Genomic DNA, 57,365 nt, shown 5'->3' with positions numbered 1-57,365 from the left:
CGCTGAGGGCGCGCCTGGAGGACGTCATCGATGCCCGGGCCGGCGGGACGGAGTCCGCCGCGGCCATCGACGACCTCGACTTGAGCAGCCTTGAAGAACTGACGGGGGGCGACACCGCTTCGCTCAGGGAACTGCTGGGCACCTTGCTGCGCAGCAATACCGACGACGAGGCACGTCTGGTGCACCTGGCAGACCGCCGCGATGTGCCTGGGCTCGCGGACCTGGCGCATCGGGTCAAGGGCGGGGCGCGGATGATCCAGGCACAACACCTGATCGCCGCCTGCGAAGCCCTGGAGGATGCCTGCCGAAGCGCCGACGCCTCATCGGTGGCCAGTGCGGTGGAGGATGTGCGCCAGGCCATGGAGCAACTGGCCCAACGTCTGCAGGACCATCTGGCGGGAGGAACCGCCCGTGCCGGACCGCGAAGCGATACCGGCGGTTTTTTGCGCGAATGACATGGCAATCCTTGCGTCGGGGATGGCTTTTTCCGACTCTTTTTAGGACTCGTCCTACAGCGCCCCCGAAAAGCTTCCTCTAGCCTGACGCCCCTTAACGTTCACGAGCCGGCTTCTGGCACTTTGTACGAAAGTCGCGCAGGCACTTTCGGTACGAAGCCTAGCCGTCGCGTTGTCATTGGGATGCCTTGTCATGCCGAACAAAGCACTACGTATCATGATTGCCGATACACAACATTCTCATCGGATGAGGCTCGAGTTCCTGTTCAACCAGCAGGGCTATTACCGCATTGCCCCCGTGAGCCACGCGCAGGAACTGATGACACTGGTGGAGTACACCAGCGAGCCGTTCGACCTGCTTGTCGTCGATGCCTGCCTGGCAGACGGCGTGCTGCAACTGCCCGGTCTTTTCCTCGACAACCCCCAGCTGCGTCACGGGCTGATCTACAACACCCGCCAGGCCGGGCTGTTGTCGGTTCCGGTCTCGCGTCGCTCCAGTGTGCAGCTGCATCCTGCGCCACTGCCCGACCTGGCTTCACTGGCGCGCCTGATGGAACAGGTCGATCCCCAGGAACACGGGGTGGGGCAGACCTGGAGAAGCTCCGCCATCCAGGGGCTCGGCGGCTGATCTCGACCATTGGTCGGGACTGTCAGACCTGACAGGTGGCCCGGCCTGCCGCCTGTGCAAGAGTCCGGTGCAGTCATGGCATCGGTGTCGTCAATTCATCTGGGGAATAGCCTTGAAGAACGTGTTGATCGTGGATGACCACCCTGTCATACGGGGGGCGCTGCGGCTGATTTGCCAGAACGAAGGGTTTTCACGCGTCAGAGACGCCAGCGGCGTGGCCGATGCCAGGGCGCTCATCAAGGAAAGTGCGCCGGACCTGGTGATTCTGGACCTGGTGATGAATGGTTTCGATGGCCTGGACCTGCTGGTCTGGATCATGGCCCAGCACCCCGAATGCGCGGTGCTGGTATTCACCTCCCAGGATGCCCAGCACTTCTGTAACCGTTGCATCTCGGCGGGAGCGAGGGGCTTCGTGACCAAGCGAAGCGACCTGAAGGAACTGGCCAAGGCGCTGCACGCCTTGAAGTCCGGTTATTCCTATTTCCCCCAGATGCCTGTCCGGCTCGACCTGCGGCAGCGCACCGAACAGCAGGCCCTGGAAAGCCTTTCCACCCGGGAGCTGTCCATCCTGCGGATGCTCGCCATGGGCATGCGGGGCAAGGATGTGGCCGAATCCCTGTTCCTGAGCCCGAAGACCGTCAGCACCTACAAGACCCGTCTGCTGGAAAAGCTGGGCTTGAAGACCCTGGTGGGGTTGTCGGATTTTGCCAAGCGCAATCACCTGTAAACCGTGATCGTCCTTCAGGTAGAACGCTGAGGCTGGTTTTTGCAGCCTAGCGGATCGACGGTGTGGCTTTTAATCTGTCTCCATGGCTTGGCCCTACCGGATTTGGAGACGCAGCATGAAAAGCATCATCGGCCTTTACACCAGCCCCCGGCCCCATTGGGTCGGCGACGGTTTCCCGGTTCGTACCCTGTTTTCCTACGACAGCCTGGGCGAGCACATCAGCCCGTTTCTGCTGCTGGACCACGCGGCCCCGACCGAATTTTCCCCTACCCGGGAGCGCCGCGGAGTCGGCCAGCATCCGCACCGGGGATTCGAAACCGTGACCATCGTCTATCAGGGCGAACTGGAACACCGGGACTCCACCGGCAGTGGGGGCAGGATCGGCCCGGGTGACGTGCAGTGGATGACCGCCGGATCCGGCATCCTTCATGAGGAGTTCCATTCCCAAGCCTTCGCCCGCCAGGGTGGGACCATGGAAATGGTCCAGCTGTGGGTCAACCTGCCCGCCAAGGACAAGATGGCGCCGGCCGGCTACCAGACCCTCGTCGCCGGCGAGATCCCGGATATCGCCCTCAAAGGCGACGCCGGCCGCCTGCGGCTGATTGCCGGCACCTTCGAAGGGCAGCAGGGGCCGGCGAAGACCTTCACCCCGATCGACGTCTGGGACATCCGCTTGAACGCTGGCAAAAGCCTGGACCTGGACCTGCATGAGGGACGCAATGTCGCGCTGGTGGTGCTGCGCGGTGCGGTCTCGCTCAACGGTCGCGAGCGGGCCGAGGCCGGGCAGCTGGCTCTGTTCGACCGGGCGGGAGACCGGATGACCCTGCAAGCCAGCGAGGATGCGGTGGTGCTGTTGCTCAGCGGCGAGCCCATCGACGAACCCATCGTCGGCCATGGTCCGTTCGTGATGAACAGCGAGCAGGAGATTCTCCAGGCCTTCACCGACTTCCACGCCGGGCGCTTCGGCCAGATGGACGACTGACTGGCGCATGCGATGGACGGGGCTGGTGGCTTTGCTCACCCGCCCTGGATCCCTTGTGGGACGGGCTTGCTGGCCAAACCACGACATCGGTGGACTTGCTTGTCGAAATGTTGCCCTCGTCGCGAGCGGGCCCGCTGGCACAAAAGTTTGTGGCGTGTGCAATTTGTGCCAATCTTCGCTCCATTGATTTCCTGGAGCTGTCCCGATGCTGTCTCTGATCACCGATCATCCGATGCTCTGCGCCCTGGTGCTGCTCGTGCTGGACCTGCTGTTGTGGCGGCTGGTCAGTACGCAGCGGACCTACTGGAAAATCGGTGGTCGCCTGGTGATTTTTTCGTTGTTCAGCATGCTGCTGTTCAACGAGGGGCTCAATCCGATGGTGCCGGCGCCCTGGGGCGACGATGTGCCGCGGCATCTGGCGGCCACTGGTCTGCAGATTGCCTGGTGGCTGTTCGCCGCGCGGACCCTGACGGTGATGATCGGCGCGGCGATGATGCAGCGGGTCGGGCACACCGGACGCTTGCTGCAGGATCTGCTGGGTGCGGTGATCTTCCTGATCGCCGTCATCGCGGCCCTGGCCTACGTGCTGGACCTGCCGGTCAAGGGCGTACTGGCGACATCCGGCGCGATGGCGATCATTGTCGGCCTCGCGTTGCAAAGCACCCTCAGCGATGTGTTTTCCGGGATCGTGCTCAATACCACCAAGCCCTATCAGCTCGATGACTGGATCTCCATCGACGGCACCGAAGGCCGCGTCACCGACATCGACTGGCGAGCCACGCGGTTGCAGACGGCCCAGGGCAGCATGGCGGTGATTCCCAACTCCCTGGCGGCCAAGGCCAAGATCGTCAACTTCAGCCGGCCCAGCGATGTGCACGGTCTTTCCATCAGCGTCCCGGTCAGCCCCCACGCCCGACCGCAGAAAGTGATCGAGGCGCTGGAGCGCGCCATGATCGGCTGCCGCGCATTGCTCTCCAGCCCGGCGCCCTGCGTGACCCTCAAGAGCACCGGCAGCGCCGGGGCGGAATATGAGATCAGCGGGTTCGTGGCCTCCATGAGCCAGAAGCGCGAGGTGCGCAATCAACTGTTCGACCTGGCGTTCCGGCATCTTCGGGCTTCGGGCATCAGCCTGCTCTCCACCAGCGAGAACACTGCCGCCGCCGGTACGTCGCGGCCCCGGGCCCTGCTGGACAGTTCGAGCATTTTCGCCACATTGCGCCCGGAGGAAAAAGACACCTTCAGCCAGAACATGACCCTGCAGACCTTCCGCGCCGGGGACATGATCCTGCCCGCCGGGGAGGTCAGCGACCATCTGTTCATCATCGAGTCGGGGGTGGTCAGCGTGACCCTGGTGCGCAATGGCCAGGTACTCGAAGGCGGACGCATGGGGCCAGGGGAGGTGATTGGCGAAGCGGGAATCGTCTCCGACCAGGCCGCCCTGGCCAACTTCACGGCCAAGACGTTCTGCTCCCTGTATCGCATCGAGAAGAGCTACCTCAAGCCGTGCCTCGACGCTCGCCATGACATTGCCGATGCGATGAAGAACCTGCTGGACGTGCGCACCCACCTGGCCCAGAACCTGACGCGGGAGATGCCCAAGCCCGTCGCCAAGAAACGCTTCCTGCAATGGTTGCGCAGCCGCGCCTGAACAGGTCCTGAAGTCGGGGCCCCCTGAGGCGAGGAGATTTATCCCCGCTGGACTGCGAAGCAGGCCCATACGGTTGAGCAGGGCGTCTGCTTCGCAGCCGTGCGGGGATAACTCCCGTCGCCACAGGGACAATCATCTTCGATGCCCATTGGCCACCCGAACTTCCCAATAATTGGCTATTTGTACGGCGCCACCGCAAGGCTAACGTAGCGCCACACCCAATCGTTCTGGAGTTCACCATGCAACCGCGCATCGATTTTTATACCGCTTCCCCGGACGCCTTCAAGGCCATGATGGCCCTGGAAACCGCCGTTTCGAAACTGGGCCTGGAAAAATCCCTGCTGGAACTGGTCAAGCTGCGTTCCTCGCAGATCAATGGCTGCGCCTTCTGCATCGACATGCACACCGCCGATGCCCGCAAGGACGGTGAGACCGAGCGGCGCCTGTACGCCGTGACCGCCTGGCGCGAAGCACCGTTCTTCACCGGCCGCGAACGCGCCGCACTGGCCTGGACCGAAGCCCTGACCCGCCTGAGCGACACCCACGCGCCCGATGCCGACTATGCGCTGCTGAGCGAACACTTCTCCCCCAAGGAAATGGTCGACCTGACGGTGGCGATCAACACCATCAACGGCTGGAACCGCCTGGCGGTGGGCTTTCGCAAGATGCCTGAAGCCTAGTCGAACGCAAAGAGACCGGTGGGAGCGAGCCTGCTCGCGATGGGGTAGGGCATTCAATGTTGAATTGACTGTCAAGCTGCCATCGCGAGCAGGCTCGCTGCCATAGGACATTCTCGATTCTGAAAGCTTCGGACGACAGGCAGTGCAATAGGTTTGCTTCAGCTTAATGGGAAGAATTACTATTCACATCCCGTTTCCGCAGCGCGCCGTAATGACCCCCAAGTTGCCCCGCTTATCCGGTTTTTTCGAGCATTACGAAGAGTTGATCGGAACCTGGACCCGGCGCCTGCGCAATCGCGAGCAGGCCGAGGACCTGGCCCACGATACCTTCGTGCGGGTACTCGAGGCCGATTCGGCGGGGGTCGAGCAACCCCGGGCCTACTTGCACCAGACGGCGCGCAACATTGCAGTGGATGGCTATCGGCGCGAAGATCGACGGGGCGCCATGGAGGAGGCGGCGATCGATTTCAGTCAGTCGCTTTCCAGCGACCCGGAGCATTTCATGCACGCGATCCAGCTGGCGGACTCCATCGAACGGGCGCTTGCCGAGCTGCCAGCCAACTGCCGTACGGTGTTTGTCTGGCAGAAGATCGAAGGCCTGACCCAGGCGGAAATCGCCGAGCGCCTGGGGCTGTCAAAAAACATGGTGGAAAAGTATATGATCCGCACCCTGCGGCATCTGCGCGATCACCTGGACGGGCCTGGGCAATGATCCGCCGTCGTCTTGCACTGCAACCCGCTCACCTGAACCCGAGGACCTTCCATGATGGATAGCCGTGATTGCCCGTGTGGGCAGAACCGGGTTCGCGACGAAGCGGCGCAATGGTTCGTGCGCCTGCAAGCGCCGGTCATGGGGGTGGAGGAGCGTCGGCGCTTCGATGCCTGGCTGGACGAACACCCCAACCACCGAGATGAAATCCAGTTGCTGCAAGGCATCTGGAGCGCCACGGACCTGCTGCCCCGCGAGCGCCTGCAGGCCTTGTGCGCGCCCCCGGCCAAACGTCCCGCGCGCCGGCCGTTGCTGCGCTATGCCGTGGCCGCCGGACTACTGGCGGTGACGATCGGGCTGGGGCTGTTCAGCGGCCTGGGTTCTACCACCGACTACAGCGCAGAGTTTGCCACTGCCCTTGGCGAACGCCGGCACATCGCGCTACCGGACGGCTCGCTGATCGATCTCAATAGTCGCAGCCGAGTACGTATCCAGTTCGTGCATCATCAGCGCCGGGTGGAGTTGATCGAAGGGCAAGCGTTGTTTCGTGTCGAGCATGACGTCGGCCGGCCTTTTACCGTCGAAGCGGGCAACGGCCAGGTGACAGTGACCGGAACACGCTTCGACGTGCGCCGTGATGTCGACAAGACCCGGGTCGCGGTAGAGCAGGGCAGCGTCAAGGTCCAGGGGCGCGATCTGTCCCAGGCCAGCTTTGTCAGCCTGACGGCCGGCCTGGGTACCCAGATCGACGCCCAGGGCAAGGTGGCCACGCCCTATGCGATCGATGCCGATGCGCTCACCGCCTGGCGCAATGGCAAGCTGGTGTTCAACAACGCCTCGTTGAACGAGGTGGCCGAAGAGGTTTCCCGTTATCGCGCCAAACCCTTGCGGGTGGGCAGCGCGGCGGTGGGCAACCTGCGCTTGACCAGCGTGTTCCGTTCCGACAATCCCGAGGCGTTGCTCAAGGCCCTGCCGGACATCCTGCCGGTGGCCGTGCGAACCCTGGACGACGGTAGCCAGGAAATAGTTGCGCGCCAGGTTCTGCCTGAAAAGCCTTGATACTCGTTCATGCCGCGTTGAAAACCGGCTCGTGCGCGAGTCCGATCGCCATGCTCATTTACTCCAGTAAAGTCGAGCGCGACCCTGGCCGTTCCTCGCCGGTTTTCGCCCTGCCTACCTGCCCAAGATTTTTCAAACAGAGCCTGGATTCAGGTTTTTTTCGAGTTCTTCGTCTACTTGTCCAACTGCAACTGGTTTGTATTAACAGACGCGTATTCTTGCGATTCGACAGGACAAGGTTCGACGTGAAAACTTTTGCTAAAAACAACAAACGCCGCCAACCCCGCTGGTTGCCACTGGCCTTGACGTTGGCCGTTAACGCCGCGGTTCCCCAGGTTCTTGCCGATCAGGCGGCCAGTAGCATCCATATCCAGGCCCAGCCGCTGGGCCAGGCCTTGAGCCAGCTGGCCCAGCAGACCTCGTTGCAGGTGTTCTTCAGCCCCGAGCTGGTGGCTGGCAAGCAGGCGCCGGCGGTGGAAGGCAACCTGTCCCCGGAAGCGGCCCTGCGCCAGCTGCTGCAGGGCAGCGGCCTGCAGTACCAGCTCAATGACGGTTCGGTGACGGTGCTGCCGGCGCCTTCGGCCACCAACGGTGGCCCGCTGGAGCTGGGCGCCACGGACATCCAGGTGGTGGGCGACTGGCTCGGCGATGCCAATGCCGAAGTAGTGCAGAACCATCCTGGCGCACGCACGGTGATCCGCCGCGAAGCGATGCAAGAGCAGGGCGCCATGAACGTCGGCGATGTCCTGCGGCGTGTGCCCGGTGTGCAAGTGCAGGACGCCAATGGCACCGGCGGCAGCGATATTTCCCTCAACGTCGGTGTACGAGGCCTGACCTCGCGCCTGTCGCCGCGCTCCACGGTGTTGATCGACGGCGTCCCGGCAGCGTTCGCGCCTTACGGTCAGCCGCAATTGTCCATGGCGCCGATTTCCTCGGGCAACCTGGACAGCATCGATGTGGTACGCGGCGCTGGCTCCGTGCGCTACGGGCCGCAGAACGTCGGCGGGGTCATCAACTTCGTGACCCGGGCGATTCCGGAAAAGGCCACCGGTGAAATCGGCACCACGCTGGAAACTTCCCAGCGCGGCGGCTGGAAACATATCGACACGGCATTCCTCGGCGGTACGGCCGACAATGGCATGGGCGCCGCGCTCCTGTATTCCAGCGTGAACGGCAACGGCTATCGCCGCAGCAATAATGGCAACGACATCGACGACGTGATCCTCAAGACCCACTGGGCGCCTACCGAGGTGGACGATTTTTCCCTGAATTTCCATTACTACGACGCCAAGGCCGATATGCCGGGCGGCCTGAACCAGGCGCAATATGACGCCGACCCGTACCAGTCCGACCGCGACTGGGACACTTTCGCCGGCCGGCGCAAGGACGTTTCCTTCAAGTGGATCCGGGAAATCAGCGAACGCACCCAGGCCGAGGTGCTGACCTATTACTCCGACAGCTACCGTGGCAGCACCATCGCCTCTCGGGATCAACGCAACCTGGTGTCTTACCCGCGCACCTATTACACCTTTGGCATCGAGCCGCGGGTGTCCCATGTGTTCGACCTGGGCCCCACGACCCAGGAGGCCAGCGTGGGGTATCGCTACCTCAAGGAGGGCATGCACGAAGAGGCCAGTCGCCTGGCGTTGCGTGATAACCAGCCAGTGGTGCGTCCGGGGGCCGATGGCCATGTCTATCAGGACCGTACCGGAGGCACCGAGGCCCATGCGGTCTACGTCGATGACAAGATCGATATCGGCAAATGGACCATCACCCCGGGTATCCGCTTCGAAAGCATCAGCACCGAATGGCACGACCGCCCGGTGCTCGACAACGCCGGCCGTCCCGTGCAGGAAAAGCGCCGCAGCATCGACAGCAACGAGCCGCTGCCGGCCCTGAGCGTGATGTACCACCTGTCCGATGCGTGGAAGCTGTTCGCCAACTACGAGACGTCCTTCGGCAGCCTGCAGTATTTCCAGCTCGGCCAGGGCGGCGTGGGCAACGACACGGCCAATGGCCTGAGCCCGGAAAAGGCCAAGACCTACGAGATCGGTACGCGCTACAACGATGAGGTGTGGGGCGGGGAAGTGACGCTGTTCTACATCGACTTCGACGATGAGCTGCAATACATCAGCAACGATGTGGGCTGGACCAACATGGGCGCCACCAAGCACCAGGGCCTGGAAGCTTCGGTGCGCTACGACCTGGCCGCCCTGGACCCGCGTCTCGAGGGCTTGAGCGCCAACGCCGGTTTCACCTACACCCGGGCGACCTATGAAGGCCAGATCCCGAGCTTCAAGGGGCGTGACCTGCCGTTCTACTCGCGCCAGGTGGCAAACGTGGGCTTGCGCTACGACGTCAATCGCTGGACGTACAACCTCGATGCGTTTGCCCAGTCCAAGCAACGCTCGCCCGGAAACAATGTGAACCCCGACGGCAGTTTCAGCGACAACTACATCACCGACGGCACCGCCGACGGGCAGTTTGGCGACATGCCTGGCTACGTGCTGTGGAACGTGCGGGCCGGCTATGACTTTGGCGAGCAGCTGTCGAACCTGAAACTCGGCGCCGGGGTGAAGAACCTCTTCGACCACCAGTACTACACCCGTTCGAGCGACAACAACTCGGGGATCTACGTGGGGGCGCCGCGGACGTTCTTCGTGCAGGCCAGCGTGGGGTTCTGATGAGAACGCCTTGCGCAGGGCTCAGACTTTGAGCACTTTCCCACTGGCCGCCACCGCCACCAGTGACAGCGCAATCAGCCCGAACGCAATGCTCAGGCTGCTGCCATGGGCCACGAACCCGATCAGCGCCGGGCCGGCAAGGATGCCGGCGTAGCCGATGGTGGTGATGGCCGGTACGGCAATCGCTTCAGGCATCAGTGTCTGTTTGCCGACGGCGGTGTACAGCACCGGCACGATGTTCGAACAACCGGCCCCCACCAATCCATATCCCAGCAACGCCGCCTGCCACATCGGTGCCAGGGTCGCCAGCAGGAACCCGGCCGCGGCGGTCGCGCCGCCGTAGATGATCACGCGCCGGGCGCCCAGGCGACGCACCACTGAATCGCCCGTCAACCGGCCGACGGTCATCGTCAGCGCGAACGCGGCATAACCCAGCCCGGCGTAGGCGGTTTCCACCCCGCGCTCGGTGGTCAGGAACACCGCACTCCAGTCCAGCACGGCGCCCTCGGCCAGAAATACGATGAAACAGAGGATGCCGATGAACAACACCACGCCATGGGGAATGGCAAACGCCGGTCCCGAACTCTCACTGCCGTAGGGCAGTAGATGCGGCGCCGCCTTGAACAGCGCTACCAACAGCAAGGCGTTGACCACCAGTGTCGCCCCCAGGGGCGAGAGCCCAATGCCGAGCAAGGCACTGACCCCGGCCGCACCAATGATGCCCCCCAGGCTGAACATGCCGTGGAAGCCCGACATCATGGTCTTGCCACTGGCTCGCTCGACGATCACCGCTTGCAGGTTGACCGTCGAATCCACGGTGCCAAGCCCGGCACCGAACACGAACAGCGCGGCCACCAGCCAGGGTAGCGTCGTCATCGTCGCCAGCAACGGCAGCGCCAGACAGATCAGGATCGTGCCGCCGCTGAGCACCCGACGGCAGCCGAACCGCGCCGCCAGCGCACCGGAAATCGGCATCGCCAGGATCGACCCCACCCCCAGGCACAACAGCAGCAACCCGAGAGTGCCTTCATCGAGATTGGCCCGGACCTTGGCATAAGGCACCAGCGGCGCCCAGGCCGCGATGCCGACACCGGCGATCAGATAGGCAATGCGGGTGGACATCTGTTCCAGGCGTCCGGGGATAAAGGTTGGCGGTGGGGTGATGGCAGTCATGAAACGTCCTTGGTCTGGCGATGCGGTGGTGCGGGCAGGGTCCTATGCTTGCATATTCACTGACCGTGCTGCGACTCCAAGGTGCCGACCGCGTTGTCTGCATCGCAAGCAAGCTTTGATCCCACCGTCATGCGTTGACGATTTTGCTCCTGCAGGGGCGCTCGGCATAAAGTACTGCCTCTCGCTGGCGAATACCGGGTTGGGTCCATGACGCAGTTTTATGATGCACGCGGCAATGTTTATGGTGTGGTTTCACCGCAACAGGTCCGTGCCCAGGGCATAGACCTGCCCTCGTCGGCCGGACAGGCGGCAAGGGCGAGGGAAGGTTGGACTTCAGCCGCCATCCATGCCTTATGCAGTTGGGCGCCGGGCGAAGCCCCGCCGGGGGCCAAGGCCCATCGCTGCGACGGCTTGCTGATCGGGCCATTCCAGAGCGAGCCGCCGTTCGATCTGTTGATCGTCAACACCGATGGCACCCTGGCCGAGCGCAGCGGCAATGGCCTGACGATCTTTTCCCAGGCCCTGAAAGAACGCGGGTTGATAAAGGACGATGGCGATTGCCTGCTGCAGGTCCATCACGACAATCCCCATGGCGTGTCGCCGTTGCGCACATCGGTGCGGGCCGCCATGTTCGAGGGCGTACAGGGTTTCTGGTTGGACCTGGGGCGGCCGTCGTTCGGACCGCAAGCCGTCGGTGCCCGGAACGTGGAGCGCGTGACCTTCCAGCAGCGCGATGTCAGTCGGGTAGCGGCGTTGCACGCCTTGAACCCGGCATGGGGCCACAGCCAGTTCGTGAACATCGGCAATCCTCACTGCGTGACGTTGGTGGACAGGGCCGACGCCCTGCCGGACAACCCACAGATGCGCGCCCCGGCCTTGGCGCAGGGCCTGACCCGCATCGCCTTTGCCGCGCCCGCAGGGTCGGGTTCTCCTTGTCCGGCAGGGGTGAATCTGCAATGGGCGTGGCTCCAGGCCCCGGGACTAATCGTCGCTCGCGTCTTCGAGCGCGGCGAAGGCCCCACGGCTTCCTCGGGCACCAGCGCCAGCGCCGTGGCCAGCGCTGCGTGGCGAGTGGGCTGGGTCGCGGCGGGACCGGTGGGGGTTGTCATGCCCGGTGGCACAGCGCCGATCTTATTGGAACAACAGGATGAGGCGTTGGTGCGAGTTAGGCTGTTCGGCACTGCCAAGGCCATCCCGTGAATCCCTGTGTCCCGGTAATGCCGAGGACCCGTCAGGCGCCACCGATGACGCCATCATGATCAGGCTCGTCTCCCAGCGGGGGCAGGTTCAATCCAACACGGGAGCAAACTCCACCACCGGCATCTGCCGCTTCATCAGCACTTCGCCATGGCGAATCGAGTAGAGCGGCAAGCCCTGGCTGCGGATCACTTCGTAGTCGCTGTCCGCCGACAGGATCAGCAGGTTCGCCGGGCGGCCGGGCTCCAGGCCGTAGCGCTCGCCCAGGGCCATGGCCTTGGCACTGTTGTCGGTGACCAGGTCCAGGGCGCTTTGCAGGTTGCGGTAGCCGAGCATATGGCAGATATGCAGGCCGGCTTCCAGTACCCGCAGGATGTTGCCGTTGCCCAGGGGATACCACGGGTCGACGATGGAATCCTGGCCGAAGCACACGTTCATCCCGGCTTCGAGCAATTCGTTGACACGGGTGACGCCGCGGCGTTTGGGGAAGGTATCGAAGCGCCCTTGCAGGTGGATGCTTTCGGTGGGGCAGGACACGAAACTGATGCCCGAATGCCCCAGCAGGCGGAACAGCTTGGCGCAGTAGGCGTTGTCGTAGGAGCCCATGGCCGTGGTGTGGCTGGCTGTCACCCGACTGCCCATGTCGCGGCTGCGGGCTTCTTCGGCAAGCACCTCCAAAAAGCGTGAGTGCGGGTCGTCGGTCTCGTCGCAATGCACATCCACCAGGCAACCGGTGCGTTCGGCCAGGTCCATCAGGAACTTCACCGAGCTGACGCCCTGGTCGCGGGTGTACTCGAAATGCGGGATACCGCCCACCACATCGGCGCCCATGCGAATCGCTTCTTCCATCAGTTCGCGGCCATTGCGGTAGGACTCGATGCCTTCCTGGGGAAACGCGACGATCTGCATGTCCACCAAGTGACGGCTTTCCTCGCGCACCTGCAGCATGGCCTTGAGGGCCGTCAGTTCAGGGTCGGTCACGTCGACGTGGGTACGCACATGCTGGATGCCGTGGGCAGCGAGGGCCTGGAGGGTCTTCTTGGCGCGGGTCCTGGTGTCTTCCTGGGTGATGGTGGCCTTGCGCTCGCCCCAGCATTCGATGCCTTCGAACAGCGTACCGCTCATGTTCCAGCGCGGTTCGCCGGCCGTGAGGGTAGCGTCCAGGTGGATGTGCGGCTCGACGAAAGGCGGCACCACCAGGTTGCCTCCAGCATCGAGGTCTTCCGGGCCAAGGCTGGGGGCCTCGGTCTGGCGGGCGATATTGGCGATCAGGCCGTTTTCCAGGTGCAGCTCATGCAAGCCTTCACGGTTGCGCAGGCGGGCGTTGATGATGTGCATCGGCGAGTCCTTGTTATAGGTCTTGGAGTGGCGCAACAGCGGTGCGGGTACCCATGACGCCAGTCAATACCACATACGTTAGCGCGCCGGTGGCGATTCCTACCAGTGGCGCGATCCATGGCGAATTGAATGCGGCGACAGTACCCAGCCCATAGGCCAGCAAGCCGGGCCAGTTGAAGGCTGGCAACCGTGCTTCGGCCAGGCGTGGATAACGGCCGCGCCAGCGAAAGAAGAAGTCGGCCATGATCACGCCGCCGATCGGCGGGATGACCGTGCCCAGAAGGATCAGGTAGGGCACCAGCAGGTCGTACATGCCCAGCAGGGCCAGCAGTGTACCGACCAGCGCCCCGCCCAGGGTAACGGCCTTGCGTCGACGGGTTCGCAGCAGGTTGCAGCCGGCCACGGCGAAGTTGTAGATGGTGTTGTCCTGGGTGCTCCAGATGTTGAGCAGCAGCATCGCCATCGCCGCCATGGCGAAGCCCTGCAGCAGCAACACCTCGACCACGTCCGGTTGCTGATAGACGATGGCGCCGTAGGCACCGATCAGCACCATCAGCCCATTGCCGAGGAAAAAGCCGATCAGGCTGGCCAGCACCGCAACCTTCGCCGAGCGGGAGAAGCGCGTCCAGTTGGTGGCCTGGGTCGCGCCGCTGACGAAGGTGCCGAACACCAGCGTGATGGCGGTGGACCAATCGAGGCTGCCTGTGGGAACCACGGCCAGCAATCCCTCGAAACCGCCTATTTTCGTCGTCGCCACCCACATCGACAGCATCAGCAGCAACAGCATGGCCGGTACGGCGATATAGGAAAGGATCTCCAGCCCGCGATAGCCGATGTAGGCGGTGGCGCAGAACCCCAGGCCGAACAGCACCATCAGCCCCAGCACGCTGCCCTGGTCCAGCTCGAAATACTTGCCCAGCACCACGGCCGCGGTGGCCGTGCCCCAGGCGTACCAGCCGATCTGGGTGAAACCCAGGATCAGGTCGCTGAGCTTGCTGCCGACCTCACCGAAACAGAAGCGGCCCATCAGCACCGAGTTGAGCCCGCTCTTGAAGGCGATGTAGCCCAGGCCTGCGGCATACAGGCCCAGCAGCAGGTTGCCGATCACGATCACCGTGAGCATTTCGACAAAACCGAAGGCCACCCCCAGCTTGCCGCCGGCGAACATCGTCGCGGTGAAAAAGGTGAAGCCCAGCAACACCATGGCCGTGGAGGCCAGGCCCTTGCGGGCATGCATCGGCACTTCGCTCAAAGGGTAATCGTTGCCCGGATCGTTCTGAGTCATGTGGCGGACCTTGCAAAAGAGGAAAGACCGCGAGCGTGCAGCGGCCGTGCCAAGCGCGTGATCGCGAGGTTATTTATAGACAATCCTGGGAATTGGGGGGCGCAGGGGGGCGAAAGCGGTGCGCGAGTGATTCAAGTTGGAACACGGATCCCATTAGCGACGAGCCCCTGTGGGAGTGAGCTTGCTCGCGATAGCCTTGTGTCAGATAGCATCAAAGTGACTGCCATGCCGCCATCGCGAGCAAGCTCGCTCCCACAGGAGAATGCGGTGTCTTTCAGGTCGGGGAGGACAGTGGCAAAAACCGCAACATCGCCGCCACGATGGCTTGCGGTGCGTCTTCCTGGACCAGGTGCCCGGCGTTCGGAACGGGATGCAATTGTGCCCCGGGGATCATCCGTTGGAGGGCCTGGCCGCGTTCGATGGGAATCCACTGGTCATCCTCGCCCCAGAGGATCTGGGTCGGGCAGCGCACGCTCGGGTACAGGTCTTGCGCCTCACGGGTATAGCGTTCGTCCATCTGCGCGATCTGCCGGTAGAACGCCGCCTGGCCTGTCTCGCCCAGCCATGGCTTTACGTAGGGCGCCAGTTCCTCGTCCGGGATGTCCCGTTTGATCGCACCACGAATGTACGTCGGCACGATGGCGCGTTGAATGTAGTCGGGCAGGCCGCTGAAGGCGGCTTCATGTTGGCGCACGTGCTGTACGAAGGCGGAGCCCCAGGGCGACAGGGCCACGGGGTCGATCAGGGTCAGGCTGCGGTAGTCCCTGCCGTCGAGCAGATGCGCGCGCAGGGCGGTGGCGCCGCCGAAGTCATGGGCCACCACGTCCGGGCAGTCCAGGCCCCAGTGTTCCAGCAATTGTGCGAGCAACAGGTTTTGCACGCCCAGGGACACGTCGGCATCGGGTTGTGCGGATTGGCCATAACCCAGCAGGTCGAAGTAGTGCACCCGGTGGGTGGCGAAAAACAGCGGGGCGATGCGGTGCCACACGTAGGAAGAGAACGGCGTGCCGTGGACAAATACCAAGGGCGGGCCATCGCCGTGGATGGCGTAGCGGATGGGATGTCCGTTGAAGGTGTATGTCTGATCCAGCGGCCAGTGGGTCATAATCGTGTCCTCTTGGCATGTTCGAGCCAAAGAGCATAGACACAAAAAAGCTGATGTCAGGCAAACAGGGACCTGTGGCGAAGGCAGTTATCCCCGCTGGGCTGCGCAGCAGACCCAAAGCAATGGACTCGATCCGCCTGACACACCGAATGGCGGTTTCAGGACTGCTGCGCGGCCCAGCGGGGGATGAACCCCGCCACAAGGGATTTGGTTATTCGCCGCGATAGATGCAGCCGCTGGTGCATGTCTCATGGATGCGAATGGCACTGAGCTCGGGCAGCAACGGCTTCAATTCATTCCAGATCCACTTGGCCAGGACTTCGCTGGTGGGGTTTTCCAGGCCGGGAATGTCGTTGAGGTAGTTGTGGTCCAGGCGCTCGTACAGCGGCTTGAAGATCGCCTTGATCTCGGAGAAGTCACGAATCCAGCCGGTGTACGGGTCGATATCGCCGTCCAGATGGATCGCCACTTTGAACGAATGGCCATGAAGGCGGCCGCACTTGTGGCCTTGCGGCACGTGGGGCAGGCGGTGGGCGGATTCGAAGGTAAACTCTTTGAAGATTTCCACGGGGTTCGGGCTCTATAGGGTAGCGGTCGCGAGGCAGGCGGCGGAGTTTATCAGTTTGGCTCCGGCGTTGCGCAACCGTGCTGACTAAAGGGTCAGCAATCGCTCGCCCAACCCCCCATTGGCCGTCAGTTCCAGGAACTCGTCGCCCAGCCGTCGGCTTTCGTCCATTGCGGTGCGCCAGTATTTGCGGCGGCTTGGGTCATCGCCCATGAAACGCTTGAAGTCGTTACGATCCGGCAGTTTGCCGAAGGGCAGGCGAGCCAGGTACTCACGGGACGGCGCCAGTAGCAGCACGTCCTGCAGGCGTTCGGCATTGCCCCGGCGCCACGGCAGGCTCTTGTCGAACCAGCCGGGAATGACCCGGTCGGTAAAATGTGGATACAGCACGATGTCATCGCCGCTGTAGGGCAGGTCGAGGTGATAGTCCAGCAGGCCGCCGTCGCGGTAGGTACCGGCACCGGCACCCGGCAGGTCGCGCACGCCTTCCATCACCATGGGAATGGAGCCCGATGCCAGCAAGGCCTGGCGCAGGTTGGCCACCTCCAGCGGGACGAAGCGCGATGGAAAGTCGTTCAGAGGATGCAACGGCGGCGCCAGGCGCGGATCGTGGACGATCAGCCGTTCGAAGTGCCGTGACAGCCGTGCGCGGCCGCGCAGGTTGTCGGCGATCACCGACGACAGGCCCAGGCCCAGCCGCCCACGATGATCCTGCGCGAGCAAGCCATGGCTTTTGACCACCATGATGTTGAGCCGGTAATGCGGGTTGTCGAGGATCGCCGCATCGCGGCCTTCGAGCAGGTCGTCGAGCATGCGCTGCGAACTCTGGCTGACCCCGGCCATGGTCACGCCTTTGGCAAAGCTCTGTTCGTTGTACAAGGTGCCCAGGCGCCGGATCCCTTCGGCGGCATCCGGCAGGCAGGCACTGGCGAAGCGCCAGGAGCCTACCGACGCGCCGATCAGCGAGCGTTCCCGGGGCGCGGCGGGCAGCCATTCACCGAACAGCGCCAGGTCCAGCCCCTGGATCCCCAGGGCCTTGGGCCCCCCGGCGGCGCCGGGCAGGATGCCAACGTCGCGGGCGCTGAGGCCCGCCTCGCGAATGCGCGCGAAAGCACGAGGGCCGGCCTTGAGGGTGAGCGCTGGGATCTTGATGTGGATGGCGGTCATACCGGCCTCGAATGCGTACAGGTGGATGATTATAACGACACAACAACCCGTGGAAGCGAGCCCGCTGGCGATGGCGTCGGCCCATCCCGCGCCGATTCAGGTTCGCACGGCTCTGCCAGCAAGCCCGTCCCTGCAAGCGTTCACAGACGTTGATGTGGGTTCAATGATGGCAATTCAGTTTCAGTTAAGTTCTTCCCGATAGAGTCGTTGCGTGACGATTATAAAAAGGAGACAAACCATGAACCGCCTGACTGCCTTTTTCATCGCGATGTCCATGGCCCTCGGCGCCGGCCTGGCCCAGGCTCGAGACCTTGATGCCGGCGAAGCCCAAAAACTGCAGGACGCTGGTACCATTCAGTCCTTTGAAAAACTCAAGGCCGCAGCCCTGGCCCAGCACCCTGGTGCCACGCTGACGGATGTCGAGCTGGAGGAAGAGTACGGCAAGTACATCTTCCAGGTGGACCTGCGCGATGCCAAGGGCATCGACTGGGACCTTGAATTGGATGCTGTGACCGGCAAGGTGCTCAAGAATCATCAGGATACGTAATGAAGCTTAATCTACGCGCCCGCAGTCCCTGGCTGCTGGCGCTGCTGACGTTTTGTTCGGTGGTCATGGCTCGCGACCTGGACCAGGACGAAGCCCTGCAATTACGCCAGCAGGGCGTGATACTGCCCCTTGAGCATCTGCTGCAACAGGCGCTGGACCGGCATCCCGGCGCCAAGTTGCTGGAAGCCGAGCTGGAGGAAAAGCACGGGGTCTATATTTACGAGGTCGAGCTGCTGGATACCGACGGCGTCGTTCGCGAGCTGGACCTGGAGGCCAAGACCGGCCGTTTACTCAAAGATAAGGAAGATTGATGCGCCTGCTTCTGGTGGAAGATCACGTTCCCCTGGCCGACGAGTTGATGGCCGGGCTTGCACGACAGGGTTATGCCGTCGACTGGCTCGCCGATGGGCGCGATGCGGTGTACCAGGGCAGTACCGAGCCCTATGACCTGATCATCCTCGACCTCGGCCTGCCCGGGGTGCCGGGGCTCGAGGTGCTGGCCCAGTGGCGTGCCGGCGGCCTGAGCACCCCGGTGCTGATTCTCACGGCCCGTGGTTCCTGGGCCGAGCGCATCGAAGGTCTCAAGGCCGGCGCGGACGACTACCTCACCAAGCCGTTTCATCCCGAAGAGCTGCACCTGCGGATCCAGGCGCTGCTGCGTCGCTCCCATGGCCAGGTCAACCAACCGACGCTCCAGGCCGCCGGGCTGCATCTGGACGAAGGGCGTCAATGCGTGGTCCGCGACGGTACGGACATCCAGCTCACGGCTGCCGAATTTCGCCTGTTGCGCTATTTCATGCTTCACCCTGAACAGATCCTCTCCAAGAGCCATCTCTCCGAGCACCTGTATGACGGCGAAACCGAGCGCGATTCCAATGTGCTGGAGGTTCACGTCAATCACCTGCGGCGCAAGCTGGGACGCAGCGTGATCGAGACCCGTCGTGGGCAGGGCTATCTGTTCGGCGGACAGGCGCAATGAGCGCCGGGCAGTGAGGTCCATCCAGCGGCGCCTGAGCCTGGGCCTGATCGGTGTGATGGTGGTGGTCGGCCTGGTCCTGGCGCAGACCAGCCTGTGGTTGTTCGAGCTGGGTTTGCAGCGTTACCTGGAAGCCGGGCTGCGCAACGACAGCGAGAGCCTGCTGGTGGCCCTGGTGCGCGGCCCCCAGGGGTTGCAGCTGGATGAGCGCCGCTTGTCGCCGGCCTATCTGCGCCCGTTTTCCGGGCACTATTTCCGCATCGATTTTGCCGATGTGCATTGGCGCTCCCGCTCCCTTTGGGACCAGGAATTGCCCCGGCTCGAGCATCCGGGCCTGCACAGCAACCTGAAACTGGGGCCCGAAGGGCAGAAGCTGCTGGTGCTGCGTACCGACTACCGGCGCCTGGGCCAGGCGATCTCCATCAGCGTGGCCCAGGACTACACGCCAGTGCGCGACAGTTTCCTGCGCATGCAACAGGTCGGCCTCGGCCTCGGCCTGGCCGGCCTGCTGCTGATCCTGTTTCTGCAACGGATCACGGTGCGCCGGGCCTTGCGTCCATTGGAGGCGGCCCGGGAACAGATCGCCCAGCTACAGCGCGGGCAGCGCTCGCAGCTCGATGAACAAGTGCCCCGGGAGCTGGAGCCGTTGGTGGCGCAGATCAACCACCTGCTGGCCCATACCGAGGACAGCCTCAAGCGTTCGCGCAATGCCCTGGGCAACCTGGGCCATGCCTTGAAGACCCCGCTGGCGGTGCTGCAAAGCCTGGCCTCCAACGAAAAGCTCGATCCCTATCCGGAGCTGCGCAAGCTGTTGCTCGAACAGCTGGAACAGGTGCGGCAGCGCCTCAATCGCGAGCTCAACCGTGCCCGGCTGTCCGGCGATGCGTTGCCCGGCGCGCACCTGGACTGTGACGCTGAGTTGCCGGGGCTGCTGGCGACCCTGAACATGATCCATGGCGAGCACCTGCACCTGGCGTACGTCGCACCGCCCGGGCTGCACTTGCCCTGGGACCGCGAAGACCTGCTGGAACTGCTGGGCAACCTGCTGGACAACGCCTGCAAATGGGCCGACGCCGAAGTGCGCCTGACCGTCACCGAAACCGCCGGGACATTCAGCCTGGCGGTGGAGGACGATGGCCCGGGGATTCCCGAGGACCGGCGTGACCAGGTGTTCAGCCGGGGCACGCGCCTGGACGAACAGACCGACGGCCATGGCCTCGGGCTCGGTATCGTGCGCGACATCGTCGACACCTGGAGCGGTACGCTGGCACTGCATGACAGCGAGTGGGGCGGGCTGAAAGTCGTGATCGAACTGCCCAAGCGCTGAGCTCTATCGCATGACGCTGCCCAACCTGTGGGAGCGGGCTTGCCCGCGATAGCAATCGCTCGGCAGCTATCCATGCGTCCGAACTGACGCCATCGCGAGCAAGCTCGCTCCCACAAGGGGGGCGCTTGGCGCTAGTCAATATCGCGAGATTTGAAAACCCGCCCCACGGCCCTTGCAGCTTGCCGCCGCTTCCTGCAAAGTCGCGGCCTTTTTGTCCGGTGGCCTTCCATCGCTGTGCTTTGAGGTAACGATGATAAATGCAGTAATTGCCGCGGTTGGCGTCATGCTGGTGCTCAGCCTGTCCCGCGTGCATGTGGTGATCGCGCTGATTATCGGCGCATTGGTGGGTGGCCTGACCGGCGGCCTGGGTATCGAGGCCACGCTCAAGGCGTTCAACGCAGGCCTTGGCGGCGGGGCGACAGTGGCATTGTCCTACGCCTTGCTTGGAGCGTTCGCGGTAGCGATTGCCAAGTCCGGCATGGCCCATGCCTTGGCCGACAAGGCCCTGGCCATGGTGGACCGCCAGGACGCCGCTGGTGGCTCCGGTGTGAAATGGGTGCTGATCGGTTTGCTGGGGACGGTCGCGGTCGCTTCCCAGAACATCCTGCCGATCCACATCGCCTTCATCCCGCTGCTGGTGCCGCCGCTGCTCTATGTGCTGACCAAGCTCCAGCTGGATCGTCGGCTGATCGCCTGCGTCATGACCTTCGGCCTGATCACCCCCTACATGTTCCTGCCGGTGGGCTTCGGCAACATCTTCCTCAATGAAATCCTGCTGGCCAACATCGCCCGCAGCGGCGTGGATGTCAGTGGCATCAACGTCACGCACGCCATGGGTATCCCGGCGCTGGGCATGGTCTTCGGCCTGGTGCTGTCGTTCTTCACCTATCGCAGGAAACGCGTCTACGACCTGAAGAAGATCGCCAGGGCCGAACAAGTGGCGGTGCGCTACAACCCGTTGAGCCTGGCGGTGGCCGGGTTGGCAGTGGCTGCGGCGTTCGCCATCCAGCTGCTGCTGGACTCGATGATCATCGGTGCCCTGGTCGGCTTCCTGATTTTCTCCATCTCGGGGGTGGTGCGCTGGCGCGAAACCGACGACTTGTTCACCGAAGGCATGAAGATGATGGCGATGATCGGCTTCATCATGATCGCCGCCTCGGGTTTTGCCGAGGTGATGAAGGCCACCGGTGAAGTCCAGAGCCTGGTGGAGACGTCGGCGGCGTGGATCGACCACAACAAGGGCGTCGGTGCGCTGATGATGTTGCTGGTGGGCTTGCTGGTCACCATGGGCATCGGCTCGTCGTTCTCCACGGTGCCGATCCTGACGACGATTTTCGTGCCGCTGTGCCTGCAGCTGGGCTTCAGCCCCCTGGCCATCGTCTGCATCGTCGGCACGGCCGGCGCCCTGGGCGACGCCGGCTCGCCTGCCTCGGACTCGACCCTGGGCCCGACCTCCGGCCTGAACATCGACGGCCAGCACCACCACATATGGGACACCGTGGTGCCGACCTTCATCCACTACAACCTGCCGCTGCTGGCGTTTGGTTGGGTGGCGGCGATGGTGCTGTAGCCTCGAGACCGAGTCGCCTCAATCGCAAGCAGGCTCGCTCCCACAGGGAATTGCACTCCAATGTGGGAGCGAGCCTGCTCGCGAAGGGGCTGCCCAGATCAACCCTTCCCTGAGCCCCTGCTCACCTTGTCCTACAGTTTTGCCGTGCGATGCCGTTAATACAGCTAACCACGCCAATAACACCTACAAGAGTGAACAGCATGCGCCTGAGCCTGAAGGCTAAAGTCCTGTCCCTGGCAATACTCCCGGTATTGCTGTCCGCTGTGATCATCAGCCTGACCACGGCATTCATCCTGAAGGAACAGGCCGCCAACGAGGTCCGACAGACCCGTGAACGCCTGCTCGCCGAGGCCAAGGCCACGCTGCAGAATTACGTGGCGGTGGGCCTGACCGCCATCAAGCCGCTGTACGATGCCGCCGCGCCCGGTGATAACGCCGCGCGGGCCCAGGCGATCAAGCTGCTGTCGAACGTCAGCTACGGCAAGGACGGCTATTTCTTCGGCTACGACTCCGAAACCGTGCGCCTGTTCAAGGCCAACAGCCCCGATGGCGTGGGCAAGAGCTTCAAGGACAACCGTGACCCGAACGGTGTCTACGTCAACCGTGACCTGGTGAAAGTGGCCAAGGACGGGACGCATTACCTCGAATACAGCTCGCCGCTGCCCAACAGCAACGAACTGGTACCCAAGCTCGGCTACACCGAATACCTGCCCAAGTGGGACATGGCGGTCGGCAGCTCGGTCAACCTGGACGGCATCGAAGGCCAGGTGGCGCTGGTGGAAGCCAAGGTCCACGATCGTGTACAGGGCGTGATATTGAGCATCGTCGGCATCGCCGCCGTCGTGTTGCTGGTGATCGCCGTGGTGGGGTTGCTGCTGGCCAATACCATCCTGCGGCCGCTGCATCTGATGAAGGACAACCTCGACGACATCGCGGCCGGCGAGGGCGACCTGACCCGGCGCCTGCCCATCACCAGCCAGGACGAGCTGGGCCAACTGGCCGGTTCGTTCAACCGCTTCGTCGACAAGATCCATGGCCTGGTGCGCCAGATCACCGACATGACCTCGCAACTGACCGGCCTGGTGACCCAGGTGTCCGAGCAGGCCCAGCGTTCCGAACAGGCCATGGAACGCCAGCGCCACGAAACCGACCAGGTCGCCACGGCGATCAACCAGATGTCTTCGGCCGCCCAGGAAGTGGCTCGCAGCGCCCAGGGGGCCGCCGTCGCGGCCCAGCAGACCGATGAAGAGGGCCAGTCCGCCAAGCGCGTGGTCGCCGGCAGCATCCAGCAGATCCATGCCCTGGTGAACGACATTCGCAGCAGTGGCCTGTCCCTGGACAGCCTGCAGCAGGACGTGGCCTCCATCGTCAGCGTACTGGGGGTGATCCGCTCGATCGCCGAGCAGACCAACCTGCTGGCCCTCAACGCCGCCATCGAGGCCGCGCGGGCGGGGGAAGCGGGGCGAGGTTTTGCCGTGGTGGCCGATGAAGTGCGGGCCCTGGCCAGCCGGACCCAGCAGAGTACCCAGGAGATCCAGGGCATGATCGACCGCCTGCAATCGGGTACCCATGCGGCGGTGGAAGCGATGCGTCGTTCCAGCGAGGCCGGTGACGGCACTTCGGTGCAGGCCAACGAGGCGGGCGCCTCCCTGGATGCCATGGCGCAGTTGATCGGCACCATCAACTCGATGAACGCCCAGATCGCCAGCGCCGCCGAAGAACAGACCGCCGTGGCCGAGGAAATCAACCGCAGCGTGCATCAGATCGCCGTGGCGGTGGACAGCGTCGCCGACGAAACCCAGCGGGGTGCCCAGACTTCCCGCAGCCTCAACGACCTGGGCCAGCGCCTGGGCAAGCTGGTGGGGCAGTTCCGCATCTGATCCCGCCGCAGCAGGAGCTGCCGAAGGCTGCGATCTTTCGCTCTCGATCCAGTTGTTTCGCCTGGGCTACCGGGCCCTATCGAAAGTGGAGGATCGCAGCCTTCGGCAGTTTCTGCCGCGACCAAAGGCCGGACAGGGCCCTGTGGGTGCGAGCTTGCTCGCGACAGAGGCGGATCGGTCATCGAAGTGTTGCCTGGGCAGCCGCCATCGCGAGCAAGCTCGCTCCCACAGGGGCAACTGTAACCGCTAGGGTGCCTGCACATCCCGCATCAACAACCCGAACCGCAGATCCACCGCGTCCGGGATCGGCACGTACACCACATGTCCATCCCCCGGGGCGACGTCGATGCTCTGGCCCTTGGCGTTCTGCAACTGATGCAGGTCGAAGTGGAAGTTGCCCTTGGGTGTCATCAATTCCATGTGATCGCCCAGGCCGAAGCGGTTCTTGACCCTTACTTCCGCCAGGCGCTCGCGACGCTCGCCGGTCAGTTCGCCGACGAACTGCTGGCGCTCCGACACCGAGCTGCCGTTCTGGTAGTTCTGATATTCATCGTGCACATGCCGCCGCAGAAAGCCTTCGGTGTAGCCGCGCTGGGCCAGTGATTCGAGGTCGGTCATCAGGCTGCGGTCGAATTCCCGGCCGGCCACGGCGTCGTCGATCGCCCGGCGGTAAACCTGGGTGGCACGGGCGCAATAGAAGTGGGACTTGGTCCGGCCTTCGATCTTCAGCGAGTGCACCCCCATGCGGGTGAGCCGCTCCACGTGCTGGACCGCACGCAGGTCCTTGGCGTTCATGATGTAGGTGCCGTGCTCGTCCTCGAAGGCGGGCATGGACTCGTCCGGGCGATTGGCCTCCTGGAGCAGGAATACCTGGTCCGTGGGGGCGCCCAGGCCGAGCGTGGGTTCGGGCTGGTAGCTCTGCACGATTTCGCCGGTCACGTTTTCCATGGCCGGTTGCGCCGAATACTTCCAGCGACAGGCATTGGTGCAACTGCCCTGGTTGGCGTCGCGCCGGTTCAGGTATCCCGACAGCAGGCAGCGCCCGGAATAGGCCATGCACAGCGCGCCATGGACGAACACTTCCAGCTCCATGGCCGGGACCTGCTGGCGAATCTCGGCGATTTCCTCCAGGGACAGCTCCCGGGACAGGATGATCCGGCTCAAGCCCTGTTGCTGCCAGAACTCCACGCTTGCCCAGTTCACCGTGTTGGCCTGGACCGACAGGTGGATGGGCATATCTGGGAAATGCCGGCGAACCAGCATGATCAGTCCCGGGTCGGACATGATCAGCGCATCCGGCGCCATGGCGATCACAGGTTCCAGATCCTTGAGGAAGGTGCGCAGCTTGGCGTTGTGCGGGGCGATGTTGACCACCACATAAAACCGCTTGCCCATGGCCTGGGCCTCGCCGATGCCCAGGGCCAGGTTGGCGTGATCGAATTCATTGTTGCGCACCCGCAGGCTGTAGCGCGGCTGGCCGGCGTACACCGCATCGGCTCCGTAGGCGAAGGCATAGCGCATGTTTTTCAGGGTGCCGGCGGGGGCGAGCAGTTCGGGGGCTACGAGGGGCATGGTGGCGTCGGATCGCAAAAAGCGGCGAGGGTAATCCGCGTCCGGTCGAGCAGTATTGATGCAGGTCAATGCGGGGGTGGGCAAACGCGACGGCACTCCGGCGAGTCCGAGCTGACTAACGTTTATCCCGCCTCTGGACATGGAAAGCTGATGAATCGAAAGATGCTGCAGAACAAAGCCCAGATGTCGCTGTTGGTGCTGGTCACCGTCGCGTTCATCTGGATCCTGTTACCCTTCTACGGAGCGGTCTTCTGGGCGGTGATCCTGGCCATTGTCTTTGCGCCGATGCAGCGTCGCGTGCAGCTGAAGTTCGGCTGGCAGCGCAACGTCACCTCGCTGTTCACTCTCAGTATCTGCGTGCTGATCGCGATCCTGCCGGTGATCGTCATCAGCATGCTGCTGGTGCAGGAGGGCACGGCCCTCTACAAGAGCCTGGAGAGCGGCGAGCTGGACGTTGCCGATTACCTGGCCCGGTTCAAGGAAGCCTTGCCGCCGTATTTCCAGAACCTGTTCGACCGTTTCGGCCTGGGTAACCTGAACGGGTTGCGCGACAGAATCGTCAAGAGCGCCATGCAGGGCAGCGAGTTCTTCGCCACCCAGGCCTTCAGCTTCGGCCAGGGGACTTTCCAGTTCCTGGTCAGCTTCTTCGTGATGCTCTATCTGCTGTTCTTCTTCCTGCGCGATGGCGCGGAACTGGCGCGCAAGGTGCGCGCCGCCGTACCGCTGGCCGAATACCAGAAGCGTCGGCTGCAATTGAAGTTCAACCGGGTGGTGCGGGCGACCGTCAAGGGCAACCTGCTGGTGGCGATCACCCAAGGGGCGCTGGGTGGGCTGATTTTCTGGATCCTGGGCATCCCGACGGTGTTGCCATGGGCGGTGCTGATGGCGTTCCTGTCCCTGTTGCCTGCCGTTGGCGCGGGGCTGGTGTGGGCGCCGGTGGCGGTGTATTTCCTGCTGTCGGGGGCGATCTGGCAAGGTGTGGTGCTGACGCTGTTCGGCGTGTTCGTGATCGGGCTGGTGGATAACTTTCTGCGTCCGATCCTGGTGGGCAAGGACACCAAGATGCCTGATTACCTGGTGCTGGTGTCGACCCTGGGCGGCCTGGCGGTGTTCGGGCTCAACGGGTTCGTGATCGGCCCCTTGATCGCCGCGCTGTTCATCTCGTGCTGGGCGCTGTTCGTGGAAAGCCAGCCCAAGGTGAAGCTGCCTTAGGCTCTGTACGAAAAGTCTTGAAACCAAGGTCAGGCAAGGCGAAAACAACAGAACAAGCGCCGCGTACTGGAGTGCATGAGCATTGCGAGGCAGTTTTCAGCGCGACATGAACCCGTATCAAGGCTTTCTTAGGCGGTCAGCACATAGGGGCCGATACGTTGGGACAGGGCCTGGGCGGCGGGCAATGAAGTCAGCGGGCCGCTGATGGTCACGCCATCCTGCACCAGATACCAGCAGGCCAGCAGACCGCGTTCCCTGAGCGGGGCGGGGACGGCACTGCCGATGACAGACATGATTCGAACCTTGGACATTGGGCACCTCCATCAATCGATGGAGCTACCTTACGGTTCAGGCGGCGGGACGAAAAATCAACAGTCTCGATAGTAGGAATCGACGCCGCTCAGTCGACCACCAGATCGAGCATATGCACCACTTCCCGCTCATTGAGTACGCCCTTGCGCACCAGGTTCTCCGTCAGCAACGAAAGAAACTTGGCGCTGCGATGGCCTTCCAGGTGCTTGAGCTCGGTCAACACGTTATACACCTTGCTGGAGGTGCACAGGCCGACGATGCGGTGGGGATTTTGTGTGGGCATACCTTCGTCCTTGTTGTTATGAAGCTGTTGTTGACGGACAGCGCCAGCTTGCGGCAGCGCCATGACACTCGCGTGACAGCTTGGGTTTGAGAAAAAGAAAGCAGGATTCAGACCATAATGCCTTTTTGGCGCCGGATTATTGTTCTGGCAGCGACCTCGGGGAGGCTTATTCGGCCATCCCCCAGGCTGAATGCGACGCCTGGCTCAAGCTTTGCCCCTGTACAGGGCAAAAGCCGCCCACAAAAAAGCCCCTGAACCTTTCGATTCAGGGGCTTCTTGTCTTGCTGTCTGGCTCCACGACCTGGACTCGAACCAGGGACCCAGTGATTAACAGTCACTTGCTCTACCAACTGAGCTATCGCGGAATGACGCGTATGTTACTGATTGGAAAAGAGAAGTCAAGCTTTGGGTGGTGAATCGGGCGCTCGAAGGGAGGTGGGTGCTCGCTCGGTCACTTGTTACTGCTTCACACAGCCTAGACGCCGAGGAAACAGAGGACCTTGTGTGAGCGAGCAAGCCCGCCCCCACAAAATCTTACTTTCCCGTTATTTCGCGGGCCTCATATGACCTGCACGATCGCCTTGGTCACCGCATCGATGTTGTTCTGGTTCAACGCGGCCACGCAGATGCGACCGGTGTCCAGGGCGTAGATACCGAACTCGTTGCGCAGGCGCGCCACTTGTTCAACGGTCAGGCCGGAGTAGGAGAACATACCGCGCTGGCGTGCGACGAAGCTGAAGTCGCGGTGCGGCGCTGCCTTGGCCAGCATGTCCACCATCTGATTGCGCATGCCGCGGATCCGCAGGCGCATTTCAGCCAGTTCCGCTTCCCACTGGGCACGCAGCTCGGGGCTGTTGAGGACGGCGGCCACGATGCTGGCACCGTGGGTCGGCGGGTTGGAGTAGTTGGTGCGGATCACGCGCTTGACCTGGGACAGCACCCGGGCACTTTCTTCTTTCGATTCGCTGACGATCGACAGTGCGCCAACACGTTCGCCGTACAGGGAGAACGACTTGGAGAACGAGCTGGACGCGAAGAAGGTCAGGCCCGATTCGGCGAACAGGCGCACGGCCGCTGCGTCTTCGTCGATACCGTCGCCGAAGCCCTGGTACGCCATGTCCAGGAACGGAACGTGATTCTTGGCCTTGACCACGGCCAGCACGTTTTTCCAGTCTTCGGGGCTCAAGTCCACGCCGGTCGGGTTGTGGCAGCAAGCGTGCAGCACAATGATCGAACGGTCGGGCAGGGCGTTGAGGTCTTCCAGCAGGCCCGAGCGGTTCACGTCGTGGGTGGCGGCGTCATAGTAGCGGTAGTTCTGCACCGGGAAACCGGCGGTCTCGAACAGGGCGCGGTGGTTTTCCCAGCTTGGGTCGCTGATGGCCACGACGGCGTCGGGCAGCAGTTGCTTGAGGAAGTCGGCCCCGATCTTCAGCGCGCCGGTGCCACCCACAGCCTGGGTGGTGATGACGCGACCGGAGGCGATCAGGGGCGAGTCCTTGCCGAACAGCAAGGTCTGCACCGCCTGGTCATAAGCGGCAATACCGTCGATCGGCAGGTAGCCACGGGAAACGTGCTGGGCCACGCGAATCGTCTCGGCTTCGACCACGGCGCGCAGGAGTGGAATACGCCCCTCTTCATTGCAGTACACGCCTACGCCCAGGTTGACCTTGTTGGTACGGGTGTCGGCGTTGAATGCTTCGTTGAGGCCCAGGATGGGGTCGCGGGGTGCCAATTCGACAGCGGAAAACAGGCTCATTATTGCGCGGCTCTGAATGGAGTAAGAGGGGACGTGTCACGCTCCAGCCGAATGCACTAGAGCGGTGCACAAACGGGGAGCTAGTATAGAGGCCATCACCGGGTACCGCGACAGGCGATTCAGCTTTTACGGTAAGTATTTTCGATTTTTTTTCGACCGTTAGTCCTGGTGCGGCGTCAAAGTCCACAAGGCGCGTAGGACGTCCGTCTTGAAAGCGAAGGCATTCAACTCCACATTGGATGCATTCCAGCTTTTTCTTCGGGCGACATCCGTCGTTTCGGTCTTTCTCGTTTCTGTCGCCTGGCCGACAGGAGTGAATCCAGAGGTTATGTCATGTCTGAATTCCATCTCGTCACCCGATTCAAGCCCGCCGGCGACCAGCCGGAAGCCATCCGCCTGATGGTCGAAGGTATCGAGGCGGGCCTGGCCCATCAGACGCTGCTCGGCGTCACCGGTTCGGGCAAGACCTTCAGCATCGCCAACGTGATCGCCCAGGTGCAGCGTCCGACCCTGGTACTGGCGCCGAACAAGACCCTGGCGGCGCAGCTGTATGGCGAGTTCAAGGCGTTTTTCCCGAACAACGCGGTGGAATACTTCGTTTCCTACTACGACTACTACCAGCCTGAAGCCTATGTGCCTTCGTCGGACACCTTCATCGAGAAGGATGCCTCGATCAACGACCACATCGAGCAGATGCGGCTGTCGGCCACCAAGGCGTTGCTGGAGCGCAAGGATGCGATCATCGTCACCACGGTGTCGTGCATCTACGGCCTGGGTAGCCCGGAGACCTACCTGAAGATGGTGTTGCACGTCGACCGCGGCGACAAACTCGATCAGCGGGCCTTGTTGCGGCGCCTGGCGGACCTGCAATACACCCGCAACGACATGGATTTCGCCCGGGCGACCTTCCGGGTGCGTGGCGATGTGATCGACATCTATCCGGCTGAATCGGACCTGGAGGCGATCCGCATCGAGTTGTTCGACGATGAAGTGGAGAGCATTTCGGCGTTCGACCCGCTGACCGGCGAGGTGATCCGCAAGCTGCCACGCTTTACCTTCTATCCCAAGAGCCACTACGTCACGCCCCGGGAAACCCTGCTGGACGCCATCGAGGGCATCAAGGCCGAGCTGCAGGAACGCCTGGAATACCTGCGTTCGAACAACAAGCTGGTGGAAGCCCAGCGCCTGGAGCAGCGAACCCGTTTCGACCTGGAGATGATCCTGGAGCTGGGCTACTGCAACGGTATCGAAAACTACTCGCGTTACCTGTCGGGTCGTCCGGCGGGCGCACCGCCGCCCACCTTGTACGATTACCTGCCGGCCGACGCCTTGCTGGTGATCGACGAGTCCCACGTCAGCGTGCCCCAGGTCGGCGCCATGTACAAAGGCGACCGTTCGCGCAAGGAAACCCTGGTGGAATACGGGTTCCGCCTGCCCTCGGCGCTGGACAACCGACCCATGCGCTTCGATGAATGGGAGAGCGTCAGCCCGCAGACGATCTTTGTCTCGGCCACCCCCGGCAATTACGAGGCCGAGCATGCCGGACGCGTGGTCGAGCAGGTGGTACGTCCCACCGGGCTGGTCGACCCGCAGGTGGAAGTGCGTCCGGCGCTGACCCAGGTAGATGACCTGCTCTCGGAAATCAACAAGCGCGTGGCGGTGGAGGAGCGCGTGCTGGTCACTACGCTGACCAAGCGCATGGCCGAAGACCTTACCGATTACCTGGCCGATCACGGCGTGCGGGTGCGTTACCTGCACTCGGACATCGACACGGTGGAGCGGGTCGAGATTATCCGCGACCTGCGCCTGGGAACCTTCGACGTGCTGGTGGGCATCAACCTGCTGCGTGAGGGCCTGGACATGCCGGAAGTGTCCCTGGTGGCGATTCTCGATGCCGACAAGGAAGGATTCCTGCGCTCCGAGCGTTCGCTGATCCAGACCATCGGCCGCGCCGCCCGTAACCTCAACGGCCGGGCGATTCTCTACGCCGACAACATGACCGGCTCCATGGAGCGGGCCATCGGCGAGACCGAACGCCGCCGCGAGAAACAGATCGCGTTCAACCTGGCCAACGGCATCACGCCAAAGGGGGTTTTCAAGGACGTGGCGGATATCATGGAAGGCGCCACCGTGCCAGGCTCTCGCAGCAAGAAGCGCAAGGGCATGGCCAAGGCCGCCGAAGAGAGCGCACGCTACGAGGCCGAACTGCGCTCGCCCAGCGAAATCACCAAGCGTATCCGCCAGTTGGAAGAGAAGATGTACCAGTTGGCCCGGGACCTGGAATTCGAGGCAGCGGCGCAATTGCGTGACGAAATTGGCAAGTTGCGGGAGCGGTTGCTGACTGTCTGAGGCTGCGTGGCGACCTCAAGGGCTTCATCGCGAGCAAGCTCGCTCCCACAGTTCGATCGAGTCGCCCCATGATCCCTTGTGGGGAGCGAGCTTGCTCGCGATGGGGGCGACTCGGTCTGACGACTGGCCACACAAATCCTGCTCTCACTGGAGCCCGCCCGCCATCGCCTGTTACCATTCGCCCCCTGTTTCATCTTCGCTTTTATATTCTTTCCGAGACATGCCATGACCACCGTCCGCACCCGCATCGCGCCTTCGCCCACTGGCGATCCCCATGTCGGCACCGCTTACATCGCCTTGTTCAACTATTGCTTTGCCAAGCAGCATGGCGGTGAGTTCATCCTGCGGATCGAGGACACCGATCAGTTGCGCTCGACCCGTGAGTCCGAGCAGCAGATTTTCGACGCCTTGCGCTGGTTGGGCATCGACTGGAGCGAGGGTCCGGATGTCGGCGGCCCGCACGGTCCGTACCGCCAGAGCGAGCGTGGTGACATCTACAAGCAGTATTGCCAGCAGTTGGTGGACATGGGGCATGCGTTCCCGTGTTTCTGCACCGCCGAAGAGCTGGACCAGATGCGCGCCGAGCAGATCGCCCGTGGCGAAACCCCGCGCTATGACGGCCGGGCGCTGCTGCTGTCCAAGGAAGAAGTCGCTCGTCGCCTGGCGGCCGGCGAGCCCCATGTGATCCGCATGAAAGTGCCGACCGAAGGCGTCTGCGTGGTGCCGGACATGCTGCGTGGCGATGTCGAGATCCCGTGGGACCGCATGGACATGCAAGTGCTGATGAAGACCGACGGCCTGCCGACGTACTTCCTGGCCAACGTGGTCGACGATCACCTGATGGGCATCACCCACGTATTGCGCGGTGAAGAATGGCTGCCGTCGGCGCCGAAACTGATCCTGCTGTATGAATACTTCGGCTGGGAGCAGCCGCAGCTGTGCTACATGCCGCTGCTGCGTAACCCGGACAAGAGCAAGCTGTCCAAACGCAAGAACCCCACCTCGGTGACCTTCTACGAGCGCATGGGCTTCATGCCCGAGGCAATGCTCAACTACCTGGGCCGCATGGGCTGGTCGATGCCGGACGAGCGCGAGAAGTTCTCGCTGCAGGAAATGGTCGAGCACTTCGACCTGTCGCGCGTCTCCCTGGGCGGGCCGATCTTCGACATCGAGAAGCTGTCGTGGCTCAACGGCCAGTGGTTGCGCGACTTGCCGGTGGAAGAATTTGCCGCTCGCGTGCAGAAATGGGCGCTCAACCCCGAGTACATGATGAAGATCGCGCCCCATGTGCAGGGCAGGGTAGAGACATTCAGCCAGATCGCGCCGCTGGCCGGCTTCTTCTTCGCCGGTGGCGTGACACCGGATGCGAAGCTTTTCGAATCCAAGAAGCTCTCCGGCGACCAGGTGCGCCAACTGATGCAGCTGATCCTCTGGAAGCTCGAAAGCCTGCGCCAGTGGGAAAAGGACACGATCACCGCGACCATCCAGGCCGTGGTCGAGTCCCTGGAGTTGAAACTGCGCGATGCCATGCCGTTGATGTTCGCTGCCATTACCGGCCAGGCCAGCTCGGTATCGGTGCTCGATGCAATGGAAATCCTCGGGCCGGACCTGACCCGTTTCCGCCTGCGCCAGGCCATCGATCTGCTCGGTGGCGTGTCGAAGAAGGAAAACAAGGAGTGGGAAAAACTGCTGGGCGCCATCGCCTGAGCAGTCGATGAGGCAGGGCATGCCCCGGTTTTCCGGGGTTTGTCGGTAAGTGATTGTTATCCCGGCAAAAAATTTTCAGATTTGTTGAAAATAAATTTGACAGCCTTCTGATACGCCCTTAAGATTCGCCCCGTCCTCAGCGATGAGGGGCTATAGCTCAGCTGGGAGAGCGCTTGCATGGCATGCAAGAGGTCGACGGTTCGATCCCGTCTAGCTCCACCAATTTACACTTCAAGGCTTGGCCACACCGGCCTTGAAGCGATCAACGCTCAGCGTTGATCAGTTGTTAGAAGGGTTTGCGTCCCCTTCGTCTAGTGGCCTAGGACACCGCCCTTTCACGGCGGTAACAGGGGTTCGAGTCCCCTAGGGGACGCCAGTTTTACAGAAGCGATGTTACAAGATGTCGCTCCGCCGCGAGGCGAAAAATCCGGGGCTATAGCTCAGCTGGGAGAGCGCTTGCATGGCATGCAAGAGGTCGACGGTTCGATCCCGTCTAGCTCCACCAATTTGAACTTCAAGGTCTGGCCACACCGGCCTTGAAGCGATCAGTTCTCAGCGCTGATCAAGTCAGAAGGTTTGTGTCCCCTTCGTCTAGTGGCCTAGGACACCGCCCTTTCACGGCGGTAACAGGGGTTCGAGTCCCCTAGGGGACGCCACGATTACCCGCACTGCGGGATTTTTAAGGGTCATTCAATTCTTGAATGGCCCTTTTGTTTGTCTGGCGTTCGGCCAATTCTCCAATACCCCAACTCACGTACCTGACCAACGGTCTCTTTTCTGCTTGCAGAAAATTATTATGCGGATAATATTTCAATCGTAATATTCGGAGGCAGCGATGAGCGATAAAAAGGCACAAACCCGTGAACGCATTATCAAGGCCGCCAGCGACGCGCTGATCCAGCGTGGGCCGGCGGAACCGAGCGTGGGCGAGGTGATGGGAGCGGCCGGGCTGACGGTCGGTGGTTTCTACGCCCATTTTGAAAGCAAGGACGCCCTGATGCTGGAGGCGTTCAAGCAACTGCTGGGCCGGCGTCGCGGCATGATCGCGGATATGAATGCCGAGCTGACCGATGAAGAGCGGCGCGCCCTGGTGGCCGCGTTCTATCTGTCACGAAAGCATCGTGACTCCACCGAGAACGCCTGCCCGATTCCTGCCTCCATCGGCGAGCTTGGCCGGCTGCCGGATCCGTTTCGTGAAGTGCTCAATGAACATATCGAGTTGATGGCTGCACAACTGGCAGGCAGCCCGGACGACGCCGATAAAGCCCTGGCCGACATCGCATTGATGGTCGGTGGCCTGGCCCTGGCACGGGCATTGGGTCCGGGGGAGCTGTCGGATCGTTTGCTGCGTGCGGCCAAGTCGGCGGTGCGTTGAGCCAACAAGCAAGCCCTGGAGACAAGCAATGGACAGGTTAAGCTGGATTCGTGGTGTGAATGGCACGCTTGGCCGGGTAGCCCCGGGCCTGGTGGCAAAGAAAATGCGGACGCTGTTCATGCGGCCTCGAAATCTGCCACCACGGGACTGGGAGCTGCCATTGCTGGCAAGTTCCGAGCGCATCACCTTGCGCTTCGGTCTCTCTGCCTTGCGCTGGGGCAAGGGGCCGACCGTCCTGCTGATGCACGGCTGGGAAGGGCGACCCACGCAATTCGCCGCGCTGATCACGGCCTTGGTGGACGCCGGGTATACGGTGGTGGCGCTGGATGGACCGGCCCATGGTCGCTCTCCGGGCCACGAGGCGAACGTCCTGCTGTTCGCCAGGGCCATGCTCGAGGCCGCGGCTGAGTTGCCGCCGTTGCAAGCCGTGATCGGGCATTCCATGGGGGGCGCCAGCGCCATGCTTGCGGTGCAACTGGGATTGCGTACCGAAACCCTGGTCAGCATCGCCGCGCCTGCGCGCATCCTGGGGGTGCTGCGCGGTTTTGCCCGGATCGTGGGAATGCCGCCCCGGGCGCGGTCCGCGTTCATTCGCCAAGTGGAAAAGGACGTGGGCATGCCGGCCTCGAAGATGGATGTCGCTCACTATCAATTGGATGTGCCGGGGCTGGTGGTCCATGCCGAGGACGACACCTCGGTGTCGGTCAAGGAGTCGCAACTGATCCACGAGGCCTGGTTCGACAGCCGGCTGCTGCGCTTGCCGGCCGGCGGGCATCAACGGGTGCTGGCCGATCCGCGCGTGATCGACGGTGTGTTGTCGCTGCTGGCCGGACGCAGCCTGCAAGCGCGGCAATCGGCCTGAGCGTACCCGCGAACGCTGCGCGATCCGTTACACTGCCCCGATCCATATTCGACCGGGAGAGGGGCATGGGCTGGGATCGGGCAACACCGTTCATCATTGATCTTCAAGTGGCTGGCGAAGACATCGACGGGTTGGGCCACGCCAACAACGCGGTCTACGTCACCTGGCTCGAGCGCTGCGCCTGGCGCCACTCCCAGCGCCTGGGGCTGGATCTGGCAGAGTATCGACGGCTGGACCGGGCCATGGCCGTCGTGCGCCATGAAGTCGACTACCTGGCAGCCGCCTATGAAGGCGATGAACTGCAATTGGCCACCTGGATCGTCGACTGGGACCAGCGCCTGAAGATGACCCGGCATTTCCAGTTGATTCGTCCCAGCGACAACACCACGTTGCTGCGCGCCCAGACCACGTTCGTCTGTATCGAGCTGTCCACCGGCAGGCCCAAGCGCATGCCGCCGGAATTCATCGAAGGCTATGGCCCGGCGATCGGTTCCCGCGACAGCGAGACGGCTCGCGATGGCGCCGATTTTGTAGGCGAAATCCGGTAAACTGCCGCACGTTTTTTCGTTGAGTGTTTCCCATGCAAATTGCCCTGGCGCCCATGGAGGGGTTGGTCGACAACATCCTGCGGGATGTCCTGACCCGTGTTGGCGGGATCGACTGGTGCGTCACCGAGTTCATTCGCATCAATGATCGCCTGCTCACGCCGACCTACTTTCACAAGCTTGCCCCGGAATTGCTGACCGGCGCCCGGACCGGCGCCGGTGTGCCGCTGCGGGTGCAATTGCTGGGTTCCGATCCGGTGTGCCTGGCGGAAAACGCCGCCTTGGCCTGTGAGTTGGGCTCGCAGGTCATCGACCTGAACTTCGGCTGCCCGGCCAAGACCGTGAACAAGTCCCGGGGCGGAGCGGTGCTGCTCAAGGAGCCGGAGCTGCTCAACGAGATCGTCACGCACGTACGGCGTGCGGTGCCTGGGCATATTCCTGTCACCGCCAAGATGCGCCTGGGCTTCGACAGCCCGGACGGCGCGCTGGTCTGTGCCACGGCTCTGGCCGAAGGTGGCGCCGCCCACATCGTGGTGCACGCGCGGACCAAGACCGACGGCTACAAGCCGCCGGCTCACTGGGAGTGGATCCCTCGGGTCCAGGAAGTAGTCAAGGTGCCGGTGTTCGCCAATGGCGATATCTGGAGCGTCGAAGACTGGCGCCGTTGCCGCGAAATCAGCGGCGTCGAGGACATCATGCTCGGTCGCGGCCTCGTTTCCCGCCCCGACCTGGCCCGGCAGATTGCCGCGGCTCGGGCCGGGGAAGAAGTGGTGCCGATGTCCTGGGCCGAGTTGCAACCCATGCTCCAGGATTTCTGGGGGCAAGTGGTCGAGCAACTGACACCGCGCCAGGCTCCCGGCCGGCTCAAGCAATGGTTGGCAATGCTGACGCGCAATTATCCCGAGGCAGCGACGCTGTTCAGCGCGTTGCGGCGGGAAACCGAACTGGATGCGGTAGGGCATCTGCTGGGTGTGAAACGTACCGAAGCGGCCTGAAAAAAATTTCAGAAAAAGCTCTTGAAAAGTATTTGGCGGCCCCTAGATAAGGGGTACGCGATGCCGAATCCGGGTCGCGGAGACAAAAAAACTTGCTGAATTTTTCAGGAGATTTGAATCATGAGTACTGCATTTTCGCTGGCCCCTCTGTTCCGTTCCTCGGTAGGCTTCGATCGTTTCAACGATCTTTTCGAAACCGCCCTGCGCAACGAACCGGGCAGCAGCTATCCACCCTACAACGTGGAAAAACATGGCGATGACGAATACCGCATCGTGGTCGCCGCCGCTGGGTTCCGGGAGGAAGACCTGGACCTTCAGGTGGAAAAAGGTGTGCTGACCATCAGCGGCGGCAAGCGCGAGGCCAGCAATGACAGCGTGACCTACCTGCACCAGGGCATCGCCCAGCGTGCGTTCAAGTTGTCCTTCCGGTTGGCTGACCATATCGAGATCAAGTCCGCCGGCCTGAGCAACGGTCTGTTGAGCATCGACCTGTTGCGTGTGGTACCGGAAGAGGCCAAGGCCAAGCGCATCCCGATCAACGGAGCGCAGCAGCAACCCGCGCTGCAGAACTGATGCATCGCAATTGAAGAAGGGCGCCGAAATGGCGCCCTTTTTCATTCTGTAGATCAGGGTCACGGCAACAGCCGCTCGAACGCCTCCAGCGGCAACGGCCGGCTGTGCAGGTAGCCTTGGTACAGGTGGCAATCGAGCCCTTGCAGAAATTGCAGTTGTTCCAGTGTTTCCACCCCTTCGGCGATCATTTCCAGGTTGAGGCTGCGGGCCATGGCGACGATGGCGCGGATGATTTCAGCGTCGTTGGGGTCGCTGGTGGCGTCGCGTACGAACGACTGATCGATTTTCAGGGTGTCCACCGGCAGGCGCTTGAGGTAGGTCAGGGATGAATAGCCGGTGCCGAAATCGTCCATGGCGAAGCTCACCCCCAGTTTCTTCAGGCGGCGCATCTTGGCGATGGTGTCGTCCAGGTTCTGGATCACGATGCCTTCGGTGATTTCCAGTTTCAGCATCGTGAAAGGCAGGCCATGGGTCGCCAGGCTGCTTTCGATGCGCTCGACGAAATCGCTCTGGCGGAACTGTCGCGGGCTGATATTCACGCACAGGCTGAAACGCCGGGGATCGATCTTGCCCTTGGCGATCAGTTGCTTGAAACCGTCGCAGGCTTCGTCGAGGATCCAGGTGCCGACCTCCAGGATCAGCCCGCTGTCCTCCAGCACCTTGATGAATTCATTGGGCGATTGGGCGCCCAGTTCGGGATGGTGCCAGCGCACCAGGGTCTCGGCACCGATGATACGGTTGTCCCGGGCGTCGACCTGGGGTTGGAAATGCACGCTGAATTCCCCGCGAGCCAGGGCCTGGCGCAGGTCGGTTTCCATGCGCAAGCGTTCGCTGGCGGCCTTTTGCATGGTGGTGTGGAACATCTGTGACGTGTTGCGTCCCGAATCCTTGGCCCGGTACAGCGCGATATCGGCGCGCTTGAGCAGGTCGGCGGGCGTGGAGCCATGGTCGGGAATCAGCGCCATGCCGATGCTTGGCGTGACTTGCAGCCGCTGGCCATCGAGGGACATCGGCTCCGAGAGCAGTTCTCGCAGGGTATCGGCCAGTTTCTGCACCTGCTCGGTGACTTCGCTGCGGCTACCTTCGAGGCCGCTGAGCAAGACCACGAATTCGTCGCCACCCAGGCGCGCCACCGTGTCCTCCTGGCGCACGCTGGCCTCCAGGCGCGCGGTGATGATCTTCAGCACCGTATCGCCCACCGGATGGCCCAGTGAGTCGTTGATGTGCTTGAAGTGGTCCAGGTCGAGGAACAGCAGCGCACCGCGCAGGTCATGGCGCTTGAGCAAGGCGATCTGCTGGCTCAGGCGGTCCATCAGCAAGGCACGGTTGGGCAGGTTGGTCAGCGGATCGTGATAGGCCAGGTGGCGAATCTGTGCTTCGGCGTTGCGCAGCAGGCTGACATCCCGGGCGGTGAGCAACAGGCAATCGGTTTCGTTGAGGGTGATGGGCTCGACCGACACCTCCACGGTGAGCAACTCCCCGCGCTTGTTGCGCCCGAGCATTTCCTGGTGGTGCACGCGTCCCTTGAGCTGCAGTTCGGCCAGCAGTGCCGTGCGCTGTTTGGCTTCGGCCCAGATGCCCACCTCGAACACGGTATGGCCGAGTACCTCGTCGGCGCGGTAGCCGGTCAGGCGACAGAAGCCATCGTTGACCTCGAGGTAGCGGCCGCTTTCACGTTCGGTGATGGTGATGGCGTCGGGGCTGGAATGGAATGCCTTGGCGAACTTTTCCTCGCTGGCCTTGAGGGCCGCTTCGGAGCGTTGCTGCTGGGTAATGTCCCGCAGCGTGGTCACGATGCAGGGCTGGTTGTCGACGTTGATCTGGCGGCTGGAGATCACGCAGGTCAGCGGATGGCCGGACCTGTGGTGCACGACAATGGCGACATTGCTCAGGGACTGCTCGCGGATCACCCGCTCGATGCGCTGCAGGCTGCTGCCCGAGGCATCCCAGAGGCCGATCTCGTCGGCACTGCGGCCAATCACGTCGCTGGCGGTCCAGCCGAATGTCTGGGTAAAGCTCGAATTGATCTCCAGGAACCGGCCGCTGTCCTGGTGAGTGAGGCAGATCGGGTCGGGACTGACCTGGAACAACGTGGCGAATTTTTCTTCCGATGCCGCCAGGCTCTGTTCGCGCTCCACCTGGTCGGTGATGTCGAGCAGGGTGCCGGCCATGCGCAACGGGCTGCCATCGTCGTTGCGATACAGACGGGCGCGACTTTCCAGGTAGCGGGAGCTGCCGTCCGGCAGTTGCACCCGATAGGTCAACTGGTAATTGCCCGCCGGGCCTTCGCGCAGGCTGCGGTAGGCGTTGCGCATGTTGTTGCGTTCTTCGTCCGGTACGCCTTCGAAGAACGCGTCGAAGGATTCGTGGAACGGCTTGGGTTCCAGGCCATGGAGCTGCGCGGCCCGGGCCGAGCCGTAGAGCATGCCGCTGGGGATGTGCCAGTCCCAGGTGCCCAGTTGCGCCGAGTCGAGGGCCAGGTCCAGGCGTTCCTGGCTGTCCTTGAGGGCCTGCTCGGCCAGCTTGCGTTCGGTGGTGTCGAGAAAGGTGCTCAGCAGATAGGGTTGGCCTTCGAGTTCGACCTTCTGCGCGCTGAGTATGCCGCTGTGGATCTGGCCGTTGCTGGCCCGGAATTCCACTTCCATGCTCACCAGCTCGCCCTTGGCCTTGGTCGCTTCCACCAGCCTGGCCCTTTGGCTGGGGTCGACCCACAAGCCCAGCTCCAGGGTGGTCCGGCCGATCACATCATGCACCGGCCAGCCGAACAGGCTCTCGAAATACTGGTTGGCTTCGCTGATCAGCCCGTCTTCCTGGCGGGTCAGCAGCACCATGTTCGGGCAGAGATGAAAAAGCGTGGCGAAGCGCTTTTCCGAACTGCGCAGGGCCTGTTCGCGCTCGCGTTGATGGGTGATCTCGCGGATCACCCCGATCATGCGCGGACGGCCGTGCTTGTCGGGCAGTACGCTGCCACTGATTTCCAGCCAGTGCAGGCTGCCGTCGGGCCAGACGATACGGTGGTGCATGGCCTGTTCCAGTGGCGCACCGGCCACGGCCGCGTGGAAGGCCCGGACGGCCTTGGCCCGGTCTTCGGGCAGCAGGAGGTCCAGGTAGTCCACATCGGCCGGCAATGGCTGGCGCGGATCGAAGCCGAACAGCGCCTGGGTGCCCCGGGACCAGCTGATCTTGCCGCTATCGATATCCCACGACCAGGCCCCCAGGCGCGCGCCGTTCAGGGCGGCCAGCAACTGCGGCGCGCTGTCCCAGCTTTGCTCGGACCGCTTGGGGTCGAGTGCCTGGATGCGCGGCAGGGGCGGGATATGGTCGGCAGGGTTGGGCATTATCTAGCGGGCCTTGGGCAGTTGGGCGTTAGGCACGGGCATTCGGCCCTAGAGGAGTCGCACGACTTATGCCTGGGTCCCTGGCAGATCGATTTGTGCGTCCAGTAGGGCCATGAAGGCCCGAGCAGCGTTCGACAGCGTCCGTTCGGTGTGCAAGATATAGCCTAGCTGGCGACTGAGCTGTATGCCCGGCAAAGGTATGCGAGCCACCTGATCGTCGAGCATCGTGCGTGGCAGGACGCTCCAGGCCAGGCCGATGGAGACCATCATTTTTATGGTTTCCAGATAATTCGTGCTCATGGCGATGTTCGGCGTCAGGCCCTGGGCCTCGAACAGGCGTTGCACGATGTGGTGGGTAAAGGTGTTGCCCCCCGGGAAGACCGCCGGGTGCAGGGCGATGTCCGCCAGGCTCACGCTGGCGTTGTCCAGCAGTGCGTGCTCCGGCGCTACCACGAAGTCCAGGGGATCATCCCATACCGGCGTGGCGCGCATCAGGGTGTGGGGTTCGGGGGCGAGGGTGATGACCGCCAACTCCGCCCGGCCATGGAGGATTTCCTCATAGGCCACTTCCGAATCCAGGAACTGGATGTCCAGCGCGACCTGGGGGTAGCGGCGGGTGAATTCCCGCAACAGAGGCGGCAGGCGATGCAGGCCGATGTGGTGGCTGGTGGCAAGGGTCAGCCGCCCGCTGACCTCGCCGGTCAGGTTGGTCAGGGCGCGACGGGTGTCGTCCAGTACGTTGAGGATCTGATAAGCCCGTGGCAGCAGGGCCCGACCGGCTTCGGTCAGGCCTATTTCACGGCCCAGGCGGTCGAACAGGCGTACGTTGAGCTGTTGTTCCAGGCCGGCGATGCGCTTGCTGATGGCCGGCTGGGTCAGGTGCAGGCGCTCGCCGGCACCGGAGAAGCTGCCGGTCTCGGCAATGGCAATAAAGGCATTGAGGTTGGCAAGGTCCATGGCCGTCTCGATTGAATTCCTGTTGGTTATGCAAAGTATGAAAAATATGAATTTGAGTTATTTAATGTAGCCTCATAACATCAGCCTCACAAGCCAGAGGGTTATTGAATTCATTCAAGGCCCGGGGCATAGAAACAAGCTGATGAGGAAACCGTCTGATGGCCGGCAAAACGCTCTACGACAAGCTCTGGGATTCGCACCTGGTCAAGCAGCGCGACGATGGTTCGGCGCTGATCTATATCGACCGTCACATCATCCACGAAGTGACGTCGCCGCAGGCTTTCGAAGGCCTGCGCCTGGCCGGGCGCAAGCCGTGGCGCATCGATGCCAACATCGCGACCCCGGACCACAACGTGCCGACCACTGCGGAGCGCAAGGGCGGCATCGACGCGATTGTCGACCAGGTCTCGCGCCTGCAGGTCCAGACCCTCGATGACAACTGCGACGAATATGGCATCGTCGAATTCAAGATGAACGACGTGCGCCAGGGCATCGTCCACGTCATCGGCCCGGAGCAAGGCGCGACCCTGCCGGGCATGACCGTGGTCTGCGGCGACTCGCACACCTCGACCCACGGTGCCTTTGGCGCCTTGGCCCACGGTATCGGCACCTCCGAGGTGGAGCATGTGCTCGCCACCCAGTGCCTGGTGGCCAAGAAAATGAAGAACATGCTGGTGCGCGTCGAGGGCAAGCTGCCGTTCGGCGTGACCGCCAAGGACATCGTCCTGGCCGTGATCGGCAAGATCGGCACCGCCGGCGGTAACGGCCATGCCATCGAGTTCGCTGGCAGCGCCATCCGTGACCTGTCCGTCGAAGGCCGCATGACCATCTGCAACATGTCCATCGAGGCCGGTGCCCGGGTCGGGCTGGTGGCCGCCGATGAAAAAACCATCGAGTACGTCAAGGGCCGTCCGTTCGCCCCGAAAGGCGTCGAATGGGACAAGGCAGTGCAAGCCTGGAAAGACCTGGTGTCCGATCCCGATGCGACATTCGATACCGTGGTCGAGCTCGACGCCGCGCAGATCAAGCCGCAGGTCAGCTGGGGCACTTCGCCGGAAATGGTGCTGGCCGTCGACCAGAACGTCCCCGATCCGGCCAAGGAAATGGACCTGGTCAAGCGCGACTCCATTGTCCGCGCCTTGAAGTACATGGGCTTGAGCGCCAACCAGGCGATTACCGACATCAAGCTCGACCGCGTGTTCATCGGCTCCTGCACCAACTCGCGGATCGAAGACCTGCGCGCCGCGGCGGTAATCGCCAAGGGCCGCAAGGTGGCCTCGACCATCAAGCAGGCCATCGTCGTACCGGGTTCCGGCCTGGTGAAGGCCCAGGCGGAAGCGGAAGGGCTGGACAAGATCTTCCTCGAGGCCGGTTTCGAGTGGCGCGAGCCAGGGTGCTCCATGTGCCTGGCGATGAACCCTGACCGCCTGGAATCGGGCGAGCATTGCGCTTCCACCTCCAACCGTAACTTCGAAGGGCGTCAGGGCGCCGGTGGCCGTACGCACCTGGTGAGCCCGGCCATGGCCGCTGCGGCGGCCGTCAACGGCCGTTTCGTCGACGTCCGCGAATTGATCTGAAGGAGCGCAGCATGAAAGCTTTTACCCAGCACACCGGTCTTGTCGCGCCTTTGGATCGTGCCAACGTCGACACCGACCAGATCATTCCCAAGCAATTCCTGAAGTCCATCAAACGCACCGGTTTCGGCCCGAACCTGTTCGACGAATGGCGCTACCTGGATGTCGGCCAGCCATACCAGGACAACTCCAAGCGGCCGTTGAACAAGGATTTCGTGCTCAACGCCGAGCGCTACCAGGGCGCCAGTGTGTTACTGGCCCGGGAGAACTTCGGTTGCGGTTCGAGCCGCGAGCACGCGCCGTGGGCTCTTGAAGAGTACGGTTTCCGCAGCATCATCGCGCCGAGCTACGCCGATATCTTCTTCAATAACAGCTTCAAGAACGGCCTGCTGCCGATCATCCTGAGCGACGCTGAAGTGGACGAGCTGTTCCAGCAGGTCGAGGCCAACCCGGGCTACCAGTTGCAGATCGATCTGGCAGCGCAAACCGTGACCCGTCCAGACGGCAAGGTGCTGAGCTTCGAGATCGATGCGTTCCGCAAGCATTGCCTGCTCAACGGCCTGGACGACATCGGCCTGACCTTGCAGGACAGTGACGCGATTGCCGCGTTCGAAGCCAAGCACCGAGCGAGTCAGCCCTGGTTGTTTCGCGATGCTTGATGGATCGATGTAGGCAGTACCGGCTTCATCGCGAGCTTGCTCGCGATGGGGTCCACCCAGGCAAAAAAACATAAGGACATCCCATGACCAGCACCGCCCACAGTCAGGTTGTACAAAAGCAATTCGGTGAGCAGGCTGCGGCCTACCTGAGCAGTGCCGTGCACGCCCAGGGCGCTGAGTTCGCGCTGCTACAGGCCGAACTGAAGGGGCGACCCGAGGCCCGCGTCCTGGACCTGGGCTGCGGTGCCGGTCACGTCAGTTTCCACGTGGCGCCCCTGGCCGGTGAAGTGGTGGCCTACGATCTATCCCAACAGATGTTGGATGTCGTGGCCACAGCAGCGGCCGAGCGTGGCCTGGGCAATATCAGCACGGTGCGGGGCGCCGCCGAGCGCCTGCCGTTCGCCGCCGCTGAGTTCGACTTCGTGTTCAGCCGCTATTCGGCGCATCATTGGAGCGACCTGGGCCTGGCGCTGCGGGAAGTGCGCCGGGTACTCAAGCCGGGCGGGGTGGCGGCCTTCATCGATATCCTTTCGCCGGGTGCGCCGTTGCTGGACACCTACCTGCAGAGCGTTGAAGTGCTGCGCGACACCAGTCATGTGCGCGATTATTCGGCCGGCGAATGGTTGCGCCAGGTCAGTGAAGCGGGGTTGCACACCCGCAGCACCTCGCGCCAGCGCCTGCGCCTGGAGTACCGCTCGTGGGTCGAGCGCATGCGCACCCCCGAGGTGATGCGGGCGGCGATACTCGAGCTGCAGCGTGCCATGGGCGACGAAGTGCGTGAATATTTTGAGATTGAGGCCGATGGTTCGTTCAGTACAGATGTACTGGTGCTGTGGGCCGAGCGATAGCCTTTTTCCCGGCCAGCCCCAGGGGCTGTGCCGATAGAGCAAACGAGGAATACATGAGCAAGCAGATTCTGATTCTCCCTGGTGATGGCATTGGCCCGGAAATCATGGCCGAAGCGGTCAAGGTCCTGGAGCTGGCGAACGACAAGTACGGCCTGGGCTTCGAGCTCAGCCACGACGTGATCGGCGGCGCTGCCATCGACAAGCACGGCGTGCCCCTGGCCGATGAGACCCTGGATCGCGCCCGTGCCGCCGATGCCGTGCTGCTGGGTGCCGTGGGCGGCCCGAAATGGGACAGGATCGAGCGCGATATCCGTCCGGAACGCGGCCTGCTGAAGATTCGTGCGCAACTGGGCCTGTTCGGCAACCTGCGTCCTGCGATTCTCTACCCGCAACTGGCCGATGCTTCGAGCCTGAAGCCGGAAATCGTCTCGGGCCTGGACATCCTCATCGTCCGTGAGCTGACCGGTGGTATCTACTTCGGCGCCCCGCGTGGCACCCGTGATCTGGATAATGGCGAGCGCCAGGCCTACGACACCTTGCCGTACAGCGAGAGTGAAATCCGCCGTATCGCCCGGGTCGGTTTCGACATGGCCCGGGTGCGTGGCAGGAAACTGTGTTCGGTGGACAAGGCCAACGTCCTGGCTTCCAGCCAACTGTGGCGCGAAGTGGTAGAGCAGGTGGCCAAGGATTATCCAGACGTCGAGCTGAGCCATATGTACGTGGATAACGCCGCCATGCAACTGGTGCGTGCGCCCAAGCAGTTCGATGTGATCGTCACCGACAATATGTTCGGTGACATCCTGTCCGACGAAGCGTCGATGCTCACCGGTTCCATCGGCATGCTGCCGTCGGCGTCCCTGGATGCCAACAACAAGGGCATGTACGAGCCATGCCACGGCTCGGCGCCGGACATCGCCGGGCAGGGCATCGCCAACCCGTTGGCGACCATCCTGTCGGTGTCGATGATGCTGCGCTACAGCTTCAACCTCCATGACGCGGCGCACGCGATCGAGCAGGCCGTCAGCGTGGTGTTGGACCAGGGCTTGCGCACCGGCGACATCTGGTCGGACGGTTGTACCAAAGTCGGTACCCGGCAAATGGGCGATGCAGTAGTCGCCGCGCTGCGGAATCTGTAATCTTTCGGGCCCACCGCCAAGACGGTGGCCCACTTTTGTATAGGTGTAGTTGCGATGAAACGTGTAGGTCTGATCGGTTGGCGCGGCATGGTCGGTTCCGTGCTCATGCAGCGAATGCTGGAAGAGCAGGATTTCGATCTCATCGAACCGGTGTTTTTCACCACCTCCAATGTCGGTGGCCAAGGCCCGTCCGTGGGCAAGGATACCGGTGCGCTCAAGGATGCCTACAGCATTGAGGAGCTCAAGACCCTCGACGTGATCCTGACGTGTCAGGGCGGCGACTACACCAGCGAAGTCTTCCCCAAGCTGCGCGAAGCCGGCTGGCAGGGCTACTGGATCGACGCCGCTTCGAGCCTGCGCATGCAGGACGATGCCGTCATCATCCTCGACCCGGTGAACCGCAAGGTCATCGACCAGCAACTGGACGCGGGCACCAAGAACTACATCGGCGGCAACTGCACCGTCAGCCTGATGCTGATGGGCCTGGGCGGCCTGTTCGAAGCCGGCCTGGTGGAGTGGATGAGCGCCATGACCTACCAGGCGGCCTCCGGTGCCGGCGCGCAGAACATGCGCGAGCTGATCAAGCAGATGGGCGCGACCCACGCCGCCGTCGCCGATGACCTGGCCAACCCGGCCAGCGCCATCCTCGACATCGACCGCAAGGTTGCCGAGGCGATGCGCAGCGACGCGTACCCGACCGAAAACTTTGGCGTGCCGCTGGCCGGCAGCCTGATCCCATGGATCGACAAGGAACTGCCTAACGGCCAGAGCCGCGAAGAGTGGAAGGCCCAGGCTGAAACCAACAAGATCCTGGGGCGCTTCAAGAGCCCGATCCCGGTGGACGGCATCTGCGTGCGCATCGGTGCCATGCGTTGCCACAGCCAGGCGCTGACCATCAAGCTGAACAAGGACGTGCCGATCGCCGACATCGAAGGGCTGATCAGCCAGCACAACCCTTGGGTGAAGCTGGTGCCGAACAACCGCGAAGCCAGCATGCAGGAGCTGAGCCCGACCAAGGTCACCGGCACCCTGAACGTGCCGGTGGGCCGTTTGCGCAAGCTGAACATGGGCTCGCAGTTCGTCGGCGCCTTCACCGTCGGCGACCAGTTGCTCTGGGGCGCGGCCGAGCCGCTGCGCCGCATGCTGCGGATCCTGCTCGAACGTTGATCGGCCGCTGCTGTGAAAGAACCCGTGCCTTGTGAGAGGCGCGGGTTTTTTTTGGGAGACGGTTGTGTGTCAGGTCGCCCCATCGCGAGCAAGCCCAGGCACTGCAAGTCCGCCAGCCGATTGCCTGCATACCGGTCACCCGGTAAAGTGCCGCTCCCCCCGTTTTACCTGAGGTAGACCCATGAGCCAGTCCTTTGATATTGCCGTGATCGGCGCCACCGGTACTGTCGGCGAAACCCTCGTCCAGATTCTTGAAGAGCGGGATTTTCCCGTCGGCAACCTGCACCTGCTGGCCAGCAGCGAGTCGGCGGGAAGCTCGGTGATGTTCCGCGGTAAAAACGTGCGGGTGCGTGAGGTCGATGAGTTCGATTTCAGCAAGGTCCAGCTGGCCTTTTTTTCCGCGGGCCCGGCCGTGACCCTGAGCTTCGCCCCGCGGGCCACGGCTGCCGGGTGTGCATTGATCGACCTGTCTGGCGCCTTGCCTGCGGAACAGGCACCGCAGATCGTGCCAGAGGCCAACGCCCATGTCCTGGCCGGGCTGGGCAAGCCGTTGCAGGTCGCCAGCCCCAGCGCTTCGGCTACGGCGTTGGCGGTAGCGCTGGCCCCCTTGCGTGAATGCCTGGACCTGCAGCGCGTCAGCCTGACCGCCAGCCTCGCTGTATCCACCCAGGGACGCGTCGCCGTCACCGAGCTGGCGCGCCAGACCGCCGAGCTGCTCAACGCCCGCCCGCTGGAGCCCACGTTCTTCGATCGGCAGATGGCATTCAACCTGCTGGCCCAGGTCGGCACGCCGGACGAGCAGGGCCATACACCGCTGGAAAAACGCCTGGTGCATGAGCTGCGGCAGGTGCTGAATCAACATTTATTAAAGATTTCCGTTACTTGCATTCAAGCCCCGGTGTTTTTCGGCGATAGCTTTAGCGTGACCTTGCAGTCCACAGCGCCTGTCGACCTGGCGAAGGTCAACGCGGCCCTGGAAGCGGCGCCCGGCATCGAGCTGGTGGAGGCGGGCGATTATCCGACGCCTGTGGGTGACGCCGTGGGCCAGGATGTGGTTTATGTGGGGCGCGTGCGCCGCGGTATCGACGATCCGACGGAGCTCAATCTGTGGCTGACCACGGATAACGTGCGCAAGGGCGCGGCGCTCAACGCGGTGCAGGTGGCGGAGTTGTTGATAAAAGACCTGCTGTAAAAGATACTTGGCAACAATTTGTCGAATGATTCTAGCTGGGCGCTATGCTTGGCCAGAGTGATGAAGGCGAACCTTGCTCCCGGGGCATTCCCGGGCATGCGTGAAACGATCGCGCGCACCGTTGTTTCTGGGGGCAGTGCGCAAAGCCTCGTGGCGGCGACAACAATACCTTCTCGCTGGCCGAGGAATGTTCAAACAAAGGAAGAGGCTATGGTTCAAGTTCGCAAACTGGTGTTAGCAATAGCGGCCGCCTCGGCGCTGTCCTCCGGTATGGCGCAAGCGCTCGGGCTCGGGGAATTGACCCTGAAGTCGACGCCGAACCAGCCTCTGGTCGCCGAGATCGAGCTGCTCGATGTCCAGCAGCTGTCCGCTGCCGAAGTCGTACCGAGCCTGGCCTCGCCCGAAGACTTCGCCAAGGCCGGCATCGACCGCCAGGCTTTTCTCAACGACCTGACCTTCACCCCGGTGATCAACGCCAACGGCAAGAGCGTGCTGCGCGTGACCTCCAGCCGGCCGTTGTCCGAGCCGATGGTCAAGTTCCTGGTGCAGGTGATGTGGCCCAATGGGCGCCTGCTGCGCGACTACAGCGTCCTGCTCGACCCGTCCAAATTCTCGCCCCAGGCTGCCGAGGCGGCCCGACCGAAACCACCCCAGGTCATATCGACACCGGTGACCGGGGCTACCAAGCCATCCCAGTACACCACTACACCGCGCGATACCCTGTGGGAAATCGCCGCCAAGGCCCGTAACGGCGGCTCGATCCAGCAGACCATGCTGGCGATCCAGGCGCTGAACCCGAACGCATTCATCGATGGCAACATCAACCTGCTCAAGACCGGCCAGGTGCTGCGTCTGCCCGACCCTGTGCAAAGTACTGCCTTGCCGCAGCCCCAGGCCATCGCCGAAGTGGCGGCGCAGAATGCCGCCTGGCGCCAGGGCCGCCAAGGACGCCAGGGCGTGGCGGGTACTGGCCAGCAGCAACTGGACGCGACCCGGCGCGGCCGTGGCGAAGATGCGCCGGCCCAGGCTGCCGGTCGCGACAAGCTGAGCCTGGTGTCGGCCGAGTCCGCCAAGGCCGGGGCCAGGGGCAAGGGCGCCGCCGGGGATGCCCAGGCGCTGAGCAACAAACTCGCGATCACCCAGGAAAGCCTCGATTCGGCTCGCCGTGATAACGAAGAATTGAAAAGCCGCATGGCGGATCTGCAAAGCCAGTTGGACAAGCTGCAGCGCCTGATCGAACTGAAGAACGACCAGTTGGCCAAGATGCAGGCCGAAGGCGCCGCTGTGCCACCGGCTCCGGGATCGACCCCGGCGATGTCGGCGCAACTGACTCCGCCGCCGCCCTCGGCGCAAGCACCAGCCACTGTGCCCACACCCGCACCCCAGGCCACGCCGCAAACGCCTCCTGAAGCCTCGCCTGGAAGTACGTCGGAAGCGACGCCAGCGGCGACGTCGACCGAGCAGAAATACAACGACCTGCTGACCAACCCGATCCTGCTGGGGTTGATCGGTGGCGGCGTGGTGCTCCTGCTTTTGCTGCTGTTGCTGCTTGCCCGTCGTCGCAAGGCGCAACAGGAAGCCGAGAAACATTTGCGCATGGCCCGAGCCCTCGAGGAGGAGGCCGACTTCTCCCCGGAGCTCGATCTGCCCCCGAGCAGCTTCGAGGGCATTGAAGTTCCACCACCGAGCGTCAAACTCGAACCCAAGCCAGTACCTGCCCCGGCGCCCAAGCCGGCTCCGGTGGTCGCGCCTGTCGTGGTCACGCCGCCGATCGCCGCGCCACTGGTGGCTCCGGCCGCCGATCGTTTCGACGACGTTCTGCCACAGGCCCAGGCTCATATCGATCGTGGTCGCCTGAACCAGGCGGCCGACCTGCTCGAACAAGGCATCAAGGCCGAACCGCAACGCAGCGATCTGCGCCTGAAGCTGATGGAAGTCTATGGCCAGCAGGGCGACCGTGACGCGTTCGTCGCCCAGGAGCGCCAGTTGGTGGCCAATGGCGATAACTACGCCCAGGTCGAGCAGCTCAAGAGCCGCTTCCCGGCCATGGCGGTCGCCGCCGGTGCCGGCCTGGCCGCCGCCGCAGTGGCTGCGGAACTGGACGCGCAGTACGTCAAGGATCTGCTGGAAGACACGCCGCCCACCGACGAGGAGCTCGACAGCGCCTTCGACCTGAGCCTGGATGATCTTGAAGCCGCACCGGCGGCCACGCCGCAGCCCGAGCCGATTCCGGAGCTGGATGCATTCCCGACCGACGACGACCTGAGTTTCGAGTCGGTGCTCAAACAGCAGACCGAAGCCGCCGAAAGCCTGGACGACCTGTCGGAGTTCGACCTGGACCTGGGCGCCGATGCCCCGGCGCCAGCCTTGGCCGACGAAGATTTCCTGCTGGACCTGGACAACGATCTCAAGGACCTGGACGTGCCGGCAGCCGAGACGCCGGCCCTGGACGATACCCCGGCCGACGACCTGGAGTTGCCGGCGGATTTCGATCTGTCCCTGGCCGACGAAATGAATGCCGGCGAGGCGCCCAAGGATCCCTTCGAGTCCGAACTGGACGATGTCAACGCGGAGCTGGAACGTCTGTCCGACAGCCTGGGCCAGCCATCCTTCACGGCTGAAGACGCCCTGGCCAGCGCCGACGAGGAGCCGGACTTCGACTTCCTCAGCGGTACCGATGAAGTCGCCACCAAGCTCGACCTGGCCCAGGCCTACATCGATATGGGCGACAACGACGGCGCCCGGGACATCCTCGGTGAAGTCCTCAATGAAGGCGATGCCACCCAGAAGAGCGAAGCGCAGGAAATGTTGTCGCGCTTGGCGTGAGATGAGCGATAGACAACGACGGCAGCCGGTGAGGCTGCCGTTTTTGTTTGTGGTGGGAATTGGAGTTGGGCGCGATGGCTCCATCCTGCCACCATAGGATCGACGGTGGCACTGGCATCCCGCCCGGCCGGCCTTATAATGCCCGCCTTTGCGTACCTCAGCAGGCTGTAATTCTTGGCAAACATAGATAATCCGGCCGCCGAAATGGCGGCCGACGGCTTTTTCCGGATCGCCCTGGGCGTTGAATACAAAGGTTCGCGCTACCGTGGCTGGCAGCGCCAGGCCTCCGGCGTGCCGACGGTCCAGGAAATCCTGGAAAACGCGCTTTCCAAGGTCGCCGATTCGCCTGTGGCGCTGCATTGCGCCGGTCGAACCGACGCCGGTGTGCACGCCTGTGGCCAGGTGGTGCATTTCGACACCCAGGCCGAGCGATCGATGAAAGCGTGGGTCATGGGCGCCAATATCAACCTGCCGCACGATATCAGCGTCAGTTGGGCCAAGGTGATGCCGGCGCACTTCCATGCGCGCTTCAAGGCCATCGCCCGGCGTTATCGCTACGTGATCTACAACGACCAGATCCGCCCGGCGCACCTGAACGAAGAAATCACCTGGAACCATCGTCCACTGGATGTCGAGCGCATGGCCGAGGCTGCGCAATACCTGGTGGGCGTCCACGATTTCAGCGCCTTCCGCGCCGGCCAGTGCCAGGCCAAATCGCCGATCAAGCAATTGCATCACCTGCGTGTGACCCGTCACGGCAAGATGATCGTACTCGACATCCGCGCCAGTGCGTTCCTGCACCACATGGTGCGCAACATCGCCGGCGTGCTGATGACCATCGGTGCCGGTGAGCGGCCGGTGGAGTGGATCAAGGAAGTGCTGGACAGCCGCATCCGCCGTTCCGGTGGGGTGACGGCGCATCCGTTCGGGCTGTATCTGGTGCAGGTCGAATATCACAGAGAGTTCGAGTTGCCGGAGCGTTACATCGGGCCGCATTTCCTCACGGGCTTCTCGGAACTCGACGGCTGACGCCCTCCGTTGCATTTGCTACCATCCGGAACTTTCACGGGATCTGCCTGAGGTTTTTCACGACATGTCAGCCGTTCGCAGCAAGATTTGCGGGATTACCCGGGTCGAGGACGCGCTGGCGGCGGTCGAGGCCGGCGCCGATGCCATCGGGCTGGTGTTCTACGCCAGGAGTCCCCGGGCGGTGACGGTGCAGCAGGCACGAGCGATCATCCGGGCCTTGCCCCCGTTCGTGACCCCTGTCGGCCTGTTCGTCAACGCCAGCCGTTGCGAACTGGGGGAGATCCTCGACGCGGTGCCGCTGGCGCTGTTGCAATTTCATGGCGACGAGACCCCCGAGGATTGCGAGGGCTGGAATCTTCCCTATATCAAGGCGCTGCGGGTCAAGGCCGGCGACGACATCGCGGCTGGGTGCGAGGCGTTTGCCGGGGCCAGCGGGATCCTGCTGGATACCTACGTGGAAGGCGTTCCCGGCGGAACCGGTGAGGCGTTCGACTGGTCCCTGGTGCCCCAGGGGCTGAGCAAGCCGATCATCCTGGCGGGGGGGCTGACGGCCGAGAACGTGGCCGAAGCCATTCGCCAGGTTCGCCCGTATGCGGTGGATGTGAGTGGCGGAGTGGAGCAGGCCAAGGGCATCAAGGACCCGGCCAGGATCCGGGCGTTCATGGCGGCTGTGCACAGCAGCCAGTCGCCAATGTGACGGCTGGCAGACTGCCGCCGTCCATACCTGCACTGTACAAGCAGGCAGGCGCCGCCTTCGGGTGGGCCGATAGCGTAGTGGCAGCCGCGGTTGAGCGGTTGCCGGAATGGCAGAGGAGGTTGGGCTGCACGCAGGTCATGTTTCGCGCTGACCGTGGTGGCTCCTCGAACCTCGCCGCACAATGAATTTAGCTCAAGGGCATACGCGGGGCCGCGAACCAGAGCGTTCGGGCCGCCGGTACTGGAGAAAGAAAGCATGAGCAACTGGTTGGTAGACAAACTGATCCCTTCGATCATGCGTTCCGAGGTGAAGAAAAGCTCGGTGCCTGAAGGTCTGTGGCACAAATGTCCATCCTGCGAGGCGGTGCTGTACCGCCCCGAGCTGGAAAAGACCCTGGACGTTTGCCCCAAGTGCAACCACCACATGCGCATCGGCGCACGTGCCCGTATCGATATTTTCCTGGATGCCGAAGGCCGTGTTGAGCTGGGCGCCGACCTGGAGCCCGTGGACCGCCTGAAATTCCGCGACGGCAAGAAATACAAGGATCGCCTGACCGCTGCCCAGAAGCAGACCGGCGAAAAGGATGCCCTGGTGTCCATGAGCGGTACCCTGCTGGGCATGCCGGTGGTGGTCTCGGCCTTCGAGTTCTCCTTCATGGGCGGTTCCATGGGCGCCATCGTCGGCGAGCGCTTTGTCCGCGCCGCCAACCATGCCCTGGAAAACCGTTGCCCGATGGTCTGCTTCTCCGCTTCCGGCGGCGCGCGGATGCAGGAAGCGCTGATTTCCCTGATGCAGATGGCCAAGACCTCCGCGGTGCTGGCGCGTCTGCGCGAAGAAGGCATTCCCTTCATCTCGGTGCTGACCGACCCGGTCTACGGCGGCGTTTCCGCCAGCCTGGCGATGCTGGGCGACGTAATCGTCGGCGAGCCGAAGGCCCTCATCGGCTTTGCCGGCCCGCGCGTCATCGAGCAGACCGTGCGTGAAAAACTGCCGGAAGGCTTCCAGCGCAGCGAGTTCCTGCTGGAGCACGGCGCCATCGACATGATCATCCATCGCCAGGAGCTGCGTCCGCGCCTGGGTAACCTGCTGGCGCAACTGATGGGCCTGCCGACGCCTAAGTATGTCGCCACGCCCATCGAGCCGATGGTCGTTCCACCGGCGCCTGCGGGCCTATGATCCAACGTACCCTGGGCGATTGGCTGGCCTATCTCGAGCAGCTGCACCCGTCGGCTATCGACATGGGGCTGGAGCGCTCGCAGGCCGTCATGTCCCGCATGGGGCTGGGCAAGCCGGCCCCCAGGGTCATCACTGTCACCGGTACCAACGGCAAGGGGTCGACCTGCGCCTTCATGGCCTCGCTGTTGCGGGCCCAGGGGCTGAGTGTCGGTGTGTACAGCTCGCCGCACCTGCTGCGTTACAACGAGCGGGTGCAGATCAACGGCGTCGAGGCTGGCGACGCCGAGCTGTGCGAGGCCTTCGTCGCGGTGGAAGCCGGGCGAGGCGAGATATCCCTGACCTATTTCGAGATGGGCACTCTTGCGGCGTTCTGGTTGTTCGCCCGTGCCGGTCTCGATGCCGTTGTGCTGGAAGTGGGCCTGGGAGGTCGCCTGGACGCCGTCAACCTGGTGGATCCAGACGTCGCGCTGGTGACCAGTATCGGCGTGGACCATGCCGATTACCTGGGCGACACCCGCGAATCCGTGGCTTTCGAAAAGGCCGGCATCTTCCGCCAGGGCGCGCCTGCGCTCTGCGGCGACCTCGATCCACCACAGCCATTGCTGGACAAGGCTCGGGAACTGGGCTGTCCGTTTTTTGTGCGTGGGCGCGATTTCGATCTGGCCACGACCGAGCAGCATTGGCAATGGCGTGGCAGCGATGCCCAGGGTAATCCGGTGGAGTTGCATGACCTGCCGCTGCTGGAGCTGCCAATGGAGAATGCCGCGCTGGCGCTCCAGGCCTACCGGTTGCTGGGGCTGCCCTGGGATGCCGGCCAGATCGTCAAGGCCTTGCAGGCGACCCGTGTCGTCGGCCGGCTCGATCGCCGCACGTTCGATTGGCAGGGCAAGCGCCTGAGCCTGCTGCTGGATGTCGGCCACAACCCCCATGCGGCGCACTACCTGGCCGAGCGCCTGGCTCATCGGCCTGTGGCGGGGCGGCGACTGGCGGTATTCGGGTTGTTGTCCGACAAGGATCTGGATGGCGTGGTCGAGGCGTTGAGTGCTAGTGTCCAGCATTGGGCAGTCGCGCCGCTGGACTCGCCGCGTTCGCGTCCGGCGGCACAATTGCAGGCGGCCTTGCAGGCGCGTGGCGCTTCGGTGGATGCTTATGCAAGCGTGGTCGCCGCGCTGGAAGGGCAGTGCGCCCTGGCGACCGCCGACGACGAAATCCTGGTGTTCGGATCATTTTTTTGTGTCGCCGAGGCCCTTCAATGGCTGAGCCGGCGCTCCACGGAGGAAGCTGCAGATGGCATTGCTGGATAAGGCATACAAGCAGCGCATGGTAGGGGCCCTGGTATTGGTGGCCCTGGCGGTGATTTTCCTGCCGATGCTGTTTTCCCGTCAGGACGAGCAGCGTCAGGTCACGGTCGATGCACCGGCCGCGCCCCAGGCGCCGGCGATGCCACCGGTGCAGGTCGAGCCGGTGACGGTGCCTGAGCCCCAGGCGCTGCCCCAGGAACCCGTTCCAAGCGATGAAGAACTGGCCGCGCAACCCGCGCCTGCGATGCCGATCACGCCCGCTCCAGCGGCTCCAGCGGCTCCAGCGGCGCCGACCGCTGCACCGACTACATCGAGCAAGCCGTCTGTCGCAGCAGCGCCTGCGCCTGCTGCTCCGGCAGCCAAGCCGGCACCGAGCCAGCCGATCACCGCAGCGCCGACCAAGCCGGACACCACCCAAAGTCGCGTGGACGCCAACGGCCTGTCGGTCAGCTGGTCCGTGCAACTGGCCAGCCTGAGCAGTCGCGAGAGCGCCGAGAACCTGCAGAAATCCCTGCGCAGCCAGGGGTACAACGCCTATATCCGTTCCGCCGACGGCAAGAACCGGGTATTTGTCGGGCCGCTGATCGAGCGTGCCGAGGCCGATCGCCTGCGGGACTTGCTTGGCCGTCAGCAGAATCTCAAGGGGTTCGTGGTGCGTTTCCAGCCAGAGCGTGGTTGATCGCGGTTTGCCTGATTTGAATCACACTGACAATCGCAGCTTACCGACAGCCCTGCGCTCTGCTAAAATGCGCCGCCTTATCCGTCTGTAGGCTGCACCGTGCCATTTACCTGGGTTGACTGGGCGATCGTTGCAATCATCGCCATCTCCGCATTGATCAGTCTGAGTCGCGGCTTCGTCAAGGAAGCCCTCTCGCTGCTGACCTGGATCATCGCGGGGGTCGTGGCCTGGATGTTTGGTGGTTCGCTGTCCCAGTACCTTGCCGGATACATCGAAACTCCGTCGGCTCGCGTGATCGCGGGCTGTGCCATCTTGTTTATCGCCACCTTGCTGGTCGGCGCAATGATCAATTATCTGATCGGCGAACTGATTCGTGTCACCGGGCTTTCCGGGACCGACCGGTTCCTGGGCATGGCCTTTGGCGCGGCGCGTGGCGCCTTGCTGGTGGTCGTGGCCGTCGGGCTGCTGAGCCTGGGGCCGGTACAGCAGGATTCGTGGTGGCAGGAGTCCCGGCTCGTGCCACAATTTCTATTGGTCGCAGACTGGTCCAAGAACCTGATCCTGGGTTGGAGCAGTCAGTGGCTTGCCAGCGGTATCAGCGTACCCGCTGAAATACCGTTCAAGGAACAACTATTGCCGACGGCCAAAACGCCGCAGTGATCGTTGTTCAGTTCAGATCCATTAAGTAGGGGTTGCGTCGCATGTGTGGCATCGTCGGTATCGTCGGTAAGTCGAACGTCAATCAGGCGCTGTATGACGCGCTAACCGTGCTCCAGCACCGCGGCCAGGACGCTGCCGGTATCGTGACCAGCCATGACGGCCGGTTATTCCTGCGCAAGGACAATGGCCTGGTCCGTGACGTGTTCCATCAGCGCCACATGCAACGCCTGGTCGGCCACATGGGCATCGGCCATGTGCGCTATCCGACCGCCGGCAGCTCGACCTCGGCCGAAGCTCAGCCGTTCTACGTCAACTCGCCGTATGGCATCACCCTGGCGCATAACGGCAACCTGACCAACGTCGAGCAGTTGGCCAAGGAAATCTACGAATCGGATCTGCGCCACGTCAACACCAATTCCGACTCGGAAGTGATGCTCAACGTCTTCGCCCATGAGCTGGCCCAGCGTGGCAAGCTGCAGCCTACCGAAGAAGACGTGTTTGCCGCCGTGACCGAAGTGCACAACCGTTGTGTCGGTGGCTACACCGTGGTGGCGATGATCACCGGCTACGGCATCGTCGGCTTCCGCGACCCCCATGGCATCCGTCCGATCGTGTTCGGCCAGCGTCACACCGACGAAGGCGTCGAGTACATGATCGCTTCCGAAAGCGTATCCCTGGACGTGCTGGGCTTCACCCTGATCCGCGACCTGGCTCCGGGCGAGGCGGTCTACATCACCGAAGACGGCAAGTTGTTCACCCGTCAGTGCGCGACCAACCCGACCCTGACGCCGTGCATCTTCGAACACGTCTACCTGGCGCGTCCGGACTCCATCATCGACGGCATCTCGGTCTACAAGGCCCGCCTGCGCATGGGTGAGAAGCT

At 63.0% G+C, this 57,365-nt stretch carries 50 protein-coding genes, 5 tRNA genes and 1 pseudogene (2 of these 56 running past the window's edge); 43 read left to right on the top strand and 13 right to left on the bottom strand.

The window, feature by feature from the left end; translation table 11 throughout:
* From BLP99_RS07765 to BLP99_RS07725, 9 genes are all read left to right on the top strand, one after another.
* Positions 1-455: the 3' end of an ATP-binding protein gene (locus BLP99_RS07765; protein ID WP_092180089.1), read on the top strand. The gene continues 2,827 nt to the left of window position 1, outside the view; 455 of the gene's 3,282 nt are visible here — the last part of the coding sequence; its start codon lies beyond the left edge, outside the window; it ends in the stop codon at positions 453-455.
* 193 nt (positions 456-648) lie between these two features.
* Complete coding sequence (locus BLP99_RS07760; RefSeq protein WP_072392139.1) at positions 649-1,083, top strand: ANTAR domain-containing protein; 435 nt, start codon at positions 649-651, stop codon at positions 1,081-1,083.
* Between the two features lie 112 nt (positions 1,084-1,195).
* The gene (locus tag BLP99_RS07755; protein WP_072392142.1) at positions 1,196-1,810 is read left to right on the top strand and encodes a response regulator transcription factor; all 615 of its coding nucleotides are present in this window, start codon (positions 1,196-1,198) and stop codon (positions 1,808-1,810) included.
* A gap of 115 nt (positions 1,811-1,925) precedes the next feature.
* Positions 1,926-2,792 (top strand): pirin family protein, encoded by an 867-nt coding sequence (locus BLP99_RS07750; RefSeq protein ID WP_072392146.1) that lies wholly within the window; start codon positions 1,926-1,928, stop codon positions 2,790-2,792.
* Between the two features lie 205 nt (positions 2,793-2,997).
* On the top strand, positions 2,998-4,440 hold the full coding sequence (locus tag BLP99_RS07745) for a mechanosensitive ion channel family protein (RefSeq protein WP_072392149.1): 1,443 nt from the start codon (positions 2,998-3,000) through the stop codon (positions 4,438-4,440).
* 239 nt (positions 4,441-4,679) lie between these two features.
* The gene (locus BLP99_RS07740; RefSeq protein WP_072459415.1) at positions 4,680-5,120 is read left to right on the top strand and encodes a carboxymuconolactone decarboxylase family protein; all 441 of its coding nucleotides are present in this window, start codon (positions 4,680-4,682) and stop codon (positions 5,118-5,120) included.
* A gap of 211 nt (positions 5,121-5,331) precedes the next feature.
* A complete protein-coding gene (locus tag BLP99_RS07735; RefSeq protein ID WP_072392155.1) occupies positions 5,332-5,832 on the top strand; it encodes a sigma-70 family RNA polymerase sigma factor in 501 nt (166 codons plus the stop codon).
* Between the two features lie 51 nt (positions 5,833-5,883).
* On the top strand, positions 5,884-6,888 hold the full coding sequence (locus tag BLP99_RS07730; protein WP_072392158.1) for a FecR family protein: 1,005 nt from the start codon (positions 5,884-5,886) through the stop codon (positions 6,886-6,888).
* 245 nt (positions 6,889-7,133) lie between these two features.
* Positions 7,134-9,572, top strand: coding sequence for a TonB-dependent siderophore receptor (locus tag BLP99_RS07725; RefSeq protein ID WP_072392161.1), 2,439 nt, complete (start codon positions 7,134-7,136; stop codon positions 9,570-9,572).
* 21 nt (positions 9,573-9,593) lie between these two features.
* Here BLP99_RS07725 and BLP99_RS07720 read toward each other — a convergent pair whose 3' ends face one another.
* A complete protein-coding gene (locus tag BLP99_RS07720) occupies positions 9,594-10,745 on the bottom strand; it encodes an MFS transporter (protein WP_092180086.1) in 1,152 nt (383 codons plus the stop codon).
* A 207-nt stretch (positions 10,746-10,952) separates the two neighbouring features.
* Between BLP99_RS07720 and BLP99_RS07715 the strand changes: the two genes are divergently transcribed.
* On the top strand, positions 10,953-11,945 hold the full coding sequence (locus tag BLP99_RS07715; protein ID WP_092180084.1) for a diaminopimelate epimerase: 993 nt from the start codon (positions 10,953-10,955) through the stop codon (positions 11,943-11,945).
* 87 nt (positions 11,946-12,032) lie between these two features.
* On the opposite strand, the gene codA is transcribed toward BLP99_RS07715, so the two are convergent.
* From codA to BLP99_RS07690, 5 genes are all read right to left on the bottom strand, one after another.
* Positions 12,033-13,280, bottom strand: a complete 1,248-nt coding sequence (codA, locus tag BLP99_RS07710) for a cytosine deaminase (RefSeq protein WP_072392171.1) — start codon at positions 13,278-13,280, stop codon at positions 12,033-12,035.
* Positions 13,281-13,293: 13 nt separating this feature from the next.
* The gene (gene codB / locus BLP99_RS07705) at positions 13,294-14,565 is read right to left on the bottom strand and encodes a cytosine permease (protein ID WP_092180082.1); all 1,272 of its coding nucleotides are present in this window, start codon (positions 14,563-14,565) and stop codon (positions 13,294-13,296) included.
* Positions 14,566-14,839: 274 nt separating this feature from the next.
* Positions 14,840-15,670 carry an alpha/beta fold hydrolase gene (locus BLP99_RS07700; protein WP_072392177.1) on the bottom strand — a complete coding sequence of 277 codons (831 nt, stop codon included), beginning with the start codon at positions 15,668-15,670 and terminating at the stop codon, positions 14,840-14,842.
* Positions 15,671-15,881: 211 nt separating this feature from the next.
* The gene (gene queD / locus BLP99_RS07695; RefSeq protein WP_092180080.1) at positions 15,882-16,238 is read right to left on the bottom strand and encodes a 6-carboxytetrahydropterin synthase QueD; all 357 of its coding nucleotides are present in this window, start codon (positions 16,236-16,238) and stop codon (positions 15,882-15,884) included.
* A gap of 84 nt (positions 16,239-16,322) precedes the next feature.
* Entirely contained in the window at positions 16,323-17,402 is a 1,080-nt protein-coding gene (locus BLP99_RS07690) for a hypothetical protein (RefSeq protein WP_072392184.1), read from the bottom strand.
* 238 nt (positions 17,403-17,640) lie between these two features.
* Between BLP99_RS07690 and BLP99_RS07685 the strand changes: the two genes are divergently transcribed.
* The 7 genes and pseudogenes from BLP99_RS07685 (at position 17,641) to BLP99_RS26805 (ending at position 23,702) form a co-directional block, all read left to right on the top strand.
* Positions 17,641-17,949 carry a PepSY domain-containing protein gene (locus tag BLP99_RS07685; protein WP_072392188.1) on the top strand — a complete coding sequence of 103 codons (309 nt, stop codon included), beginning with the start codon at positions 17,641-17,643 and terminating at the stop codon, positions 17,947-17,949.
* Positions 17,949-18,260, top strand: a complete 312-nt coding sequence (locus tag BLP99_RS07680) for a PepSY domain-containing protein (protein ID WP_072392191.1) — start codon at positions 17,949-17,951, stop codon at positions 18,258-18,260. Before BLP99_RS07685 ends, BLP99_RS07680 begins: the two co-directional genes overlap by 1 nt.
* On the top strand, positions 18,260-18,928 hold the full coding sequence (locus BLP99_RS07675) for a response regulator transcription factor (RefSeq protein ID WP_072392196.1): 669 nt from the start codon (positions 18,260-18,262) through the stop codon (positions 18,926-18,928). Before BLP99_RS07680 ends, BLP99_RS07675 begins: the two co-directional genes overlap by 1 nt.
* Before the next feature lie 10 nt (positions 18,929-18,938).
* Positions 18,939-20,252, top strand: coding sequence for an ATP-binding protein (locus BLP99_RS07670; protein ID WP_072392199.1), 1,314 nt, complete (start codon positions 18,939-18,941; stop codon positions 20,250-20,252).
* Positions 20,253-20,505: 253 nt separating this feature from the next.
* Positions 20,506-21,822: a Na+/H+ antiporter family protein gene (locus tag BLP99_RS07665; protein ID WP_165887874.1), complete on the top strand. Its 1,317-nt coding sequence runs from the start codon at positions 20,506-20,508 to the stop codon at positions 21,820-21,822.
* A 149-nt stretch (positions 21,823-21,971) separates the two neighbouring features.
* Positions 21,972-22,796: pseudogene (locus BLP99_RS26810) on the top strand (cache domain-containing protein); the annotation flags it as partial.
* Positions 22,797-22,880: 84 nt separating this feature from the next.
* Entirely contained in the window at positions 22,881-23,702 is an 822-nt protein-coding gene (locus tag BLP99_RS26805; protein ID WP_371128591.1) for a methyl-accepting chemotaxis protein, read from the top strand.
* 246 nt (positions 23,703-23,948) lie between these two features.
* Here BLP99_RS26805 and trhP read toward each other — a convergent pair whose 3' ends face one another.
* Positions 23,949-25,274, bottom strand: coding sequence for a prephenate-dependent tRNA uridine(34) hydroxylase TrhP (gene trhP, locus BLP99_RS07655; RefSeq protein WP_092180078.1), 1,326 nt, complete (start codon positions 25,272-25,274; stop codon positions 23,949-23,951).
* 150 nt (positions 25,275-25,424) lie between these two features.
* Here trhP and BLP99_RS07650 point away from each other — a divergent pair, with 150 nt between their 5' ends.
* Positions 25,425-26,486, top strand: a complete 1,062-nt coding sequence (locus BLP99_RS07650; protein WP_072392211.1) for an AI-2E family transporter — start codon at positions 25,425-25,427, stop codon at positions 26,484-26,486.
* Between the two features lie 128 nt (positions 26,487-26,614).
* On the opposite strand, the gene BLP99_RS07645 is transcribed toward BLP99_RS07650, so the two are convergent.
* The 4 genes from BLP99_RS07645 to BLP99_RS07630 form a co-directional block, all read right to left on the bottom strand.
* Entirely contained in the window at positions 26,615-26,797 is a 183-nt protein-coding gene (locus tag BLP99_RS07645; protein ID WP_072392214.1) for a hypothetical protein, read from the bottom strand.
* 89 nt (positions 26,798-26,886) lie between these two features.
* Positions 26,887-27,081 carry a hypothetical protein gene (locus BLP99_RS07640; RefSeq protein WP_072393063.1) on the bottom strand — a complete coding sequence of 65 codons (195 nt, stop codon included), beginning with the start codon at positions 27,079-27,081 and terminating at the stop codon, positions 26,887-26,889.
* A 289-nt stretch (positions 27,082-27,370) separates the two neighbouring features.
* Positions 27,371-27,446 (bottom strand) — tRNA-Asn (locus tag BLP99_RS07635).
* 194 nt (positions 27,447-27,640) lie between these two features.
* On the bottom strand, positions 27,641-28,837 hold the full coding sequence (locus BLP99_RS07630) for an amino acid aminotransferase (RefSeq protein WP_072392217.1): 1,197 nt from the start codon (positions 28,835-28,837) through the stop codon (positions 27,641-27,643).
* Between the two features lie 333 nt (positions 28,838-29,170).
* Between BLP99_RS07630 and uvrB the strand changes: the two genes are divergently transcribed.
* From uvrB to BLP99_RS07575, 11 genes are all read left to right on the top strand, one after another.
* Positions 29,171-31,186 (top strand): excinuclease ABC subunit UvrB, encoded by a 2,016-nt coding sequence (gene uvrB, locus BLP99_RS07625; protein ID WP_092180076.1) that lies wholly within the window; start codon positions 29,171-29,173, stop codon positions 31,184-31,186.
* Between the two features lie 225 nt (positions 31,187-31,411).
* A complete protein-coding gene (gltX, locus tag BLP99_RS07620; RefSeq protein ID WP_072458159.1) occupies positions 31,412-32,893 on the top strand; it encodes a glutamate--tRNA ligase in 1,482 nt (493 codons plus the stop codon).
* 146 nt (positions 32,894-33,039) lie between these two features.
* Positions 33,040-33,115 (top strand) — tRNA-Ala (locus tag BLP99_RS07615).
* A gap of 78 nt (positions 33,116-33,193) precedes the next feature.
* Positions 33,194-33,269, top strand: a tRNA-Glu gene (locus tag BLP99_RS07610).
* A 53-nt stretch (positions 33,270-33,322) separates the two neighbouring features.
* Positions 33,323-33,398, top strand: a tRNA-Ala gene (locus BLP99_RS07605).
* 75 nt (positions 33,399-33,473) lie between these two features.
* A tRNA-Glu gene (locus BLP99_RS07600) sits at positions 33,474-33,549 on the top strand.
* Between the two features lie 179 nt (positions 33,550-33,728).
* The gene (locus BLP99_RS07595; protein WP_072392227.1) at positions 33,729-34,268 is read left to right on the top strand and encodes a TetR/AcrR family transcriptional regulator; all 540 of its coding nucleotides are present in this window, start codon (positions 33,729-33,731) and stop codon (positions 34,266-34,268) included.
* Positions 34,269-34,296: 28 nt separating this feature from the next.
* Positions 34,297-35,130 (top strand): alpha/beta fold hydrolase, encoded by an 834-nt coding sequence (locus BLP99_RS07590; protein ID WP_092180074.1) that lies wholly within the window; start codon positions 34,297-34,299, stop codon positions 35,128-35,130.
* Between the two features lie 65 nt (positions 35,131-35,195).
* A complete protein-coding gene (locus tag BLP99_RS07585; RefSeq protein ID WP_072392233.1) occupies positions 35,196-35,678 on the top strand; it encodes an acyl-CoA thioesterase in 483 nt (160 codons plus the stop codon).
* A gap of 32 nt (positions 35,679-35,710) precedes the next feature.
* Positions 35,711-36,670, top strand: coding sequence for a tRNA dihydrouridine synthase (locus tag BLP99_RS07580; RefSeq protein ID WP_092180072.1), 960 nt, complete (start codon positions 35,711-35,713; stop codon positions 36,668-36,670).
* 120 nt (positions 36,671-36,790) lie between these two features.
* Complete coding sequence (locus BLP99_RS07575) at positions 36,791-37,243, top strand: Hsp20 family protein (RefSeq protein WP_072392239.1); 453 nt, start codon at positions 36,791-36,793, stop codon at positions 37,241-37,243.
* A gap of 59 nt (positions 37,244-37,302) precedes the next feature.
* Here BLP99_RS07575 and BLP99_RS07570 read toward each other — a convergent pair whose 3' ends face one another.
* The gene (locus BLP99_RS07570) at positions 37,303-40,581 is read right to left on the bottom strand and encodes an EAL domain-containing protein (RefSeq protein ID WP_072392242.1); all 3,279 of its coding nucleotides are present in this window, start codon (positions 40,579-40,581) and stop codon (positions 37,303-37,305) included.
* A 66-nt stretch (positions 40,582-40,647) separates the two neighbouring features.
* Positions 40,648-41,538, bottom strand: coding sequence for a LysR family transcriptional regulator (locus BLP99_RS07565; protein ID WP_072392245.1), 891 nt, complete (start codon positions 41,536-41,538; stop codon positions 40,648-40,650).
* A 158-nt stretch (positions 41,539-41,696) separates the two neighbouring features.
* Here BLP99_RS07565 and leuC point away from each other — a divergent pair, with 158 nt between their 5' ends.
* The 14 genes from leuC to purF form a co-directional block, all read left to right on the top strand.
* Positions 41,697-43,115, top strand: coding sequence for a 3-isopropylmalate dehydratase large subunit (leuC, locus tag BLP99_RS07560; RefSeq protein ID WP_072392249.1), 1,419 nt, complete (start codon positions 41,697-41,699; stop codon positions 43,113-43,115).
* An 11-nt stretch (positions 43,116-43,126) separates the two neighbouring features.
* The gene (gene leuD / locus BLP99_RS07555) at positions 43,127-43,771 is read left to right on the top strand and encodes a 3-isopropylmalate dehydratase small subunit (protein WP_072392252.1); all 645 of its coding nucleotides are present in this window, start codon (positions 43,127-43,129) and stop codon (positions 43,769-43,771) included.
* A gap of 83 nt (positions 43,772-43,854) precedes the next feature.
* Complete coding sequence (locus BLP99_RS07550) at positions 43,855-44,619, top strand: class I SAM-dependent methyltransferase (protein ID WP_072392256.1); 765 nt, start codon at positions 43,855-43,857, stop codon at positions 44,617-44,619.
* 53 nt (positions 44,620-44,672) lie between these two features.
* Positions 44,673-45,755 (top strand): 3-isopropylmalate dehydrogenase, encoded by a 1,083-nt coding sequence (gene leuB / locus BLP99_RS07545; RefSeq protein WP_072458160.1) that lies wholly within the window; start codon positions 44,673-44,675, stop codon positions 45,753-45,755.
* Positions 45,756-45,809: 54 nt separating this feature from the next.
* Positions 45,810-46,922: an aspartate-semialdehyde dehydrogenase gene (asd, locus tag BLP99_RS07540; protein ID WP_072392264.1), complete on the top strand. Its 1,113-nt coding sequence runs from the start codon at positions 45,810-45,812 to the stop codon at positions 46,920-46,922.
* Between the two features lie 181 nt (positions 46,923-47,103).
* Positions 47,104-48,114 (top strand): aspartate-semialdehyde dehydrogenase, encoded by a 1,011-nt coding sequence (locus tag BLP99_RS07535; protein WP_072458161.1) that lies wholly within the window; start codon positions 47,104-47,106, stop codon positions 48,112-48,114.
* Positions 48,115-48,324: 210 nt separating this feature from the next.
* Complete coding sequence (locus BLP99_RS07530) at positions 48,325-50,940, top strand: FimV/HubP family polar landmark protein (RefSeq protein ID WP_072458162.1); 2,616 nt, start codon at positions 48,325-48,327, stop codon at positions 50,938-50,940.
* Positions 50,941-51,144: 204 nt separating this feature from the next.
* Positions 51,145-51,969, top strand: coding sequence for a tRNA pseudouridine(38-40) synthase TruA (gene truA, locus BLP99_RS07525; protein ID WP_072392273.1), 825 nt, complete (start codon positions 51,145-51,147; stop codon positions 51,967-51,969).
* Between the two features lie 64 nt (positions 51,970-52,033).
* Positions 52,034-52,666 carry a phosphoribosylanthranilate isomerase gene (locus tag BLP99_RS07520; protein WP_092180070.1) on the top strand — a complete coding sequence of 211 codons (633 nt, stop codon included), beginning with the start codon at positions 52,034-52,036 and terminating at the stop codon, positions 52,664-52,666.
* Positions 52,667-52,921: 255 nt separating this feature from the next.
* Positions 52,922-53,842 carry an acetyl-CoA carboxylase, carboxyltransferase subunit beta gene (gene accD, locus BLP99_RS07515; RefSeq protein WP_053154736.1) on the top strand — a complete coding sequence of 307 codons (921 nt, stop codon included), beginning with the start codon at positions 52,922-52,924 and terminating at the stop codon, positions 53,840-53,842.
* Positions 53,839-55,146, top strand: a complete 1,308-nt coding sequence (gene folC / locus BLP99_RS07510) for a bifunctional tetrahydrofolate synthase/dihydrofolate synthase (RefSeq protein WP_072392280.1) — start codon at positions 53,839-53,841, stop codon at positions 55,144-55,146. The genes accD and folC overlap by 4 nt, the downstream gene beginning before the upstream one ends.
* Positions 55,130-55,822 (top strand): SPOR domain-containing protein, encoded by a 693-nt coding sequence (locus BLP99_RS07505; protein WP_092180068.1) that lies wholly within the window; start codon positions 55,130-55,132, stop codon positions 55,820-55,822. The genes folC and BLP99_RS07505 overlap by 17 nt, the downstream gene beginning before the upstream one ends.
* Positions 55,823-55,921: 99 nt before the next feature.
* Positions 55,922-56,482, top strand: coding sequence for a CvpA family protein (locus BLP99_RS07500; RefSeq protein ID WP_072392287.1), 561 nt, complete (start codon positions 55,922-55,924; stop codon positions 56,480-56,482).
* Positions 56,483-56,523: 41 nt separating this feature from the next.
* On the top strand, positions 56,524-57,365 hold the 5' portion of the coding sequence (purF, locus tag BLP99_RS07495) for an amidophosphoribosyltransferase (protein ID WP_072392290.1). Its footprint extends 664 nt past the window's final position; the window shows 842 of its 1,506 coding nt (coding positions 1-842); the start codon lies at positions 56,524-56,526; the stop codon falls past the right edge of the window.

This window comes from Pseudomonas sp. NFACC32-1, from assembly GCF_900101215.1.
Taxonomy (GTDB): domain Bacteria; phylum Pseudomonadota; class Gammaproteobacteria; order Pseudomonadales; family Pseudomonadaceae; genus Aquipseudomonas.
Note: the sequence above shows the minus strand (reverse complement) of the source record. Positions and strands in the feature narration are given on the sequence as shown.

Bases quoted from the DNA above. Each gene is read 5' to 3' on its own strand.
- BLP99_RS07760 (WP_072392139.1), top strand. From the start codon at position 649: ATGCCGAACAAAGCACTACGTATCATGATTGCCGATACACAACATTCT.
- BLP99_RS07750 (WP_072392146.1), top strand. From the start codon at position 1,926: ATGAAAAGCATCATCGGCCTTTACACCAGCCCCCGGCCCCATTGGGTC.
- BLP99_RS07745 (WP_072392149.1), top strand. From the start codon at position 2,998: ATGCTGTCTCTGATCACCGATCATCCGATGCTCTGCGCCCTGGTGCTG.
- BLP99_RS07740 (WP_072459415.1), top strand. From the start codon at position 4,680: ATGCAACCGCGCATCGATTTTTATACCGCTTCCCCGGACGCCTTCAAG.
- BLP99_RS07735 (WP_072392155.1), top strand. From the start codon at position 5,332: ATGACCCCCAAGTTGCCCCGCTTATCCGGTTTTTTCGAGCATTACGAA.
- BLP99_RS07730 (WP_072392158.1), top strand. From the start codon at position 5,884: ATGATGGATAGCCGTGATTGCCCGTGTGGGCAGAACCGGGTTCGCGAC.
- BLP99_RS07720 (WP_092180086.1), bottom strand. From the start codon at position 10,745: ATGACTGCCATCACCCCACCGCCAACCTTTATCCCCGGACGCCTGGAA.
- BLP99_RS07715 (WP_092180084.1), top strand. From the start codon at position 10,953: ATGACGCAGTTTTATGATGCACGCGGCAATGTTTATGGTGTGGTTTCA.
- codA (WP_072392171.1), bottom strand. From the start codon at position 13,280: ATGCACATCATCAACGCCCGCCTGCGCAACCGTGAAGGCTTGCATGAG.
- codB (WP_092180082.1), bottom strand. From the start codon at position 14,565: ATGACTCAGAACGATCCGGGCAACGATTACCCTTTGAGCGAAGTGCCG.
- BLP99_RS07700 (WP_072392177.1), bottom strand. From the start codon at position 15,670: ATGACCCACTGGCCGCTGGATCAGACATACACCTTCAACGGACATCCC.
- BLP99_RS07690 (WP_072392184.1), bottom strand. From the start codon at position 17,402: ATGACCGCCATCCACATCAAGATCCCAGCGCTCACCCTCAAGGCCGGC.
- BLP99_RS07685 (WP_072392188.1), top strand. From the start codon at position 17,641: ATGAACCGCCTGACTGCCTTTTTCATCGCGATGTCCATGGCCCTCGGC.
- BLP99_RS07680 (WP_072392191.1), top strand. From the start codon at position 17,949: ATGAAGCTTAATCTACGCGCCCGCAGTCCCTGGCTGCTGGCGCTGCTG.
- BLP99_RS07675 (WP_072392196.1), top strand. From the start codon at position 18,260: ATGCGCCTGCTTCTGGTGGAAGATCACGTTCCCCTGGCCGACGAGTTG.
- BLP99_RS26805 (WP_371128591.1), top strand. From the start codon at position 22,881: ATGACCTCGCAACTGACCGGCCTGGTGACCCAGGTGTCCGAGCAGGCC.
- trhP (WP_092180078.1), bottom strand. From the start codon at position 25,274: ATGCCCCTCGTAGCCCCCGAACTGCTCGCCCCCGCCGGCACCCTGAAA.
- BLP99_RS07650 (WP_072392211.1), top strand. From the start codon at position 25,425: ATGAATCGAAAGATGCTGCAGAACAAAGCCCAGATGTCGCTGTTGGTG.
- BLP99_RS07645 (WP_072392214.1), bottom strand. From the start codon at position 26,797: ATGTCCAAGGTTCGAATCATGTCTGTCATCGGCAGTGCCGTCCCCGCC.
- BLP99_RS07640 (WP_072393063.1), bottom strand. From the start codon at position 27,081: ATGCCCACACAAAATCCCCACCGCATCGTCGGCCTGTGCACCTCCAGC.
- BLP99_RS07630 (WP_072392217.1), bottom strand. From the start codon at position 28,837: ATGAGCCTGTTTTCCGCTGTCGAATTGGCACCCCGCGACCCCATCCTG.
- uvrB (WP_092180076.1), top strand. From the start codon at position 29,171: ATGTCTGAATTCCATCTCGTCACCCGATTCAAGCCCGCCGGCGACCAG.
- gltX (WP_072458159.1), top strand. From the start codon at position 31,412: ATGACCACCGTCCGCACCCGCATCGCGCCTTCGCCCACTGGCGATCCC.
- BLP99_RS07595 (WP_072392227.1), top strand. From the start codon at position 33,729: ATGAGCGATAAAAAGGCACAAACCCGTGAACGCATTATCAAGGCCGCC.
- BLP99_RS07590 (WP_092180074.1), top strand. From the start codon at position 34,297: ATGGACAGGTTAAGCTGGATTCGTGGTGTGAATGGCACGCTTGGCCGG.
- BLP99_RS07585 (WP_072392233.1), top strand. From the start codon at position 35,196: ATGGGCTGGGATCGGGCAACACCGTTCATCATTGATCTTCAAGTGGCT.
- BLP99_RS07580 (WP_092180072.1), top strand. From the start codon at position 35,711: ATGCAAATTGCCCTGGCGCCCATGGAGGGGTTGGTCGACAACATCCTG.
- BLP99_RS07575 (WP_072392239.1), top strand. From the start codon at position 36,791: ATGAGTACTGCATTTTCGCTGGCCCCTCTGTTCCGTTCCTCGGTAGGC.
- BLP99_RS07570 (WP_072392242.1), bottom strand. From the start codon at position 40,581: ATGCCCAACCCTGCCGACCATATCCCGCCCCTGCCGCGCATCCAGGCA.
- BLP99_RS07565 (WP_072392245.1), bottom strand. From the start codon at position 41,538: ATGGACCTTGCCAACCTCAATGCCTTTATTGCCATTGCCGAGACCGGC.
- leuC (WP_072392249.1), top strand. From the start codon at position 41,697: ATGGCCGGCAAAACGCTCTACGACAAGCTCTGGGATTCGCACCTGGTC.
- leuD (WP_072392252.1), top strand. From the start codon at position 43,127: ATGAAAGCTTTTACCCAGCACACCGGTCTTGTCGCGCCTTTGGATCGT.
- BLP99_RS07550 (WP_072392256.1), top strand. From the start codon at position 43,855: ATGACCAGCACCGCCCACAGTCAGGTTGTACAAAAGCAATTCGGTGAG.
- leuB (WP_072458160.1), top strand. From the start codon at position 44,673: ATGAGCAAGCAGATTCTGATTCTCCCTGGTGATGGCATTGGCCCGGAA.
- asd (WP_072392264.1), top strand. From the start codon at position 45,810: ATGAAACGTGTAGGTCTGATCGGTTGGCGCGGCATGGTCGGTTCCGTG.
- BLP99_RS07535 (WP_072458161.1), top strand. From the start codon at position 47,104: ATGAGCCAGTCCTTTGATATTGCCGTGATCGGCGCCACCGGTACTGTC.
- BLP99_RS07530 (WP_072458162.1), top strand. From the start codon at position 48,325: ATGGTTCAAGTTCGCAAACTGGTGTTAGCAATAGCGGCCGCCTCGGCG.
- truA (WP_072392273.1), top strand. From the start codon at position 51,145: ATGGCGGCCGACGGCTTTTTCCGGATCGCCCTGGGCGTTGAATACAAA.
- BLP99_RS07520 (WP_092180070.1), top strand. From the start codon at position 52,034: ATGTCAGCCGTTCGCAGCAAGATTTGCGGGATTACCCGGGTCGAGGAC.
- accD (WP_053154736.1), top strand. From the start codon at position 52,922: ATGAGCAACTGGTTGGTAGACAAACTGATCCCTTCGATCATGCGTTCC.
- folC (WP_072392280.1), top strand. From the start codon at position 53,839: ATGATCCAACGTACCCTGGGCGATTGGCTGGCCTATCTCGAGCAGCTG.
- BLP99_RS07505 (WP_092180068.1), top strand. From the start codon at position 55,130: ATGGCATTGCTGGATAAGGCATACAAGCAGCGCATGGTAGGGGCCCTG.